The sequence below is a fragment of the Isoptericola cucumis genome, assembly GCF_014635665.1.
Taxonomy (GTDB): domain Bacteria; phylum Actinomycetota; class Actinomycetes; order Actinomycetales; family Cellulomonadaceae; genus Isoptericola; species Isoptericola cucumis.
Map to the genome: position 1 here is coordinate 171,244 of NZ_BMDG01000009.1, position 45,857 is coordinate 217,100.

At 75.2% G+C, this 45,857-nt stretch carries 35 protein-coding genes (1 of these 35 running past the window's edge); 24 read left to right on the forward strand and 11 right to left on the reverse strand.

Annotated elements, in window-relative coordinates; all coding sequences use genetic code 11:
• Both IEW03_RS14100 and rfbB read right to left on the reverse strand, forming a co-directional pair.
• A protein-coding gene (locus tag IEW03_RS14100) for an LCP family protein (RefSeq protein ID WP_229738109.1) crosses the window boundary here: on the reverse strand, positions 1-138 show its beginning. It extends 1,200 nt beyond the left edge of the window; 138 of the gene's 1,338 nt are visible here — the first part of the coding sequence; the start codon lies at positions 136-138; its stop codon lies beyond the left edge, outside the window.
• Between the two features lie 100 nt (positions 139-238).
• Positions 239-1,234 carry a dTDP-glucose 4,6-dehydratase gene (gene rfbB / locus IEW03_RS14105; RefSeq protein ID WP_188524324.1) on the reverse strand — a complete coding sequence of 332 codons (996 nt, stop codon included), beginning with the start codon at positions 1,232-1,234 and terminating at the stop codon, positions 239-241.
• Positions 1,235-1,274: 40 nt separating this feature from the next.
• Between rfbB and IEW03_RS14110 the strand changes: the two genes are divergently transcribed.
• The 4 genes from IEW03_RS14110 to IEW03_RS14125 are packed head-to-tail and all read left to right on the forward strand — an operon-like array spanning position 1,275 to position 6,035.
• A complete protein-coding gene (locus IEW03_RS14110) occupies positions 1,275-2,927 on the forward strand; it encodes a DUF2142 domain-containing protein (protein ID WP_229738110.1) in 1,653 nt (550 codons plus the stop codon).
• Between the two features lie 38 nt (positions 2,928-2,965).
• Positions 2,966-3,976 (forward strand): glycosyltransferase family 2 protein, encoded by a 1,011-nt coding sequence (locus tag IEW03_RS14115; RefSeq protein WP_188524326.1) that lies wholly within the window; start codon positions 2,966-2,968, stop codon positions 3,974-3,976.
• Positions 3,973-5,103: a glycosyltransferase gene (locus IEW03_RS14120; protein ID WP_188524327.1), complete on the forward strand. Its 1,131-nt coding sequence runs from the start codon at positions 3,973-3,975 to the stop codon at positions 5,101-5,103. Before IEW03_RS14115 ends, IEW03_RS14120 begins: the two co-directional genes overlap by 4 nt.
• Positions 5,100-6,035: a lysylphosphatidylglycerol synthase domain-containing protein gene (locus tag IEW03_RS14125; protein WP_188524328.1), complete on the forward strand. Its 936-nt coding sequence runs from the start codon at positions 5,100-5,102 to the stop codon at positions 6,033-6,035. Before IEW03_RS14120 ends, IEW03_RS14125 begins: the two co-directional genes overlap by 4 nt.
• A 10-nt stretch (positions 6,036-6,045) precedes the next feature.
• Here the strand turns inward: IEW03_RS14125 and IEW03_RS14130 are convergent, their stop codons facing one another.
• Complete coding sequence (locus IEW03_RS14130) at positions 6,046-6,657, reverse strand: dTDP-4-dehydrorhamnose 3,5-epimerase family protein (protein ID WP_188524329.1); 612 nt, start codon at positions 6,655-6,657, stop codon at positions 6,046-6,048.
• Positions 6,658-6,792: 135 nt separating this feature from the next.
• On the opposite strand from IEW03_RS14130, the gene rfbD reads away from it, so the two are divergent.
• From rfbD to IEW03_RS14145, 3 genes are read left to right on the forward strand one after another with little or no spacing between them, the layout of a single operon-like run.
• Positions 6,793-7,647: a dTDP-4-dehydrorhamnose reductase gene (gene rfbD / locus IEW03_RS14135; protein ID WP_188524375.1), complete on the forward strand. Its 855-nt coding sequence runs from the start codon at positions 6,793-6,795 to the stop codon at positions 7,645-7,647.
• Positions 7,648-8,433: a class I SAM-dependent methyltransferase gene (locus tag IEW03_RS14140; protein ID WP_188524330.1), complete on the forward strand. Its 786-nt coding sequence runs from the start codon at positions 7,648-7,650 to the stop codon at positions 8,431-8,433.
• Complete coding sequence (locus tag IEW03_RS14145) at positions 8,430-9,212, forward strand: class I SAM-dependent methyltransferase (RefSeq protein WP_188524331.1); 783 nt, start codon at positions 8,430-8,432, stop codon at positions 9,210-9,212. The genes IEW03_RS14140 and IEW03_RS14145 overlap by 4 nt, the downstream gene beginning before the upstream one ends.
• Positions 9,213-9,328: 116 nt before the next feature.
• Here the strand turns inward: IEW03_RS14145 and rfbA are convergent, their stop codons facing one another.
• Together rfbA and IEW03_RS14155 are read right to left on the reverse strand one after the other, a co-directional pair.
• Positions 9,329-10,189 carry a glucose-1-phosphate thymidylyltransferase RfbA gene (gene rfbA / locus IEW03_RS14150; RefSeq protein WP_188524332.1) on the reverse strand — a complete coding sequence of 287 codons (861 nt, stop codon included), beginning with the start codon at positions 10,187-10,189 and terminating at the stop codon, positions 9,329-9,331.
• 30 nt (positions 10,190-10,219) lie between these two features.
• Positions 10,220-10,984, reverse strand: coding sequence for a TIGR03089 family protein (locus IEW03_RS14155; RefSeq protein ID WP_229738117.1), 765 nt, complete (start codon positions 10,982-10,984; stop codon positions 10,220-10,222).
• A gap of 196 nt (positions 10,985-11,180) precedes the next feature.
• Here IEW03_RS14155 and IEW03_RS20615 point away from each other — a divergent pair, with 196 nt between their 5' ends.
• From IEW03_RS20615 to IEW03_RS14170, 3 genes are all read left to right on the forward strand, one after another.
• Positions 11,181-11,513: a WhiB family transcriptional regulator gene (locus tag IEW03_RS20615; protein ID WP_188524377.1), complete on the forward strand. Its 333-nt coding sequence runs from the start codon at positions 11,181-11,183 to the stop codon at positions 11,511-11,513.
• A gap of 95 nt (positions 11,514-11,608) precedes the next feature.
• Complete coding sequence (locus IEW03_RS14165) at positions 11,609-15,034, forward strand: glycosyltransferase (protein ID WP_188524333.1); 3,426 nt, start codon at positions 11,609-11,611, stop codon at positions 15,032-15,034.
• Positions 15,035-15,186: 152 nt separating this feature from the next.
• The gene (locus IEW03_RS14170) at positions 15,187-16,794 is read left to right on the forward strand and encodes a DUF5719 family protein (RefSeq protein ID WP_188524334.1); all 1,608 of its coding nucleotides are present in this window, start codon (positions 15,187-15,189) and stop codon (positions 16,792-16,794) included.
• Between the two features lie 36 nt (positions 16,795-16,830).
• Here IEW03_RS14170 and IEW03_RS20445 read toward each other — a convergent pair whose 3' ends face one another.
• Complete coding sequence (locus IEW03_RS20445; protein ID WP_371870630.1) at positions 16,831-17,262, reverse strand: metallopeptidase family protein; 432 nt, start codon at positions 17,260-17,262, stop codon at positions 16,831-16,833.
• Between the two features lie 90 nt (positions 17,263-17,352).
• On the opposite strand from IEW03_RS20445, the gene IEW03_RS14180 reads away from it, so the two are divergent.
• From IEW03_RS14180 to IEW03_RS14205, 6 genes are all read left to right on the forward strand, one after another.
• On the forward strand, positions 17,353-17,712 hold the full coding sequence (locus tag IEW03_RS14180; protein ID WP_188524336.1) for a DUF3499 domain-containing protein: 360 nt from the start codon (positions 17,353-17,355) through the stop codon (positions 17,710-17,712).
• 100 nt (positions 17,713-17,812) lie between these two features.
• Positions 17,813-19,750, forward strand: coding sequence for a polysaccharide pyruvyl transferase family protein (locus IEW03_RS14185; protein ID WP_188524337.1), 1,938 nt, complete (start codon positions 17,813-17,815; stop codon positions 19,748-19,750).
• A 116-nt stretch (positions 19,751-19,866) separates the two neighbouring features.
• Entirely contained in the window at positions 19,867-21,696 is a 1,830-nt protein-coding gene (locus IEW03_RS14190; protein ID WP_188524338.1) for a glycosyltransferase family protein, read from the forward strand.
• Entirely contained in the window at positions 21,693-24,683 is a 2,991-nt protein-coding gene (locus IEW03_RS14195; RefSeq protein ID WP_188524339.1) for a polysialyltransferase family glycosyltransferase, read from the forward strand. Before IEW03_RS14190 ends, IEW03_RS14195 begins: the two co-directional genes overlap by 4 nt.
• A gap of 16 nt (positions 24,684-24,699) precedes the next feature.
• Complete coding sequence (locus IEW03_RS14200) at positions 24,700-26,241, forward strand: polysaccharide pyruvyl transferase family protein (protein ID WP_188524340.1); 1,542 nt, start codon at positions 24,700-24,702, stop codon at positions 26,239-26,241.
• A gap of 13 nt (positions 26,242-26,254) precedes the next feature.
• A complete protein-coding gene (locus IEW03_RS14205; RefSeq protein ID WP_188524341.1) occupies positions 26,255-27,391 on the forward strand; it encodes an FkbM family methyltransferase in 1,137 nt (378 codons plus the stop codon).
• A gap of 3 nt (positions 27,392-27,394) precedes the next feature.
• Here IEW03_RS14205 and manA read toward each other — a convergent pair whose 3' ends face one another.
• Positions 27,395-28,609: a mannose-6-phosphate isomerase, class I gene (manA, locus tag IEW03_RS14210; RefSeq protein WP_188524342.1), complete on the reverse strand. Its 1,215-nt coding sequence runs from the start codon at positions 28,607-28,609 to the stop codon at positions 27,395-27,397.
• A gap of 117 nt (positions 28,610-28,726) precedes the next feature.
• On the opposite strand from manA, the gene IEW03_RS14215 reads away from it, so the two are divergent.
• From IEW03_RS14215 to IEW03_RS14235, 5 genes are all read left to right on the forward strand, one after another.
• Positions 28,727-30,175 (forward strand): phosphomannomutase/phosphoglucomutase, encoded by a 1,449-nt coding sequence (locus tag IEW03_RS14215; RefSeq protein WP_188524343.1) that lies wholly within the window; start codon positions 28,727-28,729, stop codon positions 30,173-30,175.
• Positions 30,172-30,366, forward strand: coding sequence for a Trm112 family protein (locus tag IEW03_RS14220; protein ID WP_188524344.1), 195 nt, complete (start codon positions 30,172-30,174; stop codon positions 30,364-30,366). The genes IEW03_RS14215 and IEW03_RS14220 overlap by 4 nt, the downstream gene beginning before the upstream one ends.
• Positions 30,367-30,483: 117 nt before the next feature.
• On the forward strand, positions 30,484-31,920 hold the full coding sequence (locus tag IEW03_RS14225) for a polysaccharide pyruvyl transferase family protein (RefSeq protein ID WP_188524345.1): 1,437 nt from the start codon (positions 30,484-30,486) through the stop codon (positions 31,918-31,920).
• 59 nt (positions 31,921-31,979) lie between these two features.
• On the forward strand, positions 31,980-33,896 hold the full coding sequence (locus IEW03_RS14230) for a glycosyltransferase (RefSeq protein ID WP_188524346.1): 1,917 nt from the start codon (positions 31,980-31,982) through the stop codon (positions 33,894-33,896).
• A gap of 2 nt (positions 33,897-33,898) precedes the next feature.
• On the forward strand, positions 33,899-34,942 hold the full coding sequence (locus IEW03_RS14235) for a sulfotransferase domain-containing protein (RefSeq protein ID WP_188524347.1): 1,044 nt from the start codon (positions 33,899-33,901) through the stop codon (positions 34,940-34,942).
• Positions 34,943-34,976: 34 nt separating this feature from the next.
• Here the strand turns inward: IEW03_RS14235 and IEW03_RS14240 are convergent, their stop codons facing one another.
• Positions 34,977-36,287, reverse strand: a complete 1,311-nt coding sequence (locus IEW03_RS14240) for a SpoIID/LytB domain-containing protein (RefSeq protein WP_188524348.1) — start codon at positions 36,285-36,287, stop codon at positions 34,977-34,979.
• Between the two features lie 144 nt (positions 36,288-36,431).
• On the opposite strand from IEW03_RS14240, the gene IEW03_RS14245 reads away from it, so the two are divergent.
• The 3 genes from IEW03_RS14245 to IEW03_RS14255 all read left to right on the forward strand — a co-directional run bounded on the left by IEW03_RS14245 (position 36,432) and on the right by IEW03_RS14255 (position 40,082).
• Entirely contained in the window at positions 36,432-38,399 is a 1,968-nt protein-coding gene (locus tag IEW03_RS14245) for a peptidoglycan recognition protein family protein (RefSeq protein WP_188524349.1), read from the forward strand.
• 88 nt (positions 38,400-38,487) lie between these two features.
• Positions 38,488-39,282, forward strand: a complete 795-nt coding sequence (locus IEW03_RS14250) for an NAD-dependent epimerase/dehydratase family protein (protein WP_188524350.1) — start codon at positions 38,488-38,490, stop codon at positions 39,280-39,282.
• Between the two features lie 107 nt (positions 39,283-39,389).
• Positions 39,390-40,082 (forward strand): IspD/TarI family cytidylyltransferase, encoded by a 693-nt coding sequence (locus tag IEW03_RS14255; protein WP_188524351.1) that lies wholly within the window; start codon positions 39,390-39,392, stop codon positions 40,080-40,082.
• A 93-nt stretch (positions 40,083-40,175) separates the two neighbouring features.
• Here IEW03_RS14255 and IEW03_RS14260 read toward each other — a convergent pair whose 3' ends face one another.
• The 3 genes from IEW03_RS14260 to IEW03_RS14270 form a co-directional block, all read right to left on the reverse strand.
• Positions 40,176-42,047, reverse strand: a complete 1,872-nt coding sequence (locus tag IEW03_RS14260; protein WP_188524352.1) for a glycosyltransferase family 2 protein — start codon at positions 42,045-42,047, stop codon at positions 40,176-40,178.
• A 147-nt stretch (positions 42,048-42,194) separates the two neighbouring features.
• Positions 42,195-43,007: a polysaccharide pyruvyl transferase family protein gene (locus IEW03_RS14265; protein ID WP_188524353.1), complete on the reverse strand. Its 813-nt coding sequence runs from the start codon at positions 43,005-43,007 to the stop codon at positions 42,195-42,197.
• Complete coding sequence (locus IEW03_RS14270) at positions 43,004-45,721, reverse strand: glycosyltransferase family 2 protein (protein WP_188524354.1); 2,718 nt, start codon at positions 45,719-45,721, stop codon at positions 43,004-43,006. Before IEW03_RS14270 ends, IEW03_RS14265 begins: the two co-directional genes overlap by 4 nt.
• Between the last annotated feature and the right edge of the window lie 136 nt (positions 45,722-45,857).

The following is a 45,857-nucleotide window of genomic DNA, read 5'->3' on the forward strand; positions in this document are numbered from 1 at the left end:
GGTGACGAACGCCAGGACGGCCGTCAGCCCCAGCCCGAGCAGGCGCGCCAGGGACTGGCTGCGCAGCGCGCGGGCGTGCGCCGGTCCCTTGACCGGCTCCGGGCTGGAGGCGACGTGGCGGGCGGTATTGCGAGTCACGGGAAGCGAGCATAGGGGGTTCGGGAGGCAGCCCGGAGGGGCCCTCGGTCCGGGAGGGTGGAGGAAATGTGTGGGTCGTCGCCCGCCCGGAGGGGCCCGTTCACTGGCCCGACGCCGCGTACTTGGCCTCCACGGCGGCCTTCGCGGGGCGCCACCAGTCCTCGTGGTCGCGGTACCAGTCGACCGTCGCGGCCAGGCCGGCGGCGAAGTCGGTGTACCGCGGCGTCCAGCCGAGCTCGTCGCGCAGCCGCGACGCGTCGATCGCGTAGCGCAGGTCGTGGCCGGGCCGGTCGACCACGTGGTCGAAGTCGTCGGCGTCGCGGCCGAAGATCTCGAGCAGCGTGCGCACGACCTCGAGGTTGGAGGTCTCGCCGTCCGCGCCGATGAGGTACGTCTCGCCGACCTGCCCGCGGTCGATGACCGCCCACACGGCCGTGTTGTGGTCCTCGACGTGGATCCAGTCGCGCACGTTCAGCCCCTCGCCGTACAGCCGGGGGCGGACGCCGTCGATGAGGTTCGTGACCTGCCGGGGGATGAACTTCTCCACGTGCTGGTAGGGCCCGTAGTTGTTGGAGCAGTTCGAGATCGTGGCGCGCAGGCCGAACGACCGCACCCACGCGCGCACCAGCAGGTCGGAGCCCGCCTTCGTCGACGAGTACGGCGACGAGGGGTTGTACGGGGTGCTCGGGGTGAACTTCTCGTCGCCGTCGAGCGGCAGGTCGCCGTACACCTCGTCCGTGGACACGTGGTGGAAGCGCACGTCGTGGCGGCGCGCGGCCTCCAGCAGCGTGTAGGTGCCCACCAGGTTGGTCTGCACGAAGGGCGACGGGTCGGCCAGGGAGTTGTCGTTGTGCGACTCGGCGGCGAAGTGCACCACCACGTCCGCGTCCGCGACCAGCCGCTCCACGAGGTCGGCGTCCGTGATGGAGCCGTGGACCAGCGTCACCCGGTCCGCGACCGGGTCCAGCGACGAGCGGTCGCCGGCGTACGTGAGCGCGTCCAGCACGGTCACCCGCGCGTCGGGACGGCTCCGGACGGTCTGCTGGACGAAGTTGGCGCCGATGAAGCCGGCGCCGCCGGTGACGAGTACACGCATGGGCGGAACCCTACCGGTGGCGCCCTGGCAGACTGGAGCCGTGACGGACACGACGCCGCACGCGCGGCCGGCCGCCCCGCCGTCGGCCGTGAGCACCGGCACCCGGCCCGAGTCCCGGCGCGAGGCCCGCGCCCCGCGTCCGGGCCCGCTCGGCTACCGGCGCGCGCTCGCCGCGCTGACGCTCGTGGTGGCCGCGTGGGGCGTCCTCTGGGCGGTCGTCACCCCGTCGTTCCAGGCGCCCGACGAGCAGAACCACCTGGGCAGCGTGCTGCGGATCGCGTACGGGGGCGGGTGGCCCGCCCCCGGCGACGCGTACTTCGCGCCCGCCGTCGTCGACGCCGTGGACGAGGCCGCCTACCCCTCCGACCCGCCGGGACGCTTCGTGCACCGCCCGGACGTGCCGCAGTTCGTCGACCTCGACCCCGTCCCCCGCGACGAGCGCACCCGCGTCGAGGCGGCCACCGCGCTCGGCGACGCGACGTCGGGCACCGACGTCGACCAGATGACGCAGCACCCGCCGCTGTACTACGCCCTGGGCGCCGGGGTGCTGCACGCGACCGGGCTGACCGACGCCCGCTGGGACACCGCGACGCTCGCGCTGCGGCTGCTGGACGTGCTGCTGCTCGCGCTCACCGTCCCGCTCGCGGCCGGCGCCGCGCGCCGGGTCACGGGCTCGCCGTCGGCGGGCCTGGTGGCGGCCGTCTTCCCGCTGTTCGTGCCCCAGCTCGGGCACATCATGGGCGCGGCGAACAACGACGCGCTCGTGGTGCTCGCGTGCGCCGCCGTGACGTTCCTCGCGGCGCGGGTCGTCACCGGCGACCTGCGCTGGCGCGTCGCCGTCGCGATCGGCCTGCTCGTCGGGCTGGGGCTGCTCACCAAGGTGATGGTGGCGTTCGCCCTGCCGACCGTGGGGGTCGCCTACCTGCTCGCGCGCGGCCGCCCGTGGCCCGCCCGCCTCGGCCGCGTGGGCGTGGCCGTCGCCGTCGCGGGCGTCGTCGGCGGCTGGTGGTGGGTGCGCAACGTCATCACCCTGGGCGCGGTGCAGCCCGTCGGCCGGCCCCGCGACCCGGCGACGGTCGCGCAGGTGCCCACCGACGAGGTCCCCTCGCTGATCGTGGAGAAGCTGGCCCAGGCGTTCTTCGGCAACCTCTCCTGGCTGGAGGTGCGCCTGCCCGGCGGGTGGGTCGTCCTCGGCTCGACGGTGCTGGTCGTCGTGGCGCTGGTCGCCCTGGTGCTGCCGGGGGCGCGCCGGGCGTCCCTGGTGCTGCTGCTCCTGCCCGCGTCGCTCGCGGCCGGCGTCGCGTACAACGCCTGGGACGCGCACGGCGTCACCGGCGGGCTCGTCGCGGTCCAGGGCCGGTACGTCTTCGGCGGCGTCACGGCGCTGGCCGTGGTGCTCGCGGTCGCCGTGTGGCAGCTCGTGCGCCGGTCGGAGCGCGGGCTGGCACGGGCGGTGCCCCTGGTGGTCGCCCTGGCGCTCGCGGCCGGCGGCGGCGGGCTCGTCTGGGCGTTCGGGGCCTTCTACCGTGCGCCGGGGGAGTCGCTCGGCGTCGGCGTCGACCGGTGGCTCGCCTGGAGCCCGCTCGAGCCGCCGGCGCTGGTCGCCGTCCTTCTCCTCGCCGCGCTGGCCGTCGTCGGGGCGGTCGTCGCCTGCCTCGCCTGGCCGCGCCGCGCCGTCGCGCCGCCGTCGTAGACTCACCGCGTCGCGGGCCGGCGAACCGGAAGGTGTCGATGAAGCTCTTCGTCCAGATCCCGTGCCTCGACGAGGCCGGGACGCTACCGCTCGTGCTCGCGACGATCCCCCGCGAGGTCGCCGGCTTCGACAGCGTCGAGATCGTGGTGATCGACGACGGCTCCACCGACGGCACGGCCGAGGTCGCGCGCCGGCTCGGGGTGCAGCACGTCGTGCGGCACACCCGCACGATGGGCCTGGCGCGCTCGTTCCGCGACGGCGTGGACCACGCGCTCGCGCACGGGGCCGACGTCGTCGTCAACACCGACGGGGACAACCAGTACCCCTCGGACCGCATCGGCGACCTCGTGGCGCCGATCGTCGCCGGCGAGGCCGACATCGTCGTCGGGGACCGGCAGACCGCGACGATCGCGCACTTCTCGCCGTTCAAGAAGCTCATGCAGCGGGTCGGCAGCCGGGTGGTGAGCGCGGCCGCGGGCGCGTCGCTGCCGGACGCCGCGAGCGGCTTCCGGGCCTACTCCCGCGCGGCGCTGCTGCGGCTCAACGTCGTCACGCAGTTCAGCTACACGATGGAGACCATCATCCAGGCGGGGAACAAGCGCCTGCGGATCGCCAGCGTGCCCGTCACCACCAACCCCAAGACGCGCGAGTCGCGGCTCTTCCGCAACATCTGGCAGCACATGGGCCGTTCCGGGCGGGCGATCGTGCGCTCGTCGATCATGTTCCGCCCGCACCTGGTCTTCCTCACGCTGGCCGCCGTGTTCTTCGTCGCGGCCGCGGTCCCCGCCGTCCGCTTCCTGGTCTTCTGGGCGTCCGGCGACCCCGGCGGGCACATCCAGTCGCTCGTCTTCGCCGCGGCGATGCTCGTCGGGTCGCTGCTGTGCCTGGCGCTGCTGGTCATCGCGGACCTCCTGCGCACCAACCGCACGCTCGTGGAGGAGACCCTGGAGCGGGTCAAGACCATGCAGTACGGGCCGCCGCCAGGCGCGCCGCCCGGCCCGTCCCAGGGTGGGGACGCGAGCGACGTGTCGCAGGACGCGACCGCGTGATCGTCGCCTTCGGCACCTACGACACCGGCCGCCACCCGCGCGTCGGCGTGCTCGTCGACGGCCTGCGCGCGCACGGGTACACGGTGACCGAGCTCGACCGGCCGCTCGGCCTGAGCACCGCCGAACGGGTGCGCATGCTGCGCCAGCCGTGGCGGCTGCCCGCGCTGCTGGTGCGGCTGCTGCGCTGCTGGGCGCTGCTCGTGGGGGACGTCGCGCGCCACCGGCGCCGGCACGGCGCGCCGGGCGCGGTGCTGGTCGGCTACCTCGGCCACTTCGACGTCGTGCTCGCGCGCCTGCTGTTCCCCCGCACGCCGGTGGTCCTCGACCACCTGGTGTTCGCGGGCGACACCGCGAGCGACCGCGGCGCGCGGGGGCTGCGCGTGCGACTGCTGCGCGGCCTCGACCGGCTCGCCACCGCGTGCGCCGACGTCGTCCTGCTCGACACCGACGAGCACGCCGCGCTCCTGGCCGACGTGGCGCCCGCCCGGGCCCGGCGCGGGGTCGTCGTGCCGGTGGGCGCCCCGCGGGCCTGGCTCGACGCCGCCGCCCCGCCGCGCGGTCACGACGGGCCGCTGCGGGTCGTCTTCTACGGGCTGTTCACCCCGCTGCAGGGCACCGACGTGCTGGCCGGGGCGCTCGCCGACGCGCTGCCCCGGGCGGCCTCGCACGCCGGCCGGCCGATCGAGGTCACGATGATCGGTGCCGGGCAGGACCTGCCGTCGGCGCGGGCACGCCTGGCCGACGTGCCCGGCGTGACGTGGCACGGCTGGGTGGATCCCGCGGCGCTGCCCGCGCTCGTGGCCGCCCACGACGTGTGCCTCGGCATCTTCTCCGCCACCCCCAAGGGGCTGCGGGTCGTGCCGAACAAGGTCTTCCAGGGGCTCGCGGCCGGGTGCGTCGTCGTCACCTCGGACACCGCTCCCCAGCGCCGCCTCCTGGGCAGCCACGTCGAGCTGGTGCCGCCCGCCGACCCCCGCGCGCTCGCCGACCGGCTGCTCGCCCTCGCCGACGACGCCGCGCTGGCCGCGGCCCGGGAGCGCGCGGCCGCCGGCCGCGACCTCGTGCGGCCCGACGTCGTCGTCACGCCGCTCGTGGACGCCCTCCGCACGCGCCGGGTGACGCCGTGACGGCCGCGGCCCGGGCGCTCGCCGGGCTCCGGTCGCCGTGGGTGCGCTGGGGCTTCCTGGCCGTCGCCGTCGGCCTGGCCGTGTACGCGGTCGTGGCGGCGCGCGACGAGCTCGCCGACGCGGCGCAGCAGCTGACCGCCGGCACGGTCGTCGTCGCGCTCACGCTCTCCGCGGTCTTCGTGGGGTGCACCTTCTGCGCCTGGCGGGCGGTGCTCGCCGACCTCGGCCCGCCGGTCGGGGCGCGCCCCGCGCTCGCGGTCTTCGGCCTGAGCCAGCTCGGCAAGTACGTGCCCGGCGGGGTGTGGAACGTCGTGGCCGCCGCGGAGATCGGCGCCGACCACGGCATCCCGCGCCGCCGGTCGGTCACGACGACGGCGGTCGCGATGCTCGTGGGCGTCGTCTCGGGGGCCGTGGTCGGCGTGGTCGCGCTGCCGTTCCTCGCCGAGGGTGTCCTCGGCGACGCGGCCCGCGCGCTGTGGGCCCTGCCGCTCGTCGCCGTCGTGCTGCTGCCGCCCGTGCTCAACCGGCTGATCGCCCGGGCCCTGCGGCTCGCGCGACGCGACCCGCTGGAGCGCCCCCTGTCGTGGCGCGGCCTCGGCGCGGCGGCGCTGTGGTCGGTGGCCGGCTGGGTGTGCGCCGGGGCGCAGGTGTGGGTGCTCGCCGTGGGGCTGGGGATGGCGACGGACGCGCGCGGCGTGGCGCTCGCCGTCGGCGGGTACGCCCTGGCCTGGGTGGTCGGCTTCGTCGTGGTCGTCGTCCCGGCGGGCGCGGGCGCGCGCGAGCTGGTGCTGCTCGCCGTCCTGGCGAGCGTGCTGCCGCACGCGGCGGTGCTGCTCGTGGTGCTGGTCAGCCGGGTGCTCGTCACGGTCGCCGACCTCGGCCTGGCCGGGCTCGGCGCGCTCGCCCGGCGCGGCGTCGCCCGCCCCGGGTGAGCGCGCCCGCTCAGAGGGTGCGCAGGTAGGCCTCGACGGCGTCGTGGGTGGGCAGCAGGCCCTGCTCCGCGGCCTCGGCGAGCGTCGGGGCCGCGGTGTCCTTGTCGGACAGCAGCGGGGTCAGCGGCGAGCCGTCGCGGGCGGTGGTCGGCCACTCGATGCCGATCGCCGGGTCCAGGGGGTGGACGCCGTGCTCGCCGCCGGGGTTGTAGCCGGCGGAGCACAGGTACAGGACGGTGGAGTCGTCCTCCAGCGAGCAGAACGCGTGGCCCAGGCCCTCGCCCAGGTAGATGGCGCGGCGGTCGACGTCGTCGAGCAGCACGGAGTCCCACTGCCCGAAGGTGGGCGAGCCGACGCGGATGTCGACGACGACGTCGAGCACGGCGCCCTTGGCGCAGGTGACGTACTTGGCCTGGCCGGGCGGGACGTCGGCGAAGTGGATGCCGCGCAGCACGCCGGCGGCCGAGACGGAGGCGTTGGCCTGCTGCAGGTCGAGCGGGTGGCCCACGGCGTCCGCGAACGGGCCCGCCTTGAACCACTCGAGGAAGACGCCGCGCGGGTCGCCGAACTGCTTCGGGGTGATCTCGTAGGCGCCGGGCACGGCCAGCTCGCGGTACTGCACGCTCGTTCCTCCAGAGGGGGCTCGACGGGTGGGCCCTAGGATCCTACGGTGACCACCTCGGACCCCGCCCCGGCCCCTGCACGCCCCGCCGACCCGGCCGCCGGCACACCCGCGGTCGCGGTCGCTGCCCGCGACCTGCGCTGGCTCGTCGTCGGCGCGGGCGGCATGCTCGCCCACGACCTGCTCGACGTGCTGCGCGGCCGGTCCGCGAGCGTCGTCGCCGCCGGCCGGGCCGAGCTCGACGTGACCGACCCGGACGCCGTCGCCGCGGCCGTGCGCGACGTCGACGTGGTGGTGAACTGCGCGGCGTGGACCGCGGTGGACGACGCCGAGACCCACGAGGCGGAGGCGTTCGCCGTCAACGCGACGGGCGCCGCCCTGCTCGCCCGCGCGTCCGCGGCCGCCGGCGCCCGGCTGGTGCAGGTCTCGACCGACTACGTCTTCGACGGGCGCGCGACCTCGCCCTACCCGGAGGACGCCCCCCTCGGGCCGGTCTCGGCCTACGGGCGCACCAAGGGCGCGGGGGAGTGGGCCGTGCGCGCCGAGGCCCCCGACCACCTGATCGTGCGCACCGCCTGGCTGTACGGGGCGCACGGCGGCTGCTTCCCCAAGACGATGGCGCGCCTCGCCGCCGAGCGGGACGAGCTGTCGGTCGTGGACGACCAGGTCGGCCAGCCCACCTGGACCCACGACCTCGCGGACCTCGTCGTGCGCCTCGTCGAGGCGCAGGCGCCCGCGGGGACCTACCACGGCACGTCGTCCGGGCAGACGTCCTGGTTCGGCTTCACCCGCCGCATCGTCGAGGGTCTGGGGGTGGACACCCGGGTCGAGCCGACGACGAGCGAGGCGTTCGTGCGCCCCGCCCCGCGCCCCGCGTTCTCCGTGCTCGGCCACGACGCGCTGCGGGCCGTCGGGGTCGAGCCGATCGGGGAGTGGGACGCGCGGTGGGAGGTGGCGGCGCCGGCCGTGCTCGCCGGTGAGGTTGCCTGAATGACTCGATCTCCCAGGGCGCCCCTCGCCCCCCTCGCGCCGAACGCCAGCCTCCGCTGGGACGTGGTGCGCCGCGAGCTGCCGCACCGACGGGCCAGGGTGCTGGAGGTCGGGTGCGGCCAGGGCGGCTTCGGCTCCCGGATCGCCGCCCGGCACGACTACACCGCGGTCGAGATCGACGCGGCGTCGTGGGCGGTCGCCGACGCCCGGGTCCGTGCCGTGGACCCGGGGGCGCGCGTGCTGCACGGCAGCGTGTCGGCGCTCAGGCCCACGGAGACGTTCGACGTCGTGTGCGCGTTCGAGGTGCTCGAGCACCTGGAGGACGACGCGGGCGCGCTCGCCGAATGGGCCGCGCGCGTCCGCCCGGGCGGGGTGCTGCTGCTGTCCGTGCCGGCGTGGCCCGCGCGGTTCGGCCCGTGGGACACCCTCGCGGGCCACTTCCGTCGCTACGAGCCCGCCGCGCTCGCCGGGCTCCTGCGCGGGGCCGGGCTCGTCGACGCCCACGTGCGCGTCTACGGCGCCCCGCTCGGGTACCTGCTCGAGGCGGTGCGCGACCGGACCGTCGCCGCGGCCGGTCGGCACGGCCCGACGGCCTCGGACAGCATGACCGAGCGCACGTCGGGCAGCGGTCGCAAGTTCCAGCCGTCGACCCGGATGACCGGTACCGTCATCGCCGTCGGGACGTGGCCGTTCCGGCTCCTGCAGCGCGCGTTCCCCCGCTCCGGCACCGGCCTGGTGGCCCGGGCCCGGCAGCCGCAGAGCTCACCCGAGGAGGAGTCACCATGAGTCCGGCAGAGTCGCGTCCGGCAGAGTCGCGTCCGGCAGAGTCGTCGACGCCCCCGCTCACGCTCTACGGCAGCCTGCGGTGGGGCGTCGTCGAGCCGCTGCTGCCGGCGTCCCTCGGCCGGGTGCTCGAGGTCGGCTGCGGGCAGGGCGCGGTGGCGGCCCGGCTCGCGGCCCGTGCGGCGTCGTACACCGGGCTGGAGCTGGACGAGTCGTCGGCCATGGTCGCCCGCGAGCGGCTCGTGGACGCCGGGTCGGGCGGGCGGGTGCTCCAGGGGTCGCTCGACGCGCTGGGCCCCGACGTGCGGTTCGACCTGGTGTGCGCCTTCGAGGTGATCGAGCACATCGAGGACGACGCCGCCGCGCTGGCCGAGTGGGCCGCCCGGCTCGCGCCGGGCGGCGTGCTGCTCGTGTCGACGCCCGCCTGGCAGTCCCGGTTCGGGCCGATGGACACCGCCGTAGGCCACTTCCGCCGCTACGACCCGCCCGCGCTGCGCGCCCTGCTCGCCGGCGCGGGGCTGCAGGGCGTCGGGCAGCGCCTCTACGGGGTGCCGCTCGGCTACGCGCTGGAGGCGGTGCGCAACCAGGTGGCGCGACGTCGTCCCGGGCTGCGCTCCGAGGGCAGCACCGCCGACCGCACCGCGCGCAGCGGGCGGCTCTTCCAGCCCACGACGGCGGCGCAGGGACGCCTCGTGAGCGCGGCTACGTGGCCCTTCCGCCTCGCGCAGCGGGGGTTCCCGGGCACCGGCACGGGCCTCGTCGCCTGGGGCACGGCCCCGTAGGGCGGTGCCTCCACGGCACCTCCGGCTCAGTCGTCGATCTGATTCGACCGAGCCTGCGGTTCCGTTGCGGGCGGGTGCCTCGTCCCTCGGCCCCCACCCTGCACTGCACCTCCGGCTCAGTCGAGGAGGCCGAGCAGGTAGTCGCCGTAGCCGGACTTGACCAGCCGCTCGGCGCGCACGCGCAGCTCGTCGTCGGTGAGGAAGCCGCGACGCCACGCCACCTCTTCCGGCGAGCCGATCTTCATCCCCTGCCGGCGCTCGACCGTGCGCACGTAGTCGCTCGCCTCCAGCAGCGAGTCGAAGGTGCCGGTGTCGAGCCAGGCGGTGCCGCGCGGCAGCACCTCGACCTGCAGGGTGCCGCGGCGCAGGTACTCGCGGTTGACGTCGGTGATCTCGTACTCGCCGCGCGCGGAGGGGGCGAGGTTCTTCGCGATCTCGACGACCTCGTTGTCGTAGAAGTACAGGCCGGGCACGGCGTACTTCGACTTCGGGGCGGCGGGCTTCTCCTCCAGGGAGAGCGCCTTGCCGGCGTCGTCGAACTCGACGACGCCGTAGGCGGTGGGGTCGGCGACGCGGTAGGCGAAGACGGCACCGCCGGAGATGTCGTGGAACCGCGTGAGCTGGGAGCCGAGGCCGGGGCCGTAGAAGATGTTGTCGCCGAGGACGAGCGCCGCCGGGTCGGACCCGATGAACTCCTCACCGAGCACGAACGCCTGCGCGAGCCCGTTCGGCTGCTCCTGCACGGTGTAGGTGATCGACACGCCGAACTGCGAGCCGTCGCCCAGCAGGCGGCGGAACTGCTCGGCGTCGTGCGGGGTGGTGATGACGAGGATGTCCCGGATTCCCGCCAGGATGAGCGTCGACAGCGGGTAGTAGATCATCGGCTTGTCGTACACCGGGACGAGCTGCTTGCTCACGCCCAGGGTGATCGGGTGCAACCGGGTGCCGGACCCGCCGGCCAGGATGATTCCGCGCATGGCAGCCCATTGTGCCCGACGGGCGCGGCCTCAGAGCTCGCCGGCGGTGATCCGCTCGGTCTCGCGCAGGCGGGCGAGCCGGGCGGGGTCCGCGCGCAGCTCGGCGGCGGTGGCCCCGGACGTGAGCACGACCGACCCGTTGCTCGCCCACAGGGCGAGCAGGTCGCGCAGGACGGCCCCCGCGGGGCGGTCGCCCGCCACGAGCACGCGCCCGCCCGCCGCCGTCGCCGCGTCCGCCCCGGCCACGAGGTCGGCGAACGTCACCGGGTCGGTGCCCAGGGCCTCGAGCGCGACCCGGGCCGGCTCGGCGTCGGGCGCCCAGGACACGGCGTCGCCGTAGGTCATCACGGCGCCGGCGGCATCGACGGCACCGGGCGGCAGGTCGCCGTCGAACCGGCGGGCCAGCGCCGGCAGCGCGACGGCGACGAGGTCGGTGCCCGCGCGGTGGGCGTCGGCCCACGCCTCGGGCCGCCAGGTGACGACGACGTCGGGGCGCGCGACCTGCGAGATCTCGCCCGGCACCACGACCGTGGCACCGCACCGCCAGGCGGCGAGGGCCCACGTCGCGGCCCGCCAGTGCACGGGCAGGTCGACGACGACCACCGACCCGGGCGCGGCGTCCATCTCCTCGACGAGGAGGTTGACGGTCTTGCTCACCCAGTTCACGAGGACGGCGCCGGACAGCTCGACACGCTCACCGCCGTCGCCGTACCAGGTGAGTCGCGGGCGGCCCGGGTCGGTGACGACCAGGTCGAGCACGCCGGGCAGGTCGCGGGCGGGGATGGCAGGGTTCACGCAGGTCACCCTAGGCGCCGGCGGCGGACGGTGGGTCGTGGCGGGGCGGGGCAGCGTATCGGGTCAGGACGTGGACGGGTGTGAATGCCCGGTGGAGATCACGCTCTCTAGCACATTTCGACTTGACGGCTCCGAAAGACACGCGTGTAATTCCAGGTATGCAGTTTCCCCAATGAACGGCATGGAGGGGCACGCCATGTGGAATTTGCTTGATGGGGACCGGGGGGTCTTCCCGTCTGACGCCGGCCAGGAGCCCGAGCGGGTAGCACCGGTGCTGCCGCTGTTCGGAGAGGTCGCCGACGACGAGTCATTGCTGGGGTGGCAGGAGCGAGCCCTGTGCGCCCAGACCGACCCGGAGGCCTTCTTCCCGGAGAAGGGCGGGTCCACCCGCGAGGCCAAGAAGGTCTGCGGTTCCTGCGAGGTCCGCGCCGAGTGCCTGGACTACGCGCTGGAGCACGACGAGCGCTTCGGCATCTGGGGCGGGCTCTCGGAGCGGGAGCGGCGCAAGCTCAAGCGCCGCGCCGTCTGAGTCGCGCCGTCTGAGCCGAGGCCCGAGGCGGGCCGACACGCACGGGCCGAAGATCCCACGATGCCGCGCCCGGTCGCCGCATCATGGCGAGCAGGATGACTGCTCCGTACACGACCCGTCCCGGCCCGCGCGGCGAGGTCGCGCCCCAGGGCGCGGCCCCCGTGGGCGTGCCGGGAACCGCCGGTGACCCGACGGGCGCGGTGCCGCTCGTCGTCTCGGTGACCACGGTCGTCGTCACGCGCGGCCACAGCCCCTTCCTCGCCGCGACGCTCGACGCCGTCGCCGCCCAGGACCGGGCCGCGGACGACGTCGTGGTGGTCGACGTCGGCGCCGCGGAGTCGACCGCCCGCTACGACGACCTGCGGCTGGGCGGCACCCGGTTCGTGGCGGCGCCGGGCGTGCGCAGCCTCGGCGAGGCCGTGGCCCGCGCGACCGACGCGGTCGGCGTCCCCGAGGACGGCTGGCTGTGGATCCTGCACGACGACTCCGCCCCGGAGCCGGACACCCTCGCCCGGCTGCTGCGCGCGGTCGAGCACTCGAGCGCCGTCGGGATCGCCGGCTGCAAGCAGCGGCGCTGGCCCGTCGAGGCCGACGGCACCCCCTCGGCCCACGGCTCCGGCGTGCTGATCGAGGTGGGCAGCACCGTCTCCCCGCTGGGCCGGCGCATGACCGGCATCGACGACTCCGAGGTCGACCAGGGGCAGCACGACGGGCGCGAGGACGTGCTCGCCGTGGGCCTCGCCGGCGCCCTGGTGCGTGGGGGCGTCTGGTCCCAGCTGCGGGGCACGGACCCCGAGGTGGGGCCCTTCGGTGACGGGCTCGACCTGTGCCGGCGCGCCCGGCTCGCCGGGCACCGGGTGGTCGTCGTGCCCGACGCGGTGGTGCGCCACGCGCAGGCCTCGCTGCTCGGCCTGCGGACCCGGCCCGCCGGCGCGCCCGTCCGCCCCGACCCCGAGGCGTCGCGGTACGCGCGGCGCCGCAGCCAGCTCTTCCTGCGGCTCGCGTGGGCGCCGCTGCTCGCGGTGCCGGTGCTGTGGGTCGCGATGCTCGTCTGGGCGCCGTTCGCCGCGCTGTACCGGGTCGCCCTGAAGCGCCCGGCGCACGCGCGCGACGAGCTGGTGGCCGCGGCCGTGACGGCGCTGCGGGTGCTGCCCCTGTACCGGTCGCGGCGCCGCGCGGCCCGCACGCGGCGCCTGCCGCGCCGGGTGCTCGCCCCGCTGCTCGGCACGTGGCGGCAGGTCGCGGCCGAGCGTCGCGACGCGCGGCTCGCTCGCGCGGAGGCGCAGCGCAACCGGTGGGCGCCGAGCGAGCTCGAGCGGACCGAGCTGCGCCGGCTGGCCCGCGTCCGGCGCGCGGGACTGGCGGCCGTGCTGCTCGCGGTGGTCGCCCTCGACGTCGTGCTCTTCGGGCCCTGGCAGGGGGTGCTCGCCGACGGCGGCCGGGTCGTCGGGGGCGCGCTGCTGCCCGCGCCGGGGACGCTCGGCGACGTGTGGGGGTCGGCCACGTCGGGCTGGGTGCGCGACGGGCTGGGCACCAGCGCCCCCGCCGACCCGTTCCTCGTGCCGCTCGCCGGGCTGACGGCGCTGGTCGGGGGCGGCCTGCAGACCGCCGTGAACGCCCTGGTGCTGGTCGCGCTGCCGCTCGCCGCCCTGGCGGGCTGGTTCACGGCCGGCGCGCTCACCCGCTCCGTGGGCGTGCGGGCGGTCGCCGCGCTCGTGTGGGCCGCGTCGCCGGGGTTCCTGGCCTCGCTCGCGTCGGGGCGGCTCGGGGCCACCGTCGTCCACCTCGTGCTGCCGTGGGTGCTGCTGGCCGCGCTGCGCGCCGTCGGCGTGCACGCGCGCGACGTCGTCGACCTGCCGGAGGTGCACCGCGGGCTGCCGGACGGGGGGCGCGCCCGCGCCGCCACGCGTCGCCGCGGGTCCCTGGGCGCCGCGGGCGCCGCCGGACTGCTGCTCGCGGTCGCGGTGTGCGCCGCGCCGGTGCTGCTGCCCGTCGCCGTGGTGGTCCTGGTGCCCGCCGCGCTGCTCGCTCGCCGGGCCTGGCGCACGCTGCTCGTGGTGCTCGTGCCCGCCGTGGTGGTGCCGCTGCCGTACTGGGGGCAGGTCGTCGGGTCGTGGGCCGACGGCGGCTGGCGGCTGCTGGTCGCCGAGCCGGGGGCACCGGTCGTCGAGCAGGGCGCGCCCTCCGGCCTGGAGCTGCTGCTCGGCCTGCCGGGCGGCACGGCGTGGTTCGGCCTCGACGACGCCGACGGCGCGCTGGGGACCCTCGGCAGGGTCGGTCCCGCCGTCGTCGGCGCGCTGGTGCTGCTGCTGGCCGCCGCGGCGCTGGTGCGCCGCCGGGCGGTGCGAGGCGTGCGCCTGGCGTGGTTCGGCGCGGCCGTCGGGCTGGCGGCGGCGCTGGTCGCGGTGGCCACCGCGGTCGCCAGCGGGACCACCGCCGACGGCGAGAGCGCGCCGGTCACGGGGTGGCCGGGCGTGGGCCTGTCGGTGCTGCTGCTGGGCCTCGGCGCGGCCGCGGTCTGCGCGCTGCCGGCTCACCCTCTCGACGGGCTGCACGCCCCTGCGTTCCCGCGCCGCCTGCGCGCGACGACGTTCGCCGCGCTCGGGGTGCTCGCGCTCGCGCTGCCCGCCGCGCAGCTCACCTCGTGGTCGCTCGAGGCGACGGCCGGCGGCGGCGGCGGCGTCGGCGAGCTGCGGGCGGAGCAGGAGCCCGTCGTGCCCGCGGTCGGCCAGCAGATGCAGGCGCCGCCGCGCGCGGCACGGGTGCTGCAGGTCGACACGGTGGTGCCGGGCGCGGAGCCGGGCTCCGAGGGCGGCGACGGCCAGCCGGCGGTCGCCGACTACGCGCTGCTGCACGCCGACGGCTCGCGCCTGGAGGACGCGTCGAGCGTGGTGCAGGCCCGCGCCGCAGGGCTGCTGCCCGGCGGGGAGCGGGACGACGTCGCCCTGCTCGACGACCTGGTCGGCGACGTCGTGACCGGGCGCGCGCCCGACGTCGCCGAGCGGCTCGCGTCGCTCGGCATCGGCGCGGTCCAGGTGCCCGCGGGTGGCGACCCCGAGCTCGTCACGACGCTCGACCTCGTCCCGGGCCTGTCCCGGGTCACCGAGGACGGCGTGCTCGTGTGGCGGGTCACGACCGACGGGCCGGCCCCTGGCTGGGCCACCGTGCTGCGGGCCGCGCCCGCGGACGGGTCGGCGCCGGCGGCCGCGCTGCGCACCCTGCCCGCCGACGGCGTCCGGGCGGCCGGCACCCTCGGGGGCTCGGACGACGCACGCACCCTGCGCCTGGCCGAGTCCGCCGACCCGGGGTGGCACGCCACGCTCGACGGGCGGCGGATGGCCACCGTCGAGGCGGGCGGCCTGCAGGCGTTCGAGGTCGCCCCGGGCGGCGGCCGCGTGGACGTGACCTACGAGGCGCCGCACCGCACCACGTGGCTCGTGCTCGCCGGCGGCGTGCTGCTGGTGTACGTGCTGCTGGCGCTTCCGGTCGCGCGCCGGCGAGGGGTGGGGGCGACACGATGACGACGGAGCAGCCGCACGAGCCCACGGGGCGGTCCACGGGGCGGTCGACGGATCGGCCGACAGGCCAGCACACGGACCGGCCCACGAAGGTGGCGCACCCGGTTCGCAGCGGCGCGCGGGCCCTCGTCGCGGGGGTGACCGGGATCGCGGCGGTGGCCGCCCTCGGAACGGTCGCCCTGCTGGGCGACCAGTGGGCGCAGTCGTGGACGGGGGCCGAGCAGCGGGCGGTCGCCGCCGGCACCCGCACCGTGGCGGTGGAGCCCGCCGAGGAATCCCTCGTGTGCCCGCCGCCCGTCGCCCTCCCGAAGGGGGCGGACGTCGGCGACTCGCAGTTCTCCGCGTCGCCCGTGCCGACCCGCAGCGGCATCGGCGCCCTCGTGCAGGGCGGGGCTGCCGGCGTCGAGGACGGCCCCCAGGGCCCCCGCACCACGGGGCTCGACGGCGGCGACGCGACCGCGCTGACCGGGGACCCGGCGTCCGGCGCCGGACAGCAGGCCGCCGTCGACGGCACGCGGGTGCTGCGCGCGACGCCCGTCGCGGACGAGGTGTTCGGCGCCTCCGCGTCGCTCGCGTCGGTCACGACCCAGGGCGACCTGCGCGGCCTCGCCGCGGCGTCGTGCACGTCGCCGGGCACGTCGCAGTGGCTGGTCGGTGGGCGCACCACCGTCGGCGCGACGACCACCCTGACGGTGCAGAACCCGACCGAGCGGCCGGCGACGGTCACGCTGGACGTGTACGGGCCCAGCGGCAAGGTGGCCCTCGGCGGCGGCGGGACGTTCACGGTCGCCGCGCACGACCAGGTCACGACCCGCCTGGAGTCGGTGGCGCCGGAGCAGGACCGGCTCGCGGTGCACGTGTCGTCGACGGGAGCCCGGGTCTCGGCGTCGCTGCAGCGCCAGGCGATCGACGGCCTCGTGCCGGCCGGGGCGGACCTGGTGACGCCGGGGTCGCCGCCGCGCTCGTCGCTCGCGGTCGGCGGGGTGGTCAGCCACGGCGAGCCGCTGGACGACCCGCACGCGCCGCGGCTGCGGCTGCTCGCCCCCGGCGACGCCGACACGACCGCGCGGATCAGCGTCTACGGCCCGTCCGGCGAGGTCACCCTGCGCGGCGCGGACGAGGTCGACCTGGAGGCGGGCGTCGTCACGGACGTGCCGCTCGGCGGGCTGCCGGAGGGCACGTACGCCGTGGTGGTCGACGCGCAGGCCCCGGTCGTGGGCGCGGCGCGGTTCGACCGGCCGGGCCAGCAGCCCGAGGACTCGGTCGTGGGCGGCACCCCGTACGACGTCGCGTGGTCCCGGGGCCAGGCCGCGCCTGCCGCGGCGGGCTCCGCGCTCGGCAGCGTCGCGCTGCCCGACGAGGCGCGGGCGCGGGTCTCGCTGGCTGGCGTGCCGCCCGAGCGCGACCCGGACCAGGAGCCCGACGGCGAGCAGGCCGTGACCGTGCGGGCGTACGACGCGGAGGGCGCCGAGCTGGGCCAGGCGGAGCTCACGGTGGCGGCCGGCGCGACGACGGGCGTCGACGTGGCCGACCTCGCCGACGGCGGCACGCCCGCGGCCGTGCGGGTGGACACGTCCGACCCCGAGGCAGACGACGACGCCGACGACGCGGCGGACGCAGGGCCGGGGGTGCTCTGGTCGGTGGTGCTCGAGGCCGACGACGGGACGGCGGAGGCGGGGACGCTCGTGGCGACCCTGGCCCCGACGCCGGCCCGCACCGCACCCGGCGACGTGGCGGTGCGGACCGTCGACGCCGCGCGCTGAGGCCGCCACGCGCCAGCCTTGCGGGCTACCGGCGCGTCATCCGCCGTCGTACCGCGGGTCGATCTCCTCGGGGGCGCGCGCCAGCAGGTGCGCCACCTGCTCCACGACGACCTCGCGCACCAGCTCGGCGCGGTCCGCGTCGTCGAGGGCGCGCAGCTCGACGGGGCGCCGGTAGATCACCACGCGGGCCGACTGCCCGGCCTCGGGGGGAAAGCAGCGCCCCAGCGGCACGCCGTCGGTCTCCCACGGCGCCGGGTCCGAGGGCGGGACCTCCTCGACCGCGAACTCCGTGCCGGCGAGCTGCGCCGACCACCGCCGCTCGAGCAGCTCGACGACGTCGAGCACGAGGTCGTCGAAGCGCTGCGCACGGGTGCGGTAGGCGGGCGTGCCCGGCGGCAGCAGGGGGCCGCGGACGCCGCGGCCGCGGCGGTCGCGGCGTCGGACGGCGGGTGCGGGGTGCTTCTCCACGCCCCCGAGCCTAGGCCGTCGTGCCGGGACCTGGGACGTCGGTGCGGCGAGCCTCCGCGGGAGGGCGCCTCGTCGGCGTATCCTCCCTGGGTGAGATCGGTCAGGCAGTGCTCTCGGACGGCATGCACGCATGCCGCGGTCGCGACCCTCACCTACGTGTACGCAGACTCGACGGCCGTGCTGGGCCCGCTCGCGCAGCACGCCGAGCCGCACAGCTACGACCTGTGCGCCGACCACGCCGAGCGGCTCACCGCGCCCCGCGGGTGGGAGGTCGTGCGGCTCATGCCGGCGTTCGAGGAGTCCGGGCCCAGCCCCGACGACCTGTCGGCGCTCGCCGAGGCCGTCCGGGAGGCGGGCCGGGCACGGCCGGCGCCGGCAGCGGAGCCGTCGTCGGTGACCGAGACCGCGCGCCGTGGGCACCTGCGCGTGCTGCGGGCCGAGGGCGACTGACCCGGCCGCACGGCCCCGACGACCCGCTGACCACGTCCTGACCCCCTGGCGGACCCCTCCCGTTCAGCCGCGGTTCACCGACAGGTCCGACCATGTGGCCATGACACCCGTTGCCACGACCGGCGGGCGACCGCCGCGGATCCTCACCCGACTCGTCCGACCCGCCGTGTGGCGCCTCGACGGACGGGTACGGCTCCTCGCCCGCCAGGAGCTCGAGGGCACCGCGACGACCGACGACGTCTCGGCGGTCCGTGCCGCGCTGGAGACGCTGCGGGCCGAGCTCGACGACCTGCGGGCGCAGACCGGTGGGCTGCGCGCGGAGGCGGACGCCCTGCGCGACCGGGAGCGGGCCCTGGCGGCGGGGCTGGAGGAGCAGCGGGCGCGGGGCGACGGCCTGCGGTCCCGGCTCGCCACGCAGGCGGCGACGACCGCGGCCCTCGCGGTCGTGGCGGAGGAGCGGCTGGCCCGCCTCTGTCTCGCCGGCGAACGGCTGCCGCCCGGCCTCGTCGACGCGTACCTGTCCGCCGTGCGCCCGGTGCCCGGCCCGAGCACCCGGCTCGCCGCCGCGCGGGCGCGCGCCGTGACCCTCGCCGCCGAGGCCGACCACCAGGGGGCGCTGGACGCCCTGACCGCCGCCGCCGACGAGCCGGGCGTCCTGGACTACGCGACCGTGTTCCAGGTGGCCGAGCTCCTGCGTGCCACCAGCCGGTACGACGTCGCGCGGGACGTGGTGCGCCTCGCCGGCACGGGCCCCCGTGCGACGGCCCGCGCCGCCGTCGTGCGCGCGCAGACGAGCTGGCTGGTGCACGACCACGCGGCGGGCGCGGCGGCGGCCCGCGCCGCCCTGGAGGTCGCACCCGACCACGCGCCGGCCCGCACGTGGCTGCGCCGCAACGAGGAGCCGGTCACGCCGCCGGCCGGCGCCGCGCCGACCGGCGGCGTCGGGCACGCCGCGCTGTACCTGCCCGAGGGCGGCAACTTCGGGGACGTGGCCCTGCCGTCCGCCGTCCGGCAGAGCATCGAGGCGGCCGGGGCACCCGTGGCCGACTGGGTGCCGTTCCACGTGCACCAGGTGTTCGACGACGAGCGGGTGGAGATCGCGAACGCCCAGCGCGCCCTGGTCGTCGGGGGCGGCGGGCTCTTCCTGCCCGACACCGCGCCGAACGGCCACAGCGGCTGGCAGTGGAACGTGCCGCGCGGGTCGCTGGAGCGGCTCGACGTGCCGCTGCACGTCTTCGCCGTCGGCTACAACCTCTTCCACGGACAGTCGTTCCCCACCGGCCTGTTCGCCGAGAACCTGCGGGCGCTGGCGGGCCGCGCCGTGCAGGTGGGCCTGCGCAACCAGGGGTCGATCGACCGGGCGCGCGAGCTCCTCCCGCCCGAGCTGCACGACGTCGTCACCTACGTCCCGTGCCCCACGACGGTGCTGCGGCACGTCCACCCCGACCTGCCGCCGGGGCGGGCCGGGACCGGGCGGGTCTACGTCAACGCGGCCTTCGACCGCAGCGAGCGCCGGTTCGCCGGCGGCTACCCGAAGTTCGTCGACGCGATGGCCGGCTACGTCACGGCCCTGCGGGGGCGGGGCGCACAGGTGGCGCTCACCGCACACCTGGAGGCCGACGAGCGGCTGGCGGCCGACCTCGCCGCCGTCCACGGGATCGACGTGCCGGTGGTCGCGATGTCCGGGATGACGCCGGAGGAGGGCTACCGCGTGTACGCGGACGCGTCGCTCGTGGTCGGGATGCGCGGGCACGCCACGATGATCCCGTTCGGCCTCGGGACGCCGGTCCTCAGCCTCGTCTCGCACCCCAAGATGCGGTACTTCCTCGACGACGTCCGACGCCCGGAATGGGGGTTCGAGGTGAACGACGAACGGCTCGGCGATGAACTCTTGGAACGTTCAGTCGACGTTCTCGCCAGGGAGGCGGAGTACCGCCAGGACGTGGTTAACCTCCAGGCAGGCCTCTGGGAGCACGTCCGTGCCGCGGCGCGGCAGGTGGTCCCCGAGGAGCACGACACGGCCCTGGCGGTCGGCTAGCCGCCGACCCACCTCGAGGCCGGTCCGACGATCTCGAGGTGGCCCCGGGCGGGGCCGGGAAGGGCATGCCGGTGGAGGCTCTCAGCCGTCTGGACGTCACTCGTCCTGTCGTCCTGGTGACGGCGCGCGTGTCGTTGGAGGAGATCGACTACGCGAGCCTGCCGGCCGGCGCGTACGTGTTCCGCGAGGGGGACGTCGCGGCCGAGGACCACTACTGGTTCGGCCGCGAGGTCGCCGCCTGGTTCGTGCCACCGCGCCAGGCCGCCCTGGCGAAGGTCCGCGCCACGGCCTACCGCGGGGACTACGAGATCGGCGCGGTCCTCACCGACCTGCGCCGCGCCCAGCAGCTCGTCGCGCACACCCTCGAGGGCATGGTCCGCGACGGGCAGGTCGAGGACTGGGCCGACTACCTCCTGCGGACCCCGGCCACGGCCGCGATCCTCGCCGACCCGCACCCGCCGAGCATGCTGACGGTCATGCTGGGCACCGCGCTGTCGCTCGGCTTCGAGCAGGTCGTGGTGCTCGACGGGCAGACGGACGGCACCTACGTGGGCAAGGTGCGCCGCTCCATCCTCACCGAGGACCCGGTCGGTGCCGGGCTGCGCTCGACGAGCCGCATCGCCTACTCCTACGAGCTGGGGCACCTCAAGCGCCTGCGGGACGCCTTCCCGGAAGCCGCGATCGTCGACGGCGCGGCCAGCGAGCCCCTCAAGCAGTTCGTCTCGCAGGCGCCGGCCGTCGACGGCGCGCGGATGACGCCCGAGGCCAAGCCCGGCGCGGACCTCGCCCCGCACCGCCTGTTCGCGCTGCGCACGACGCCCGCGGGCGAGCGGCGGGTCGCGTACGTGACCTACTTCGACGACGACGGCTACTTCTGGGGCGCGCTGGCGATGGCCCGGTCCCTGGCCAAGGTCTCGTCCTACCCGCTGGTCGCCCTCGTCCCGGCGGGGTACCGGCTGCCGGACGTGCCCTTCCTGCCGGAGAACCTCACGGTGGTGCGGGCGCCGCGCATCCGCAACGAGCTGTTCCACCGCAAGCACCAGGGCCGCTTCGAGTTCACGTTCTCCAAGCTCGGCGTCTTCGCCCTCACGTTCCTCGACCGCGGCGTGTACCTCGACGCCGACACGGTGGTGCTCGACGGCCTCGACGAGCTGTTCGACCGCGACGGGTTCTCCGCCGCGCCGGACTTCGGCTTCACGCTGCACCGTGAGGTCTTCAACAGCGGCGTCTTCGCGTTCACGCCGGACGCCGACGTCTTCCGCGACATGATGGCGAAGAACGGGACGCTCGAGTCGTACGACGGCGGCGACCAGGGCTTCCTCAACAGCTACTTCCCGGACGTCGACTGGCTCGACAGCTCGTACAACACGCTGTGGCGGATGCTCGAGTCCAACCCGGGCGTCGTCGGGCTGGGCGACGTCAAGGTGCTGCACTTCGTCGGCCCCAAGCCGTGGAACCGCGAGCCCGAGCTGCCGGAGTCGCTCGTGAGCCTGTGGATCGACCGGCTCGGGCCCGACTACCTGGGCTACCTCACGCTGTGGCAGCTGGCCCGCGAGCGGGCGCGCCGGGACGCCGAGGCCCCCCGTCGCGCGGCGCGGGACGGCGGGGCGGACGACGCGGGGCGCCCCGACGCCGAGCCGGACCCGGACGGACCGACGGAGGCGACGGCGTCCTCGGCGGCGGGCGCGCCGTCGCCGGACGCGGGGGCCGACGGCCCGTCGAGCACCAAGCGGTGGCTCGAGGTCCGCGCGCTCATGGACGCCGGGCGCCTCGACGAGGCCGAGCAGGTCGCGCAGCGCAACCTCGAGCGGTGGCCCGGGTCCGTGCGCAACCTGCAGGCGCTCGCGCAGGTGCAGCGCCGGCGCGGGCACCGGCGCGCCGCGGCCGGCACCTGGGCGCGGCTGTGCACGACCGCCGGCCGGCGGGCCGTGGGGCGGGGCGCATGACGACGCTGCACCTGGTCACCGGCCTGTACTCGGCCGTGAACTCGTTCGCCTCCCGGTACGTGGGGCCCGAGGACGACCACCACGTCGTGGTGCTGTTCTCCGACCCCGCGGACGAGCGGGTGCTCACCGAGCGGATCCGGCGCCTGCCGGGGGTGCGGAGCGTCTCGTTCCTCCCGGACCCGCCGGAGTACCTGGAGACGCTCGCCGACCCGGAGCGGATGACCGCGCTGTGCGGCGGGCGGGAACCGGACCAGCTGCGGATGTTCCTGTCGCACTCGCACTGGCTGCTCGACGCGCTCGCGGGCGCGTTCCCCGGCGCGGGCGTGAGCCTGTTCGAGGAGGGCATGGCGGGGCTCTACCCGGACAACCTGCTGCCCCTGCAGTTCCTCGACCGTGTCGTGCGGGTCGAGTACCACCACTACCTCGGGGCGTTCACGCCGCTGTCGGCCCTCGACCACCCGGAGCTGTTCGAGGAGATCGACGCGGCGGCGTTCACCGCGACCCTCGAGAAGGCGTGCGGGCGGCACGACGCGGGCCTGACCCCGGACACCGTCGTGCTCGTCGAGCAGTACTTCGACCGCAAGGGCGACTCGGTGAGCACCGACGAGCTGGTCGCCGTCTACCGCCGGTCGGTCGAGGAGCTGCTCGCCAAGGGCTACCGGGTGGCGTACAAGCCGCACCCGCGGCACGCGTCGGCGGTCTACGAGGAGATCGCGCGGTCCCTGCCGGAGCAGGTCGCGGGCGGGCTGAGCCTCATGACGAACCGCGACCTGCCGCTCGAGGTGCTCGTCGCGACGTCGCGCCCGGCCGCGGTCGTGGCCGTGAGCTCGACGCTGCTGCTCACCGCGCCCCACCTGCTGGGCGTGCCGTCGTTCCTGGTGGACGTCGACTTCGGGCTGCGGATGTCGGCGAGCCTCGGGGCCGAGCGCACCGGGCAGCTCGCGAACTACCTCGCGCTGCGCGACCGGGTGCCGCGCCTCGCGGACCTGCCCGCCGTCGACGCCATGGTGGACCCCTGGACGGTGCTGGAGCGCCAGGTGGACTCCGTGCCGCCGACCGCGCAGGACCCGCTGCTGGCGGCCGTGCGCGGCGTCGGCGGCGCGGTCACCCCGGCCCTGCCCGAGGCGTTCCGCACGCTGTGCTCGTCGCCGGCGCCGTACGTCTCGTTCGACGTGTTCGACACCCTGGTCGTGCGGCCGGTCTCGCGCGCGTCGGACCTGGTGAGCCTGCTCGACCGCGAGCTCGCGCCCGACCTGCCGCCGATGGCGCGCTACAGCAACGCGCGCAACGCCGCGGTGGCGACGCTGCGCGCGGCCGACCGGTCCGCCGGCGCCGAGCGCGCCGAGTACCCGATCGAGGCGGTGGCCCAGCAGACGGCCCGCCTGCTCGGCGGGGGACCGGACGGCGCCGGCCCGGGCGCGGGCCTCGACGGCAAGGCGCTGCTGGCGGCCGAGCGGGCCCTGGAGGAGCAGCACCTGGCCCCGCGCGCCCTGGGCGGCGCCCTCATGCTCCTCGCGCACCGGCTGGGCAAGAAGGTCGGGCTGGTGTCCGACACCTTCTACCCCGCGGGCGAGCTGCTCGAGCTGGTCGGCCCGCACCTGCCCGTCGAGCCGGCGTTCGTCGTCGCGTCGGCGGACGCGGACGCCACCAAGGCGGAGGGCGGGCTCTTCGACGTCGTCCTGCGCGACCTGGGGATCGGGGCCGAGGACCTCCTGCACGTGGGCGACAACCCCGTGTCCGACGTCGAGCGCGCCGCCGCCCGCGGCATCGCCACCCTGCACGTGCCCGCGGTGGCCGACGCCGCCCGGCGCACGCACGCCCTCGGCGGGCTGTGGAAGGGGTTCCGGGAGGAGAAGGGCCTGTCCCTGGTCAAGGGCGTGGTCGCGCAGCGGTTCTTCGACAACCCGTTCGTCGCCTACCCGAAGGGGTCGGTGTCCCTCGGCACGCCGTACGCGCTCGGCTACGGCGTCGCGGGGCCCGCCCTGCTGGGCTGGACGCTGTGGGTGGCGCGCCAGGCGCGCGAGCTCGGGTACGACGACGTGTCCTTCCTGTCGCGCGACGGGTACGTGCCCCACGCGATCTACGAGCGGCTGCGGGCGGCCGACCCCGACCTGCCCCCGGCCCGGTACCTCCTGGCGTCGCGGCGCGCGGCGTTCCAGGTGTTCTCCGGCGACCCGGCGCACGTCGGCGCCACGCAGTTCGTGCACGGCCTCAACTCGCTGAACACCCCGCGCGCCCTGCTGACGACACGGTTCGGCGCCGAGGTGGTCGCGCTGCTGGCCGGCGACCTGGCCCGTGCGGGGATCACGGACCTCGACGCCCCGCTGGGCCGCGAGCGGGCGGCGGCGATGTCCGCGGTGCTCCTCGCCCGCGCCGAGGAGGTCGCGGCCGCGTGCGCCGGGCGCAGCGCCGCCGCCCGGCGGTACTACGCCGACCGGCTGGGCGGCGCCGGGCGGCCGGCCGTCGTCGACCTCGGGTACTCCGGATCCTCCCAGCGGGCCGTCATGACGGCCCTCGGCCGGCGCGTGGACGGCCTGTACCTCACCGGGATGGAGCACGCGCTCGAGTACGCGGTCATCACCGGGGCCCGGTTCGAGCCGTGGTCGCAGGACCGCACGTTCTTCCGCCACGGCACCGTGCTCGAGTACCTGCTCACGCCCGTCGGGCTGCCCGAGTGCCACGGGTTCGGCCTCGACGGGCGGCCCGTGCTGGCCCCGACGGTCGCGTCCGACCGGCGCAACTCCGAGATCCAGCGGGGGGTCGCCGGCTTCGTCGACGACGTCTTCGCCCGGTTCGGCGACCGCGTGCCCCTGCTCGCGATGCGCCCCGACTCCGCGACCCGGGCGCTCGCGCACTTCATCGCGTCGCCGTCCGCCGCCGACGCGCGGATGCTCGCGGGGGCGCTGCAGGACGACGCCGCCGGGTCGGGCACGACCGGGCTGCTGGACGCCTGGCAGCCCGGCCGCGACGCGCTGGCGACGGCCTGAGACGAGAGGAACCCTCATGCAGACCCCGACCCCGCCGGCGCGGCTGTTCTCCTGGCAGTACTACACGCACCAGAACTACGGCGACGCGCTGCTCGCCGAGGCCGTCCGGTACCTGTTCCACTCGTTCGGCGCCGGGAGGTACTTCCGGGTCGCCGACGGCGCGGACAGCCGCTACCCGATCGGCCCGCGGCTGGTGGAGAAGGCCAACACGTTCGACGCCGGCCTGATCGCCGGCGGGGGCGTCATCATCCCGCGCAACCACGACCTGTCCGGCTGGGCGTTCCGGTCGGACGTCGCGACGGCGCGGAAGCTGCGGCGCACGATCGTCTTCGGCATCGGCTTCAACCTGTACCGCAACCACCAGGGCCTCGCGCCGGTGTTCAAGGAGCACTTCGAGGCGGTCATCGAGAACTCGCCCTTCGTGGGGATGCGCAACCACGGCTCGATCGAGCGGCTCAAGGAGGTCGTGGACAAGCGGTTCCACGACCGGATCGTGTTCCAGCCCTGTCCGACGACGTTCCTGCGCCACCTGGTGGACGGCGCCGGCGACCCGGCGGCCGTGCCCGAGCGCGGGCGGCGGGTGACGCTCCAGGTGACCCGCTCGCCGGCCGAGAAGGACGACCGGGTCGCGCAGCAGGTGCTCGAGGCCTGCCGGGCGCTGCGGGCCGCCGGCTACGAGATCGAGCTCGCCTCGTTCTTCGCCAAGTTCGACACGCCCGTGGTCGACCACCTGCGCGCCCACGGCTTCGACGACTTCACCTTCGTGGAGATGAACACCGAGGGCCGCGACATGCTGCGGGGCCCGCGGTACTTCTCGCAGGTCCCGATCGTGGTCTCCACCCGCGGGCACGGGGCGATGGTCCCGTTCGGGGCCGGCTCGTTGGTGGTGCCGATCGACAACTCTCCGAAGATGGTCTACTTCGCCCGCGAGGTGGGCATCCAGGACCTGCTGATCGACGTCGACGACCCCGACCTCGGCGCCCGGATCGTGGCCAACGTCGAGCGCTGCCACGACGAGTACGACGCGCTGCAGGAGCGGGCCCGCAAGGAGCGGGAGCGGCTGTACGGCGTCTCGCTGGAGAACCTGGCGCGGATCTACCGGTCCCTCACGGGCGAGACGCCCGCCGAGTCCGAGTGCGTGCCGCTCGGCGAGCTCGAGGTCTGGCTGTCCGCCCGGCTGCACGCCAAGACCATGCAGCTGGAGGGGCGCTCGCGCGGCGACGGCGCGCGCCAGGAGCTGGACCGCCGGGTCGCGCGGGAGGTGGAGCGCCAGGTCGCGGGCGAGGTGGACGCCCGGGTCGCGCGGGAGATGGAGCGCCGCGTCGCGCAGGAGCCCGACCGCGCCGCCGTCGCCCGCGACTGGCTCCGCGAGCGGCGCGAGGAGCTCTTCGCGCGCGGCGACGACGCGCGCGCGAAGCAGGTGCGCCGGGCGCTGGAGGTCGTGACCGACCCCGCCGCGCCGGCGACGCCGGCCGGCCGCGGCGCCCGGTACCTGCGTCGCCGGCTCGGGCGGGAGCCGCGACGCGGCGACGACCAGCAGGAGCACGAGACGCGCTGACGAGGAGGCCGGCATGGGCGTACGACGGACGGTGCTGGGGTGGGCCGACGCGCTCGCCGGGGACGAGCTGCGCCGGCTGGTCGACCGGCGCGTGCAGCAGGCCCTCGACGACCGTGGCACGCCGGCCGGGCCGGGTGCGGCACCCCGGCAGCCGGGGCCGCCGCGCGAGCGCCGGGCCGTGCTCGACGCGCACGCCGCGCGACCGTGGCTGGCCACCGGCCGCTCCACCCACACGCTGGTCCAGTCGCCCGAGCTGCGCGCGCTGCGCCGGGCGCACCCGTACACCGGCCCGGTGCTGGTCCAGGCGGGCGGGGGCCGCCCGGCGTGGATGTGGTTCGACGAGGACGACCTGGTCGCCGCGGTGTCGTTCTGGTTCGGGCCCAACGCCTACGAGTCGCTGTCCACCACCCTGTTCGCCGCGCTCGCGGCCCGCGCCGGGCACGTGCTCGACGTCGGCGCCCACACCGGCATCTACTCCCTGCTGGCGGGGGCGTCGTCACCCGACGTGGTCGTGCACTGCTTCGAGGCCCTGGACCGCATCGCCCGGCGCACGGCGACCAACGTGCGGCTCTCCGGGCTGACCGACCGCGTCCGGGTCAACGCGGTCGGCGTCTCCGCCGCGCCCGGGACCCTGACCCTGCACCACAACGACGCCGTCCGGCTGGGGACGGGCTCGTCGTTCGAGCGGATCGCGGCCCGCCAGACGGCGGCCGGCGCCGCCACCACCGAGGTCGAGGTCACCACCCTCGACGCCTACTGGGCCGCGCAGGGCCGCCCGCCGGTCGGGCTGGTCAAGATGGACGTGGAGCGGCACGAGGGCCAGGTCGTCGCCGGCGCCCGGGGGCTGCTGGCCGCCGAGCAGCCGGTGCTGCTCGCCGAGGTGCTCTCCCGGGAGGACTTCGCCGGGCTCTACGGGCTGCTGGCCGACAGCGGCTACACGCGGGCCTGGCACGTCGACGACGACGCCGGGCGCGCGTACCCGGTCCGGCCCGACCTCACCTACGGCACCGGCGCGCCCTACACGTACGCGAGGTACCACAACGTGCTGTTCGCGGGGGAGCGGGCCGCGCCCGCGGTCGCCGACGCCGTCGCGGCGCACGGCGCGGCCGGCGAGGCGCCCGGGCCGCCGGCGGCCCGGCCGGAGGGCTGAGCCTCAGGGCACCCACGCGCACACGACGTGGCCCTCGCCCGCGAGCCGCAGGGCGCCGGCGTCGTGCGGCACGAAGACGGAGGCGCCGCGCCGCAGGGTCGCGGGCTCGTCGCGCCCCGCGGCCGTGAGCGTGACCTCCCCGCCGAGGCACAGCACGGTCCGCGGGCCCGACGGCGGCAGCTCCAGGTCCTCGCGCGGGTCGACGTCGGCGGTGGTGAGCGCGAACTCCGCGACTCCCGCGCGGTAGGTGCTCACCTGGCCGCGCCCGCCCGAGGTCCGCACCTCGGGCACGACGGGCGGGCGCGGCGCGAACGACGCGCACTCGACCAGCGCCGCCTCGTCGACGCGCTTGGTCGTCAGGCCCGCCCGCAGCACGTTGTCCGACGACGCCATCACCTCGATGCCCAGGCCGGACAGGTAGGCGTGCACCTCGCCCGACGCCAGGAACAGCGCCTGCCCGGGGTCGAGGGTGACCCGGTTGAGCATGAGCGACGCGACCGCGCCCGGGTCGCCGGGGTGCTGGGCGGCCAGGTGCACGACCGTGGCGTCCGCCCGCGCGGACGGCGACCCCGCGGCGAGCCGACCCTGCACGGCGTCGACCGTGGCCGCCACCTGCGCCTCGCAGTCGGGGTGGTTGCGGGCCGCGACCAGGCGCGAGAAGGCTGCGCGGACGCCGGCGGCGGAGCGGTCGGCCCGCAGGGCGGCACGGACCGCGTCCACGAGCACGCCGTCCAGCCCGTCGAGCAGGTCGAGCACCGTGCGCGGCGTGCGGAAGCCCGCGAGGCCGTCGAACTCGGTGAGCGCGACCACCATCTCGGGCTTGTGCTGGTCGTCGTGGAAGGACCGGCGCGGGTCGCCGGGCGGCAGGCCGAGCCGGTTCTCCCGGTTGAACCCCGCCCGGGCGAGGTGCGGCCGCGGGTGCACCTGCAGCGACAGCGCCCGGTCGGCGGCGAGCACCTTGAGCAGGTACGGCAGGCGGGGGCCGAACTCGTCGGCGACCCGGCGCCCCAGCATCGCCTCGGGCGCGCGCCGGACCAGCTCCAGCAGCGTCGTGCCCGGCCGGTCGGCCAGCCTGCTCGGGGCGCTCGGGTGCGCGCCCAGCCACAGCTCCGCGGCGGGGACGCCGTCGGGGGTGGTGCCCAGCAGCTCGTGCAGCCGGACGGGCGATCCCCAGTCGTAGTGCTGGACCGTGTTCTCCAGCGCGTACAGCTCGGTCACACCCGCGATCCTTTCACGGGGGCGTGGCGCCGCGGGGGTGCCGGGCCGGGTGATCCCGGCGCCGGGACCGGCCCCGGCCGATGACCGCGACCGGGCGGGGACGTAGGCTCAGGGCTTGTGACGACCGACCTCGGGACCATCATCAAGGCGTACGACGTGCGCGGCACCGTGCCCGACCAGCTCTCGCCCGACGTCGCGCGCGCGATCGGGACCGCGTTCGCCCGCGTCGTCGCCGGGCCCGAGGGCGCGCGGCGGGTCGTCGTCGGCCACGACATGCGCGACTCCGGGCCGGCGCTGGTCGAGGCCTTCGCGGCCGGCCTGGTGGCCGCCGGCGTGGACGTCGTGCGGATCGGGCTGTGCTCCACCGACGGGCTGTACCACGCGTCCGGCGTGCTCGACGCGCCCGGGGCGATGTTCACCGCGTCGCACAACCCGGCCGCGTACAACGGCATCAAGCTGTGCCGGGCCGGGGCGCGCCCCGTGGGGCAGGAGACGGGCCTGGCGGAGGTGCGCGAGGTCGCCCAGCGGCTGCTGGACGACCCGTCGGCCGAGACCGACGCGCCCGGCGACGGCGCCGCGCCCGGCGAGGTCTCGGACGTCGACATGCTCGCCGAGTACGCCGCATACCTGCGGGGCCTCGTGGACCTGTCGCGGATCCGGCCGCTCAAGGTCGTCGTCGACGCCGGCAACGGCATGGCGGGGCTCACGGTGCCGGCGGTGCTGGGGACGGCCGCGGGGCTGCCCGCGCTGCCCCTGGAGGTCGTGCCGCTCTTCTTCGAGCTGGACGGGACGTTCCCGAACCACGAGGCCAACCCCCTCGAGCCGGCGAACCTGGTGGACCTGCAGGCGGCCGTGCTCGCGCACGGCGCCGACATCGGGCTCGCGTTCGACGGCGACGCCGACCGGTGCTTCGTCGTCGACGAGCGCGGCGCCGCGGTCTCACCGTCGGCGGTCACGGCGCTGGTGGGGCTGCGGGAGGTGGCGAAGGAGCTCGCGGCCGGCCGGACGCCGACGGTGATCCACAACCTCATCACCTCGCGCGCGGTGCCCGACCTGCTGACGGCGGCCGGCGCGCAGGTGGTCCGTACCCGTGTCGGGCACTCGTTCATCAAGGCGCGGATGGCCGAGCACCGTGCCGTGTTCGGCGGCGAGCACAGCGCCCACTACTACTTCCGCGACTTCTTCTTCGCGGACACCGGCATGCTGGCGGCCCTGCACGTGCTGGCCGCGCTGGGCGAGCAGCCGCACCCGCTGTCCGCGCTGGCCGAGATGTACGAGCCCTACGTCGCGTCGGGGGAGGTCAACTCCACGGTCGCGGACGCCGGCGCGGCGACCGCCCGCGTCCGGGACGCCTACCTGGCGGCCTACCCGGACGCCGTCGTCGACCACCTGGACGGCCTGACCGTGGCGCACTGGGACGACGCCCACCCGCAGTGGTGGTTCAACCTGCGCGCGTCGAACACCGAGCCGCTGCTGCGCCTCAACGTCGAGGCCGCCGACGAGGACATCATGATCAAGGTGCGCGACGACGTCCTGTCGCTCGTGCGGGAGGAGATGCAGCCGTGAGCGGAACGCACGCGATCGACCCGTGGGTGCGCGCCGTCCTGCGCTGCCCCGTCACGGGTGCCGAGCTGGTCGACGGCGTCGGGCCGGACGGGGAGCCCGAGCTGCGCTCGACCGACCCCGAGCGCCCGCTCGCGTACCCGGTGCGCGACGGCGTCCCGGTGCTGCTGGCCGGCGACGCCCGCCCGATCTGACCCCCGGGAGAACTCCCGCGGAGCAGGCCGTGGCCCCCAGATGAACAGTCGATGAGCAGCCGGTGATTCCGGCGCGAATCGGCTTCCGGGCCGTCACCCGGTGCATACGCTCGCGCCGTGCCGACTCACGACGCCGACGCGCGCCCCGCGGCCCGCGCCCGCACCCCGCGCAGGGCCGGCAGGCGCCTGCGCCTGTTCCACTTCGACATCAAGACCTACGGCAACTACGGCGACACCCTGCTGTTCGAGGCCGTCCGGGAGGTCTTCGAGGGCTTCGCCGGCGGCACGTGCTTCGAGATCACCGGCAGCGCGTCGCTGCGCGACCCCGTCGGCCCCAGGCTCGTCGACCACATCAACGAGCACGCCGACGCCGTGGTCGTGGGCGGCGGCGGCCTGTTCCTGCGGGACACGAACGAGAACTCCCGCTCGGGGTGGCAGTGGAACATCTCGCTCGAGCAGCTGCGCCGGATCGAGGTCCCGCTCGTCGTCTTCGCCGTCGGCAACAACCGGTTCATCGACCAGGCGGACTTCGCCGAGCCGTTCCGCGAGCACGTGAACCTCACGCTCGACAAGTCGGTGTTCTTCGGCCTGCGCAACCAGGGCTCCGTCCGCACGATCCGCGAGTACGTCGACCACGACCCCGAGCGGGTGGAGTACCAGCCCTGCCCGACGACGATCTCGTCGTCCCTGTTCCCGGACCTGTACCGCGCGGAGCCGGACGACGGCGACGGCCGGGTGCTCGCCGTCGAGTCGATCGTCGGCCGGCGCCAGACCGCCGCCGGGTTCGACAAGCAGCGGATCTACGCCGACCAGGCCGACGTGCTCGAGCGCCTGCGCGGCGAGGGCTGGAAGGTCGTGAGCGTCCCGCACGCGCGCGCCGACATGCGGTTCGCCGAGCTGCTGCGCGAGCGCGGGCTCGTCGACGCGGAGCACGTCCTGTGGGGGAACCGGGAGGTGCTGTTCGCCGGCGTGCGGGCGTTCGCCGACCTGCCGGTCGTGCTCGGCACCCGCGGGCACGCGCAGATGGTGCCGTTCGGGATGGGCGCGGTCCCGCTGTCCCTGCACGTGCACCACAAGACCCGCTACTTCGCGAGCGACATCGGGCACCCCGAGTGGGCGCTCGACCCGCGCGCCGCCTCGCTCACCGACGACCTCTACCGCACCGTGCACGACGTCACGGAGCGCCGCGCCGAGCTGCGGGCGGAGCTCGCCGAGGTGCGCCGCGGCTTCCACGACACGACGCTCGCGAACCTGGCGACCATCTACCGGCGGATCACCGGGGTCGCCGTGGAGCCGTCGTTCACGCCCCTGACCCCGCGCGAGCGCCGCCTCGCGGCACGGTCCTACGACGCCGCCCTGGAACGGTCCCGGGCGGAGGTGCGGCTGCGGACCAAGAACCGCGAGCTCGGCGCCAAGGACGACGAGCTCCGGACGCTGGGGACCGAGATCGAGCAGGTGCGGGCGACGCTGCGGGCGGCCCGCGAGTCCGTCGGCCGCGGGTCGTTGGTCGAGCGCGCGGCACGGCGGGCGCGACGACTCGTGCGGCCCCGCTGAGCGGGGCCGGGGACCTGCCCGCCGAGCAACCGACAGTCACGACCCAGACAGGAGCCACGATGCCCACCATGCGGAGCGTCCCGCTCGGCCGCGAGCCGGGGGAGCGGGAGATCGCGTCGTTCGCCGACCTCACGGACCGGCCGCTGCTGATCGTCGGCAACGGGCCGTCGTCGGCCATGCCGCCGTACCACCGCATCCCGGCCGACGTGGTCGTCTTCCGGATGAACTGGTTCTTCCTGGAGAGCAACTACCACTTCGGCGACCGGGTCGACGGCTGGTTCTCGGCCGTGCCGCACGAGCGCCTCGAGAAGCTGCTCCAGGACGAGATCCGCTCCGGCCGGTACGACGTGCGCCGCATCCTGTCGCCGATGCGGCACGCCGCGCACCGCGACGGCGACCGGTACGGCCTGGAGCCGCTCACGGACGTCGACGAGCTGGACAGCTGGAGCGTGCCGGCCCGTGACCCGCGGCTCGCGCGGCACTTCATGAGCCGCCCGGGCCTGCCGACCACCGGGATGCAGGCGCTCGCCTTCGGTCTCGGCGTCGGCTTCCGCGAGGTGTACCTGGCGGGCATCGACCTGTACGAGTCCAAGGACGCGCGCTACGGCTACACCATGCCGCAGATCGCCGAGCTGGGGCTGCAGGCCAAGGACGTCACGCCCGGCTACGAGGCCGCGCACGGGCTCGACACCGACCTCGCGTTCCTGCGCTCGTGCCTGGCCGCCCATCCCGACGCCCAGGTCCGGTCGGTGAGCCAGTCCGAGATGCTGCACCTGTACGTCCCGCCCGCCGAGGACCTCACCGACCGGCCGCACCTCGCGCCCGGGGAGGGCTCGGCCGTCGGGGCCACGAAGGACACCGTCGAGCTCGAGCTGCCCGCGGCCGGCGGCGTCGCGGCCCTCACGGTGCCCCAGGTGAAGGGGCCCCTCTGGAAGGAGCTGGACGGTCGCCGGTGCGCGTACGTCACGGTGGTCTCCGGCTCGTACCACCACGGGGCGCGCGCGCTGGCCAACTCGCTGCGCCGCGTGACCGACGTCCCGCTCGTGGCGCTGTGCACGCCCGACGCGGACAAGGCGGCGCTGGCCGCGAGCGGCATCCTCACCCTGGACGTCCCGCCCATCGCGAACCCGGTCCTGCGGTCGATCGCCGCCGGCGGGCGCCGGCAGAAGGTGCAGGAGCGCTTCGCCGCGACGTACACGAAGCTGCACGTGTTCCGGCTCGACTTCCTGGACCGGGCCGTCTACGTCGACAGCGACGCCGTCGTGAAGCACAACATCGACGACCTCTTCGCCGGCGACGACTTCGCGGCCGTGCCCGACGCGGGCCTCGACCGGCCCGACCCCGGCGTCTTCAACTCCGGGGTGTTCGCCTTCACGCCGTCGTACCCCACCTTCGAGCGGATGATGTCGCGCCTGGCGCACACGCCGTCGTACGACGGCGGCGACCAGGGCTTCCTCAACGTCTTCTTCGACTCGTGGCGTGCCCTGCCGCCCGAGGACAACATGACCAAGCGGATCTTCTCCCACCACCCGGAGCTCTTCGGCGACGAGGACGTGCGGGTGCTGCACTACGTCGGCAAGAAGCCGTGGGAGCCGGGCGACGACGACCGCTACGACCTTCTCGACCGCCAGTGGCTCGACCACCTGAGCGACACCGAGAAGAACGAGCTGATCCGTGACCTGCGCCGGCGGACCGACCTGGCGACCACGCCGCCGGCGTCGCCGGGCGACGTCGTGCGCACCGCCAAGGAGCACCTCGCCGCCGGGCGCCCCGAGCCCGCGGCACAGCTGCTGCAGGAGACCGCCCGCCGGCGCCGGCTGTCGGCGGCGGAGCAGCGCCAGCTCGCGATCGCCCTCATGACGCTCGGCCGGCGCCGCGACGCGCTGCGCACGCTCGAGCGGGCGAAGGGTCCGGCGGCGACGGTGGCCGTCGGCGCCGGCATCGCGTCCCAGTACTACCGCGGCAGGAGGAAGTGAGCATGCGCACGGTGTCGACCGACCTCAGGACGGCGCTGCTGACCCGGGACTGGGAGGCCCTCGCCGCCGGCGCGGGGTCCCGGACGCGCGAGGCCCGCCTGGCCGCGGTGCTGACCGGGCTGCGGGCCGGTGACGACGAGGCGGTGCTCGCGACGCTGCCCGACGACCCCGGCGAGGGCATGCGCTATCTGGGCGACCTCGCCCGCTGGCGGACGGGGAGGCTCGCCGACGTCCGCGGGCCCCGGCTCGCGGCAGCGTTCGGGCGCCTCCACCGCGACGACGTGGTGACGGTCGCGACCGTCCAGAAGTCCGGCACGCACTGGATGCGGTTCTTCCTCACGAACTACGCCCGCGCGCTGGACGATCCGCAGGTCGACCGGCCCATCTCCTACCCCCAGCTGCAGCAGGAGTACTACGGCAACAACCGCTGGCAGGTGTTCCGGGAGGCGGAGCCGTACCGCGAGCCCGCCACGCTGCTCGCCCCGCACGGCGTCTCCGACGTGACGATGCAGCACTTCCGCCACGACTTCGACCCGTTCGCCTTCAGCCCGGGCCGCAAGATCATGCTGTACCGCAACCCGCTGGACTACGTCGTCTCGCTGTTCCACTACACGATCAAGCAGCGCCCGCAGAACCGGGACCGGGCCGACCACCCGCGGGACGTCCTGGAGCACATGCTCGGCACCTACTCGCTGCACCTGCGCACGCTGGACAGCTACCGCGACGACCCCGACGTCCACGTCGCGTCGTACGAGTCCCTCAAGGCGGACCCGGCCACCCGGTTCCGCGAGGTGGTGCGCTTCCTCGGTCTGCCGCTGGTGGACGACGCCGTGGACCGCGCACTCGCGCTGTCCGACATCTCCACGATCCGGGAGCTGGAGGAGCGCACCGGGCGGTCGATGGTGGTCCGGCTCGACGGCTACTTCACGCGCGACGGCTCCATCGGGCAGTGGAAGGAGTACTTCGACGACGCGGACGTCGAGCGCGCACGGCGGGTGCTCGGCTCGCACGGCCTCGACCTGGAGGCGTTCACGATCGACGGGTGACGGCGGCGGGTGGCGACGGCGGATGACGGGGCCGTCACGACACCGCCGTGACCCGGGTGATCCACGACGCCGGCATCGAGCCCGCCGTCGTGCGCGCGCCGATCTTCGAGCGCATCGCGTCGGCCTTGCCGGTGATCGACGCCTTCGTCCCGTTCGGCTTGGTCGCCGTCAGCGTGCGCACCTGGCCGCTCGTCCACCTCGCCGTCACCGCGATCGACTGGACGTTCGTCAGGCCGAAGAGCCGGCGCGCCTGCGCCTGCGTGATCGTGCGCGTCCAGGACGCGTAGGAGTTGCCCGGCGCCGCCTTGCTGTACGGGTCGCTGACCGAGCGCTCGTAGGGGATGCGGGAGACCCACACGTCCTCCGAGTCCGCGGTGCGCCCGCCGCTCGAGGAGTAGTAGTGCGCCTGGACCGGGCTGCCGGCGTAGGTGAGGGCCTGCGCGCGGGTGCGGCTGGCGACCGACGCGTTCACCGCCTTCTTCCACACCTTTCCCCAGCGCCCGTTCGTGCCCTCGTTCTCCTTCTTCCACCCGGTGAAGTTCTGGTCGCGCACGTCGTCGACGACGTGGCAGCGGCAGTCCGTCTTCGCCGACCGCATCGCCACCAGCGCGTACGAGCGGGCCGCCATCGCCTGCGCCCGCAGGGCCGCGCTGCCCTCGACCCCCCAGGAGGACGGCATCTCCGCGATGCCGTACAGGTACTCGGTGTTGAGCAGCACGTCGTTGACGACGTTCGGGATGCCCTGGCGGGCGCTGAGCGTCATGCGCCCGTGCTTGTACGTGCCGTGCGCGTCGCGCACCGTGGCGAGGGCCTGCGTCCCGTCGGACCGGTAGTAGCGCGTGCCGGACCAGTGGATGCGCAGCAGGTTGGCCCTGTAGGTCTTGCCGTCCACCTTCACCACGATCTTGCCGCTCGCCGTGGACAGGCTGAAGCGCGTGGTCCCCGAGCCGGTCAGGAGCGTCTTCCCGTCGCTGGTGCGCAGCCGCCAGCTCCCGTCGTGGACGGCGACCGCGCTCGTGTCCTTCGTGTCGCCGTAGCCCGAGCGCCCCAGGGGGTCGGGGCCGTAGACCTGGACCGCGACGATCTGCGGGGTCGTGACGTGCTGCGTCGTCGCCCCCTTGTAGTAGTGCCGCAGGACGTCGCCTCCGTTGACGCCCCCGCGGCGCGCCAGCTCGTACGCCCCGAACTGCGGCATCCCCACGCCGTGCCCGAAGCCGCTGCCGGAGATCCGGAAGCTGTCGGGGACCGCCGCCTGCGCCGTCGCCGGCAGCGCCACCAGCCCGGCTGCGGCGAGGAGCGTGCTCGTGATCCCGGCGACGAGCCGGCGTGCCCAGGTCCCGTGCATGGTCGAACCCCCTGTGACGTGTTCCTCGTCCACTGTGCGCCACCGGGAGGGGTGGAGCATCTCGGGGGCGCCCTTCCTCGCGGGACCGGATCCGTGGCCCGTACCGGTCGCCGGGACCGGCCGGGACGCCTACCGTCGGGAGACATGAGTCGATGGGGACGGATCTGCACTGCCGGTGGGCTGGTGACGGCGCTCGCGATGGGTGGGGTGGTGCTCCCGACGGTCACCCTGCCCGTCCCGGAGGCGCAGGCCGTGCCGCCCGACGTCGAGACGGTCGCCGTGAAGGGCGTCGACCGTGCGGCGCGGGGCCAGGCGGGGGCGCTCGCGGAAGCCGTCGGCGGCGAGAGCGAGCACGCCGAGGCCGGCGGGACGCCCGAGCTGAAGGTCCTCGGCGAAGCGGCGGACGGCTCCGAGGCGGCCGAAGAGCCGGCCCCCGAGGAGGGCGAGCTCGCGGCGCTGAGCCCCCGCAGGGCGACGCAGGAGTTCCTGGTGGCCGGCGTGACCTGGGAGGCGTCGTTCGAGGACGCGGCGGCCGGGCCCGAGGTCACGGAGGTCGCCGTCCGGCTGCACGAGGACGGCGACTGGGGCGACTGGCGGGCGCTGGGGCTCGACGGGGTCGTCACCGAGGAGGGGCGCACGGGGACCGAGCCCATCACGTCGGCGGGCGCGGACGGCGTCCAGGTGCGGGTGCGCACCGCGGACGGCGAGACGCCGCCGGGCCTGAAGGTCGACGTCGTCGACCCGGGGACCTCCGCGGCGGACGCCACCGTCGGGACGGACCCGGCCCCGGCCTCGTCGGCGAGCGCCGCGACCGGGCGGGAGATCCGGCCGAACATCGTCACCCGCTCGCAGTGGGGCGCGGACGAGTCCCTGCTCGGCTCGTGGCCGACCGTGTCGGGGCGGCTCGACGCGATCTTCGTGCACCACACCGCGGGCACGAACTCGTACTCGAAGTCCCAGTCGCCGGCGATCGTGCGCGGCATCTACGCGTACCACACGAAGTCTCGCGGGTGGCCGGACATCGGGTACCAGTTCCTCGTGGACCGGTTCGGCCGCGTCTTCCAGGGGCGTCACGGTGCCGTGGACGACAACCCGATCGGCGCGCACGCCGGCGGGTACAACACCGGCACCATCGGCGTGTCGGTCATGGGCGACTACGAGACGGCCCGCCCGTCCTCGGCCGTGATGAGCGCCCTCACGCGCGTGGTCGCGTGGAAGGCGTACCGGTACGGCGTCGGCGCCAAGTCCCACGTGACGCTGCCCACCGGCGCCAGCACCGGCTCCGACACGCGCGCGAGACCGGGGCAACGGGTGCGGGTCCCCGCGATCACCATGCACCGGACCACGAACCACACCGCCTGTCCCGGGCGGCACCTCGCGTCCCGCATGAAGGGGCTGCGCACGTCCGTCGAGGACAGGGTCAAGAGGGCGAAGAGCTACTACGGGGCGGTCCGCCCCGCGGTCGGAAAGCCGAACGGGCGGTTCCCGGCGAGCCAGACGCCGGCCCAGTGGGTCTCGACGCCGACCTACAGCTGGAGCAAGGTCCCCGGCGCGCGGAAGTACCAGGTGCTGCAGAAGTACGCGGGCTGGAAGGACGACATGCCCGACATGCGCTACTGGCGGGTGCTCGGCACGACGACGAACACCTCGATCAAGATCAAGACCAGCACCGGGACGACACGTCACGTGGCGGTGCGCGCCATCAGCAAGAACGGCGACCGGGGCAGGATCGAGACGATCACGCGCTCCACCCGCCCGGTGCATCCCAGCAACTGGGTGCGGTCGAGCACCTGGAAGAAGGTGAAGGGGTCCGGGTACGAGACGGGCCAGGCGTTCCGCAGCGCGGCCTACAACGCGCAGATCAAGATCCGCGGCGCCCGGCAGGTGAAGTCCGTACGGATCATGGCCGCCACCGGCCCGGGGTACGGCCGGGTCCAGGTGAAGGTGGGCGACAAGGCGTACGGGACGATCAACCTCGCGTCGTCGAAGTTCCACCCCCGCAAGGGGTTCCCCGTCAAGCTCCCCGGGTGGAAGAACGGGACCGTGACCCTGCGCAACATCGACCACGGCAAGGAGGTCCGCATCAGCTCGATCGCGCTCGCCCGCAACTGAGCGTGCGGGGCGGCGCCGGGCGGCCTCGTGGCGTCCCCTACGATGGTCCGGACTCGCACGCCGGCGAGCGACGCACGGAAGGAGCGGCGTGAGGACTGCGCTGATCGGGCACACGGGCTTCGTCGGATCGAACATGGCCGCCGCGGCCGCGTTCGACGACCTGTACAACACGTCGAACATCGAGCAGATCAAGGGCCAGGAGTACGACCTGGTGGTGAGTGCGGCGGCGCGCGCCGACTCGCACCGCATCAACTCCGACGGCGCCGCCGACCGGGCGGAGATCGACGAGTACGTCGACCTGCTGTCGACCGTGCGAGCCCAGAAGCTGGTGCTCGCGTCGACGGTCTGCGTGTACCCGGGCCAGACGTCGCCGGACGAGTCGACGCCGCTCTCCGAGGACGGCCTGACGCCCTACGGCGCCAACCGGCTGCACATGGAGCGCCGCCTCGGCGACGCCTTCGACCTGCTGGCCGTCCGCCTGCCGCAGCTCTACGGCCGCGGCATCAAGAAGGGCATCGTCTACGACCTGATGAACGACTACCGGGTCGAGCACATCCGGCCCGAGGGCGAGTTCCAGTACTACGACCTCCGCCGGCTGTGGGCCGACGTGCAGGTGGCGCTCGAGCACGGCCTGGACTCGTTGAACATCGCGACGCCGGCGCTCACGAGCGCGACCATCGCCAAGGAGGTCTTCGGCCGCGACATCAGCGGCCAGGTGATCGACGCCCCCGAGAACCCGATGTCGCGGATGTACACCCGCGACATGCGCACCCGGCACTCCGACCTGTTCGGTGGCCCGGACGGGTACCTGATGACCGCCGAGGCGGAGCTCGACGCCGTGCGCGCCTTCCTGCACGACAGCCGCTCCGGCCGGCTCGACTGACCGACAGCACCCCGGGACCAGCGCCCGGAACCCGCACCACGGAATCACCAGCCAGGACGACGTCGTCCGTGCCGTCGGCCCCGCTCACAAGGAGAGAATCACCACCGATGTACAAGTCCCACAAGGTCTCGGCCATCGTCACCTGCGCCGGTCGCGGCGTCCGGTTCGGCGGCAACAAGCTGTTGGTCAAGATCAACGGCGTCACGATCCTCGAGAAGACGGTGCGCGAGTTCGTGCACCCGGCGATCGACGAGATCATCGTGACGATCAGCCCGGAGAACCGCGAGGTCTACCACGACATCCTGATCGAGAAGGCGGGCCTGCCGGTCACGCTCGTGGACGGCGGCGAGGAGCGCTTCATCTCCGCGCGGCTGGGGCTGCAGGCCACGTCCGGCGGCATCGTCATGGTGCACGACGGCGTCCGGCCGTTCGTCAACTCCGAGCTCATCGAGCGGGTGCTCGAGGCCGGCGTGGAGAACGGCGCCGCCATGCTCGGGATGCCGACCGTGGTGCAGCTCAAGACCGTCGACGACGACGAGTTCATCACGGGCTCGCTCGACCGCTCGCACAGCTGGCTCGGGCAGACGCCGCAGGTGTTCCAGCGGGAGCTCCTCGCGAAGGCCTACGACGAGGCGATCGCGTCCAGCTACCACCGCGTCTCCGACGACGCCGACCTGGTCGCCGAGTTCACCGGGCACCGGGTCAAGATCGTCAAGGGCGAGGACTACAACATCAAGATCACCACGCGCACCGACCTGGTCATCGCCGACCAGATCATGGCGCAGGCCGACTGGGAGTGAACCGGGCTCCCACCCGCTGACGACGACGGACGCCGCGAGCCCCGAGGGGCCCGCGGCGTCCGTCGTCGTCTCAGGGCACGGCGACCCGCGAGGTCACCGCGGTCGGGGCTCGGTGAACGTCAGCCGCCCGCCGCGATCGACCCGGACCACGGTGTCGAGCTCGACGTCGCGGCCGCCGAAGTTGCCGATGATCCGGTACTCGCCGGGCGGGGCGTCGAGGTCGCCCTCGATCCGGGCGCCGTCACCGTCGGCGACCAGCGTCGCCGGCTGCGGGTCCACGGGCTGCAGCACCACGCCCCCCTCGATCCGGGTGCGGCCGTGCACGGAGACGGAGGGCAGCGGCAGCCGGTACCCGTCGGCCCCGAACCGGCGGTGCTCCGTGGTCGCCGCGCTCGGCCTGACCTTCGCCGAACCCAGCACCGTCCGCTTGGTCTGGCCCAGGTCGATCGTCAGCCCCTTGGAGTCGTTCTTGTAGGCGACCCGGGACTCGCCGTCGACGAGGGCGACCCGGGGCGGGGCCGCCGTGCGCAGCGGCCGGTGGTTGAGCACGCCGAAGAGCTCGGCCCGGGCGGACAGGTCCCAGACCCCCGCCGCCAGCGGGCGCCCGAGGGCCGCCGTCGCGGGGTCGATCCGTGCCTTGCCGCGCAGCCGCACCACGAGCTCGCCGTCCTCGCCGGTCACCTCGACCCGTTGTTCGGTCGGGACCTCCCAGGTGACGGCGTCGTCGCGCGACCGGACGGCGAGCGTCGTCGTGGCGGCGGCGAGGTCGTCGGTGACGTCGAGAAGCTCCGCGGGGACCCGGCCCGCGAGGTGCTCCGGCAGGACGCGGAGGACGCGGTCGCCCTCCTGGCGCAGCGCGAGCCCGCCCGCGTCCGTGGTCCAGGTGGTGGTGAAGCTGACGACCAGCTGTCCGTCGGTGTCCCAGCGGACGTCGGTGACCTCGGCGGTGCCCACGAGCCCGCCGTCGACGGCGAGCAGGTCGAGCAGCAGGTCCCACTCGCCGGCGCGCGCCAGCGCCGCGCGGGCCGCGAGATGCCGCGGCAGCTGCTCGTCCATCGACGGGTCGACCCGCTCGAGCATCGTCGTCGCCAGGGCGAGGATCGGGGCCCGCTCCGCGTCCGGCATGCTCAGCAGGGGCGCGTTGAGGCCACCCAGGAGGCGGGCCCGGTGCTGGTGCAGCTGCAGGGTCTGGTGGTCGCGGCTGCCCTGCTCCAGACGGTCGTCGATCGCGGCGAAGATCTCACCGAGCCAGTACCACCACTCGGGACGGTCTGCGGAGTACGTCGTGGACGCCGTCGAGCCGTGGCGCACCCAGTGGTAGAACGGGACGTCCGCGAGGATCGCCGTGCGCGCGCCCGCCGCCGCCAGGTCGATCGAGAAGAAGATGTCCTCCCACATGACCCGCTGCCCCTCGGGGAAGCGGACGTCGTGCTCGAGGAGGAAGCTGCGGCGGAACAGCTTGTGCGGGTTGGTGGGTCGCAGCGGATGGACCGCGTCGTCACGCTCTGAGGCGTCGTCGAAGTTCCGCGTGAAGACCTCGAGGGCCCACTTGGGCTGGTCGGTCCTCGACTCCTTGGCCGTGACGACGTCGGCACCCGTGCGGTCCGCCATCGCGACGGCCGCCTCGAGGCCGCCAGGGTAGAGCTCGTCGTCGTGGTCCATGAAGACGACGTAGTCGCCGGCCGCCGCCTCGAGCCCGGCGTTGCGGGGGCGGCTCGGCCAGCCGGAGTGCTCCAGGAGGATGGCCCTGGTGAGCGGCCTGGACCGCGCGAGCTCGGTGACCCGCTCCGGCGTCCCGTCGGGTGACCCGTCGTCGACGAGCAGGACCTCGATCCGCTCGGCGGGCAGCGTCTGGGCGTCCACCGACGCGAGCGCCTCGTCGAGGCGCGGGCCCGAGCAGTACGTGGGGATCACGACGCTGACGCGGACGCCTCCCGGCCGGTCGGAATCGTGCGGGACGCTCATCGATGTCTCCAACTTCGTGCCCGCGGACGGGCTCGTCGAGGTGGGCGGTCGTCTGGACAGGCACGACTATGCCACGGGCGCTGCGTGGCCTTCACCGCCCTCGGCCGCCGGGTGCTGCGCACGGAGCCGGTGGCGAGCCCGGCGTGGTCACACCGGCAGGCTCGCGACGAGACCCTCCTGGAGCGCGTCGATCCCGTCGGCCGGCGAGTGCTCCTCCTCGACCCGCCGCCGGATCTCGGCCGTGGGCAGGCCAGCCACGTCGGGCGCGTACCAGGGCCGGTGCGGCCGCGACCCGGGGAACGCGGAGTAGTAGTCGCGGTACTTGAACAGTCCGTGGACGGGGCCCTGCACCGGCCCGCCCACCGACTCGTTGAGCCGCAGGTGGATGCTGGGGACCCCGACCGAGTCGGACACGATCAGCCCGTGCAGCGACGAGGAGAGGACGACGTCGCAGGAGGCGATCTCCCGGGTCACCTCCTCGGGGGTCCACCCGATGTCGATGATCCGGACGTCCGACCGGGTGCTGAGCTCGCGCACCAGGGGGTGCTGCGCGTCGCGGAAGTGGGGCACGATGCCGACCGCGTACTTCTTGCGCACGGGACCGTCGAGGAAGAGGTGCGCGAGGATGCCCGGGTCGCCCAGGGCGAGCGTCGACCGGAGCTCGGCCGGGAAGTGCCCGGCCGTGAGCCTGCCGCGCACCGCTCGGGGCCGGACCTCAGCAGGGATCGGGTCCTCGTACGGCCAGAGGAAGCCGGTGCCCCAGAACTCCGGGTAGCGGGCGGGCTTCTCCCGGATGTGCGTGAGGATCGACCCGGCGGCGACGAGGTCGGCGTCGGGCAGGGGGCTCCAGCGCACCCTCCGGCCGGTGAGCCGCTCGAGGAGCGGCGCGCTGAGCTCGTCGCCGAAGTTCGTCTCGACCGGGTGGAGCCAGCGCCACCAGAAGACACGCAGGTCGCTCATGACGGTTCCCCTTCCGGGAGGCGGGAGACGACGAAGCGACCGTCCTCGTACCGGGCGACGAACGCCGCGGTCCGGACCGGCTCCAGCGGCTCGGGAACGTGCGACGTCGCGCGGACGTCCCCGTGGACGACGGTCAGGGCGAACCTCAGGTCGCCGGTCACCGGCACGGGGAGCCGCGCCGCGACCTGGCGGTCGTCGAGCCGGCGCCAGGGGAGGCGGTGCGGTGCCTCCCTGCTGCCGGCCGGATCCACGTCGGCGTAGACCTGCAGGCCCTTGCCGAGCCCGGCGACGTCGACGACTGCTTCCGGCCGGTCGTCCTCGTCGAGCGACAGCCGCGAGAGGCGGACCTCGTCGGCGGTCAGGAAGTCGCGGTGGGAGACGGAGAGGTTGCCGTAGCTCGCGGTGGCGTAGAGGACGGTGTCCGGTGCTCCGAGCGCCCGGCCGGTGACGTCGACGCAGGTCTCGTCGACCTGGGTGGGACGCCGTGACCCGAAACGCAGGTCGGGGAGCGCGTGGCCGGCCCAGACCGGGGCGACGTACAGGTCCCAGCGCCCGGGGGCGTCGAGCGCCGCCGGGTCGATCCCGAGCGTGAAGGGCAGCGCCTCGACCGGGTCCGTGACGAGCGTGTCGCCCAGCGTCACGGGGAGCTCCACCTCGGTCTCGGTGTCGCGCAGCCGGAGGACCGCCCGGACCCCGTCCGGCGGGGGCAGGACCCCCGGGGCCGCGATCCAGCCGGCGACCCGGGCGAACCCGTCGTCCACGACCAGCGAGGTCATCAGGTGGTTCACGACCTGCGCAGAGACGGTCCGGCTCTCGGGGGGAACCACGTGCTGCACCGTCGCCGGGACGTCGTAGCGGAGGTCGCCGCCGTCGACGGCGGCGCGGAGGGCCTTCTCGTCCCCGTGGCAGGCCGTCATCAGGTCCGCGAGCGCGTCCCCGTCACCGGACAGGAAGGTGTCGAGCAGCAGGGCGCTCCGCTCGTCGCGTCCACGGCGCAGCGACCCCGTCCAGTGCCTGCCGAACCTGTCCCGGGCCTCGGCCGCGAGGCGGCCCCGGACCTCCGGGTCGTCGAGGGCGGCGACGCGGCGGGCGATCCCGGTCAGGGTCGCGGCCGGCCGGCGCAGCAGCTTCTCCCGCCGGGGGCCCTCGGGGACCTGGTCCGTGACGACCTCGGCGAGCCTGAGCGCGGCCTCCAGCTCGTCGTCCAGGCCCTGCGCCGGGTCGTCGCCCCCGACGGGGACGCCGCCGGAGCCGGTCACACCGCTCTCGTAGTAGACGGAGTCCGCGAGGACCGCGACCCGGCGGGCACGGAGCGCGAGCTCCGCCGTCAGCAGGTCGTCGCCGTCGTCGGGGAGCCCCTCGGGGAACCTGAGTCCCAGGTCGTCGAGGTGCGCCCGGCGGAACAGGTGGTGCGGGGTCAGGACGTCGAACAGGCGCTGGTCGAGGGTGTCGGCGGACAGCACGGTGGCCTGGAAGGCGTGGGGCGTCGCCCGCCGGCGGCTGATGCCGAGCGTCTTGCCGAGGACGAGGTCCGCGCCCGTCGCGTCCGCGGTCTCCGCCAGCTTCTCGAGGGCGAGTGGAGCCAGCCGGTCGTCGGCGTCGAGGAAGTGCACGTAACGGCCCCGCGCGGCCTCGAGCCCGGCGTTGCGCTGCGTCGCGGTCCCGCCGGACGCCGTGACGAGCCGGACGTCCGGGCGGGCGGCCGACACCGCACCCCACCACGCGGGCGCGGCACCGGGGTCGGTCACGACGATGATCTCGGTCCGTGCCAGCGGCAGCGTCTGGGCGAGCACGGAGCGCACGGCCGCCTCCAGCAGCGGCTCGTCCCGGCCGACGGCGACCACGGTCACGAGGGGGTCTTCCGCCCGTGCGGGAGGCTCGTCGAGCGGCTCGACCGTCACCGGCCCCGTGCGCGGCACGGTGAGCAGGAACGGGGCCGCCTTCGACTCGCCGGCGAACACGAACGACGGTCGCCAGCGCCCCGGCGTCGCCGTCACGTCGAACGACAGCGTGAGGTCGTCCCGCGTCGCCGTGACGGTGGCCGAGCCCCCGGCCGGGCTCGCCCCGGCGAGACGGCGACGCACGGCGCCCGCGACGCGGCGTCCCCAGGGCGGCCTGTGGGACGCGACCGACACCGTCCCCGCGACCGAGCCGCGACCGTGGACCCGGACGCCGTCGAGCGGCATCGTCACCCTCACGTGGCGGGCTCCGCCGTCGGACGCGGACACGGTGGCGTCGGCCAGCCGGGGGCGCCCGTCGTTGACCACGAAGTGCAGCCGTCCGGTCGTGTCGACCGTGAGGTGGCCCTTGGTGTTCCGGTAGGCCACGGCGGGCCGGCCCGCGAGCAGGGCGGGCCGGGCCCCGAGCCCGGTGAAGACCGGCACGGTGACCGTGCCGTCGCTCCCGCGGACGCGAGCGTGCACGTCCCACACGGCGTCCGGCAGCCAGCCGGACCTGCCGACGTGCCGGACGTCCAGGCGGGAGTCCGTCGAGGCCCCGCCCCCACCGTCAGCAGCGGACCGCGACGAGGAGACGACCGTCGGCACGGTGACGGTGCGCTCGCCGCCGCGACGGCGCAGCACGAGCTGTGTGGTGCCCCCGTCGGGCGTCGTGCCGTCGTCCCAGCGGGTGATCGTCCGCACGTACAGCGTGCCCTCGATCCAGGCCGTCCCGACGGCTTCCACGGACACGGCGGAAGGCGTCGGTGCGGGCATGGCGCGATGGTACCCGGGGGTGCCCCGTCGGCCGTGCGTCGTCTCGGCGGCCCGGTCGGTGCGTGGCGGCTGCGTCATGCGGGCAGGGCGTCGACGAGGTGTTGCTTGAGGTCGTCGATGCCGGTGGGGGGCCGGA

What these genes read in the sequence shown, in the direction of transcription:
- IEW03_RS14235 (WP_188524347.1), top strand. Translation starts at nt 33,899, where the DNA reads ATGCGCACGGTGTCGACCGACCTCAGGACGGCGCTGCTGACCCGGGAC.
- IEW03_RS20615 (WP_188524377.1), top strand. Translation starts at nt 11,181, where the DNA reads ATGTGGAATTTGCTTGATGGGGACCGGGGGGTCTTCCCGTCTGACGCC.
- rfbB (WP_188524324.1), bottom strand. Translation starts at nt 1,234, where the DNA reads ATGCGTGTACTCGTCACCGGCGGCGCCGGCTTCATCGGCGCCAACTTC.
- IEW03_RS14260 (WP_188524352.1), bottom strand. Translation starts at nt 42,047, where the DNA reads ATGAGCGTCCCGCACGATTCCGACCGGCCGGGAGGCGTCCGCGTCAGC.
- IEW03_RS14245 (WP_188524349.1), top strand. Translation starts at nt 36,432, where the DNA reads ATGAGTCGATGGGGACGGATCTGCACTGCCGGTGGGCTGGTGACGGCG.
- IEW03_RS14230 (WP_188524346.1), top strand. Translation starts at nt 31,980, where the DNA reads ATGCCCACCATGCGGAGCGTCCCGCTCGGCCGCGAGCCGGGGGAGCGG.
- IEW03_RS14240 (WP_188524348.1), bottom strand. Translation starts at nt 36,287, where the DNA reads ATGCACGGGACCTGGGCACGCCGGCTCGTCGCCGGGATCACGAGCACG.
- IEW03_RS14185 (WP_188524337.1), top strand. Translation starts at nt 17,813, where the DNA reads ATGACACCCGTTGCCACGACCGGCGGGCGACCGCCGCGGATCCTCACC.
- IEW03_RS14140 (WP_188524330.1), top strand. Translation starts at nt 7,648, where the DNA reads ATGACTCGATCTCCCAGGGCGCCCCTCGCCCCCCTCGCGCCGAACGCC.
- IEW03_RS14270 (WP_188524354.1), bottom strand. Translation starts at nt 45,721, where the DNA reads ATGCCCGCACCGACGCCTTCCGCCGTGTCCGTGGAAGCCGTCGGGACG.
- IEW03_RS14145 (WP_188524331.1), top strand. Translation starts at nt 8,430, where the DNA reads ATGAGTCCGGCAGAGTCGCGTCCGGCAGAGTCGCGTCCGGCAGAGTCG.
- IEW03_RS14265 (WP_188524353.1), bottom strand. Translation starts at nt 43,007, where the DNA reads ATGAGCGACCTGCGTGTCTTCTGGTGGCGCTGGCTCCACCCGGTCGAG.
- IEW03_RS14255 (WP_188524351.1), top strand. Translation starts at nt 39,390, where the DNA reads ATGTACAAGTCCCACAAGGTCTCGGCCATCGTCACCTGCGCCGGTCGC.
- IEW03_RS14200 (WP_188524340.1), top strand. Translation starts at nt 24,700, where the DNA reads ATGCAGACCCCGACCCCGCCGGCGCGGCTGTTCTCCTGGCAGTACTAC.
- IEW03_RS14195 (WP_188524339.1), top strand. Translation starts at nt 21,693, where the DNA reads ATGACGACGCTGCACCTGGTCACCGGCCTGTACTCGGCCGTGAACTCG.
- IEW03_RS14115 (WP_188524326.1), top strand. Translation starts at nt 2,966, where the DNA reads ATGAAGCTCTTCGTCCAGATCCCGTGCCTCGACGAGGCCGGGACGCTA.
- IEW03_RS14165 (WP_188524333.1), top strand. Translation starts at nt 11,609, where the DNA reads ATGACTGCTCCGTACACGACCCGTCCCGGCCCGCGCGGCGAGGTCGCG.
- rfbA (WP_188524332.1), bottom strand. Translation starts at nt 10,189, where the DNA reads ATGCGCGGAATCATCCTGGCCGGCGGGTCCGGCACCCGGTTGCACCCG.
- IEW03_RS14205 (WP_188524341.1), top strand. Translation starts at nt 26,255, where the DNA reads ATGGGCGTACGACGGACGGTGCTGGGGTGGGCCGACGCGCTCGCCGGG.